55 protein-coding genes (2 of these 55 running past the window's edge) are annotated in these 56,649 nt (G+C 59.3%); 22 read left to right on the top strand and 33 right to left on the bottom strand.

The genetic code is table 11. The annotated features are described in order from the left end of the window. Positions 1-274, bottom strand: the 5' portion of a protein-coding gene (locus tag MCRY_RS12980; RefSeq protein ID WP_085630525.1) for an NUDIX domain-containing protein. The gene continues 125 nt to the left of window position 1, outside the view; 274 of the gene's 399 nt are visible here — the first part of the coding sequence; the start codon lies at positions 272-274; its stop codon lies off the left edge, out of view. A gap of 65 nt (positions 275-339) precedes the next feature. Here MCRY_RS12980 and MCRY_RS12975 point away from each other — a divergent pair, with 65 nt between their 5' ends. Continuing rightward, positions 340-1,593: a DNA polymerase IV gene (locus tag MCRY_RS12975; protein WP_085630523.1), complete on the top strand. Its 1,254-nt coding sequence runs from the start codon at positions 340-342 to the stop codon at positions 1,591-1,593. A gap of 3 nt (positions 1,594-1,596) precedes the next feature. Here MCRY_RS12975 and MCRY_RS12970 read toward each other — a convergent pair whose 3' ends face one another. The 6 genes from MCRY_RS12970 to MCRY_RS12945 are packed head-to-tail and all read right to left on the bottom strand — an operon-like array spanning position 1,597 to position 6,556. Beyond that, positions 1,597-1,914, bottom strand: coding sequence for a DUF3775 domain-containing protein (locus tag MCRY_RS12970; RefSeq protein ID WP_085630521.1), 318 nt, complete (start codon positions 1,912-1,914; stop codon positions 1,597-1,599). A 60-nt stretch (positions 1,915-1,974) separates the two neighbouring features. Then, the gene (locus MCRY_RS12965) at positions 1,975-2,706 is read right to left on the bottom strand and encodes an SDR family NAD(P)-dependent oxidoreductase (protein WP_085630519.1); all 732 of its coding nucleotides are present in this window, start codon (positions 2,704-2,706) and stop codon (positions 1,975-1,977) included. Continuing rightward, on the bottom strand, positions 2,703-3,269 hold the full coding sequence (locus tag MCRY_RS12960) for a DUF3833 family protein (protein WP_085630517.1): 567 nt from the start codon (positions 3,267-3,269) through the stop codon (positions 2,703-2,705). The genes MCRY_RS12965 and MCRY_RS12960 overlap by 4 nt, the downstream gene beginning before the upstream one ends. A gap of 4 nt (positions 3,270-3,273) precedes the next feature. Beyond that, positions 3,274-4,506: an MFS transporter gene (locus MCRY_RS12955; RefSeq protein WP_085630515.1), complete on the bottom strand. Its 1,233-nt coding sequence runs from the start codon at positions 4,504-4,506 to the stop codon at positions 3,274-3,276. Next, positions 4,506-5,261, bottom strand: a complete 756-nt coding sequence (locus tag MCRY_RS12950) for a DUF1365 domain-containing protein (protein WP_085630513.1) — start codon at positions 5,259-5,261, stop codon at positions 4,506-4,508. The genes MCRY_RS12955 and MCRY_RS12950 overlap by 1 nt, the downstream gene beginning before the upstream one ends. Continuing rightward, positions 5,258-6,556, bottom strand: a complete 1,299-nt coding sequence (locus tag MCRY_RS12945) for an NAD(P)/FAD-dependent oxidoreductase (RefSeq protein ID WP_085630511.1) — start codon at positions 6,554-6,556, stop codon at positions 5,258-5,260. Before MCRY_RS12945 ends, MCRY_RS12950 begins: the two co-directional genes overlap by 4 nt. A gap of 232 nt (positions 6,557-6,788) precedes the next feature. On the opposite strand from MCRY_RS12945, the gene MCRY_RS12940 reads away from it, so the two are divergent. Continuing rightward, positions 6,789-7,328, top strand: a complete 540-nt coding sequence (locus MCRY_RS12940; RefSeq protein WP_085630509.1) for a sigma-70 family RNA polymerase sigma factor — start codon at positions 6,789-6,791, stop codon at positions 7,326-7,328. 7 nt (positions 7,329-7,335) lie between these two features. Beyond that, complete coding sequence (locus tag MCRY_RS12935) at positions 7,336-7,989, top strand: ChrR family anti-sigma-E factor (RefSeq protein WP_085630507.1); 654 nt, start codon at positions 7,336-7,338, stop codon at positions 7,987-7,989. 55 nt (positions 7,990-8,044) lie between these two features. On the opposite strand, the gene lpdA is transcribed toward MCRY_RS12935, so the two are convergent. From lpdA to MCRY_RS12905, 6 genes are all read right to left on the bottom strand, one after another. Further along, on the bottom strand, positions 8,045-9,784 hold the full coding sequence (gene lpdA, locus MCRY_RS12930; RefSeq protein ID WP_085630505.1) for a dihydrolipoyl dehydrogenase: 1,740 nt from the start codon (positions 9,782-9,784) through the stop codon (positions 8,045-8,047). 13 nt (positions 9,785-9,797) lie between these two features. Continuing rightward, the gene (gene aceF / locus MCRY_RS12925; protein ID WP_085630503.1) at positions 9,798-11,060 is read right to left on the bottom strand and encodes a dihydrolipoyllysine-residue acetyltransferase; all 1,263 of its coding nucleotides are present in this window, start codon (positions 11,058-11,060) and stop codon (positions 9,798-9,800) included. Between the two features lie 19 nt (positions 11,061-11,079). Further along, on the bottom strand, positions 11,080-13,740 hold the full coding sequence (gene aceE / locus MCRY_RS12920; RefSeq protein ID WP_085630501.1) for a pyruvate dehydrogenase (acetyl-transferring), homodimeric type: 2,661 nt from the start codon (positions 13,738-13,740) through the stop codon (positions 11,080-11,082). Positions 13,741-13,924: 184 nt separating this feature from the next. After that, positions 13,925-15,607: a D-lactate dehydrogenase gene (gene dld / locus MCRY_RS12915; RefSeq protein ID WP_085630499.1), complete on the bottom strand. Its 1,683-nt coding sequence runs from the start codon at positions 15,605-15,607 to the stop codon at positions 13,925-13,927. Positions 15,608-15,630: 23 nt separating this feature from the next. Beyond that, a complete protein-coding gene (locus MCRY_RS12910; RefSeq protein WP_085630497.1) occupies positions 15,631-17,697 on the bottom strand; it encodes a TRAP transporter large permease subunit in 2,067 nt (688 codons plus the stop codon). Positions 17,698-17,813: 116 nt separating this feature from the next. Beyond that, positions 17,814-18,866 carry a TRAP transporter substrate-binding protein gene (locus MCRY_RS12905; RefSeq protein ID WP_085630495.1) on the bottom strand — a complete coding sequence of 351 codons (1,053 nt, stop codon included), beginning with the start codon at positions 18,864-18,866 and terminating at the stop codon, positions 17,814-17,816. A 319-nt stretch (positions 18,867-19,185) separates the two neighbouring features. Between MCRY_RS12905 and MCRY_RS12900 the strand changes: the two genes are divergently transcribed. Continuing rightward, on the top strand, positions 19,186-19,974 hold the full coding sequence (locus MCRY_RS12900) for a FadR/GntR family transcriptional regulator (RefSeq protein WP_085630493.1): 789 nt from the start codon (positions 19,186-19,188) through the stop codon (positions 19,972-19,974). Here the strand turns inward: MCRY_RS12900 and MCRY_RS12895 are convergent. From MCRY_RS12895 to MCRY_RS12880, 4 genes are all read right to left on the bottom strand, one after another. Continuing rightward, on the bottom strand, positions 19,971-20,762 hold the full coding sequence (locus tag MCRY_RS12895) for a class II glutamine amidotransferase (protein WP_085630491.1): 792 nt from the start codon (positions 20,760-20,762) through the stop codon (positions 19,971-19,973). The genes MCRY_RS12900 and MCRY_RS12895 overlap by 4 nt on opposite strands. Positions 20,763-20,764: 2 nt before the next feature. Continuing rightward, on the bottom strand, positions 20,765-21,019 hold the full coding sequence (locus tag MCRY_RS12890; RefSeq protein ID WP_085630489.1) for a DUF6356 family protein: 255 nt from the start codon (positions 21,017-21,019) through the stop codon (positions 20,765-20,767). Positions 21,020-21,167: 148 nt separating this feature from the next. Further along, entirely contained in the window at positions 21,168-21,956 is a 789-nt protein-coding gene (locus MCRY_RS12885) for an exodeoxyribonuclease III (RefSeq protein WP_085630487.1), read from the bottom strand. A gap of 143 nt (positions 21,957-22,099) precedes the next feature. After that, a complete protein-coding gene (locus MCRY_RS12880; RefSeq protein WP_085630485.1) occupies positions 22,100-23,005 on the bottom strand; it encodes a LysR family transcriptional regulator in 906 nt (301 codons plus the stop codon). 216 nt (positions 23,006-23,221) lie between these two features. On the opposite strand from MCRY_RS12880, the gene MCRY_RS12875 reads away from it, so the two are divergent. After that, complete coding sequence (locus tag MCRY_RS12875) at positions 23,222-23,665, top strand: DUF4399 domain-containing protein (RefSeq protein ID WP_085630484.1); 444 nt, start codon at positions 23,222-23,224, stop codon at positions 23,663-23,665. A 51-nt stretch (positions 23,666-23,716) separates the two neighbouring features. On the opposite strand, the gene MCRY_RS12870 is transcribed toward MCRY_RS12875, so the two are convergent. The 4 genes from MCRY_RS12870 to MCRY_RS12855 all read right to left on the bottom strand — a co-directional run bounded on the left by MCRY_RS12870 (position 23,717) and on the right by MCRY_RS12855 (position 28,966). Then, positions 23,717-24,277: a type 1 glutamine amidotransferase domain-containing protein gene (locus MCRY_RS12870; protein ID WP_085630482.1), complete on the bottom strand. Its 561-nt coding sequence runs from the start codon at positions 24,275-24,277 to the stop codon at positions 23,717-23,719. 88 nt (positions 24,278-24,365) lie between these two features. After that, positions 24,366-26,393: an NADPH-dependent 2,4-dienoyl-CoA reductase gene (locus MCRY_RS12865; protein ID WP_085630480.1), complete on the bottom strand. Its 2,028-nt coding sequence runs from the start codon at positions 26,391-26,393 to the stop codon at positions 24,366-24,368. Between the two features lie 66 nt (positions 26,394-26,459). Further along, the gene (locus tag MCRY_RS12860; RefSeq protein ID WP_085630478.1) at positions 26,460-27,641 is read right to left on the bottom strand and encodes a TIGR03862 family flavoprotein; all 1,182 of its coding nucleotides are present in this window, start codon (positions 27,639-27,641) and stop codon (positions 26,460-26,462) included. Beyond that, the gene (locus MCRY_RS12855; RefSeq protein ID WP_085630476.1) at positions 27,638-28,966 is read right to left on the bottom strand and encodes a mechanosensitive ion channel family protein; all 1,329 of its coding nucleotides are present in this window, start codon (positions 28,964-28,966) and stop codon (positions 27,638-27,640) included. The genes MCRY_RS12860 and MCRY_RS12855 overlap by 4 nt, the downstream gene beginning before the upstream one ends. Positions 28,967-29,057: 91 nt before the next feature. Between MCRY_RS12855 and MCRY_RS12850 the strand changes: the two genes are divergently transcribed. Together MCRY_RS12850 and MCRY_RS12845 are read left to right on the top strand one after the other, a co-directional pair. Next, on the top strand, positions 29,058-29,378 hold the full coding sequence (locus MCRY_RS12850; RefSeq protein WP_085630474.1) for an HNH endonuclease: 321 nt from the start codon (positions 29,058-29,060) through the stop codon (positions 29,376-29,378). 181 nt (positions 29,379-29,559) lie between these two features. Then, positions 29,560-30,498 (top strand): pirin family protein, encoded by a 939-nt coding sequence (locus MCRY_RS12845; protein WP_085630472.1) that lies wholly within the window; start codon positions 29,560-29,562, stop codon positions 30,496-30,498. 3 nt (positions 30,499-30,501) lie between these two features. On the opposite strand, the gene MCRY_RS12840 is transcribed toward MCRY_RS12845, so the two are convergent. Genes MCRY_RS12840 through ubiA form a run of 4 tightly spaced genes read right to left on the bottom strand, consistent with a single transcriptional unit; the run spans position 30,502 to position 34,399 of the window. After that, complete coding sequence (locus MCRY_RS12840; RefSeq protein WP_085630470.1) at positions 30,502-31,116, bottom strand: hypothetical protein; 615 nt, start codon at positions 31,114-31,116, stop codon at positions 30,502-30,504. 28 nt (positions 31,117-31,144) lie between these two features. Beyond that, entirely contained in the window at positions 31,145-31,471 is a 327-nt protein-coding gene (locus tag MCRY_RS12835) for a hypothetical protein (protein ID WP_085630468.1), read from the bottom strand. After that, on the bottom strand, positions 31,458-33,374 hold the full coding sequence (locus tag MCRY_RS12830; protein WP_085630466.1) for an OmpA family protein: 1,917 nt from the start codon (positions 33,372-33,374) through the stop codon (positions 31,458-31,460). Before MCRY_RS12830 ends, MCRY_RS12835 begins: the two co-directional genes overlap by 14 nt. Positions 33,375-33,433: 59 nt before the next feature. Next, the gene (gene ubiA, locus MCRY_RS12825) at positions 33,434-34,399 is read right to left on the bottom strand and encodes a 4-hydroxybenzoate octaprenyltransferase (protein ID WP_085630464.1); all 966 of its coding nucleotides are present in this window, start codon (positions 34,397-34,399) and stop codon (positions 33,434-33,436) included. Positions 34,400-34,411: 12 nt separating this feature from the next. On the opposite strand from ubiA, the gene MCRY_RS12820 reads away from it, so the two are divergent. The 3 genes from MCRY_RS12820 (at position 34,412) to MCRY_RS12810 (ending at position 37,172) form a co-directional block, all read left to right on the top strand. Beyond that, positions 34,412-35,143 (top strand): 16S rRNA (uracil(1498)-N(3))-methyltransferase, encoded by a 732-nt coding sequence (locus MCRY_RS12820; protein ID WP_138488258.1) that lies wholly within the window; start codon positions 34,412-34,414, stop codon positions 35,141-35,143. Between the two features lie 64 nt (positions 35,144-35,207). Beyond that, positions 35,208-35,738, top strand: a complete 531-nt coding sequence (locus tag MCRY_RS12815; protein WP_085630462.1) for a hypothetical protein — start codon at positions 35,208-35,210, stop codon at positions 35,736-35,738. A 63-nt stretch (positions 35,739-35,801) separates the two neighbouring features. Next, the gene (locus MCRY_RS12810) at positions 35,802-37,172 is read left to right on the top strand and encodes a glutamate--cysteine ligase (RefSeq protein WP_085630460.1); all 1,371 of its coding nucleotides are present in this window, start codon (positions 35,802-35,804) and stop codon (positions 37,170-37,172) included. Positions 37,173-37,230: 58 nt separating this feature from the next. Here MCRY_RS12810 and MCRY_RS12805 read toward each other — a convergent pair whose 3' ends face one another. The 3 genes from MCRY_RS12805 to MCRY_RS12795 form a co-directional block, all read right to left on the bottom strand. Next, positions 37,231-38,808, bottom strand: coding sequence for a gamma-glutamyltransferase family protein (locus MCRY_RS12805; RefSeq protein ID WP_085630459.1), 1,578 nt, complete (start codon positions 38,806-38,808; stop codon positions 37,231-37,233). Positions 38,809-39,108: 300 nt separating this feature from the next. Further along, positions 39,109-39,567 carry an ATP-binding protein gene (locus MCRY_RS23605; RefSeq protein WP_085630458.1) on the bottom strand — a complete coding sequence of 153 codons (459 nt, stop codon included), beginning with the start codon at positions 39,565-39,567 and terminating at the stop codon, positions 39,109-39,111. After that, positions 39,533-39,871, bottom strand: coding sequence for an STAS domain-containing protein (locus MCRY_RS12795; protein WP_085630457.1), 339 nt, complete (start codon positions 39,869-39,871; stop codon positions 39,533-39,535). Before MCRY_RS12795 ends, MCRY_RS23605 begins: the two co-directional genes overlap by 35 nt. Positions 39,872-39,964: 93 nt before the next feature. Between MCRY_RS12795 and MCRY_RS12790 the strand changes: the two genes are divergently transcribed. From MCRY_RS12790 to MCRY_RS12750, 9 genes are all read left to right on the top strand, one after another. Continuing rightward, positions 39,965-41,128, top strand: coding sequence for a thiolase family protein (locus MCRY_RS12790; protein WP_085630456.1), 1,164 nt, complete (start codon positions 39,965-39,967; stop codon positions 41,126-41,128). A gap of 86 nt (positions 41,129-41,214) precedes the next feature. Beyond that, positions 41,215-41,673, top strand: a complete 459-nt coding sequence (locus tag MCRY_RS12785) for a GAF domain-containing protein (protein ID WP_085630454.1) — start codon at positions 41,215-41,217, stop codon at positions 41,671-41,673. Between the two features lie 246 nt (positions 41,674-41,919). Beyond that, the gene (locus MCRY_RS12780; RefSeq protein WP_085630453.1) at positions 41,920-42,492 is read left to right on the top strand and encodes a helix-turn-helix domain-containing protein; all 573 of its coding nucleotides are present in this window, start codon (positions 41,920-41,922) and stop codon (positions 42,490-42,492) included. Next, a complete protein-coding gene (locus MCRY_RS12775; protein ID WP_085630452.1) occupies positions 42,492-42,896 on the top strand; it encodes a GFA family protein in 405 nt (134 codons plus the stop codon). The genes MCRY_RS12780 and MCRY_RS12775 overlap by 1 nt, the downstream gene beginning before the upstream one ends. A 3-nt stretch (positions 42,897-42,899) precedes the next feature. Continuing rightward, a complete protein-coding gene (locus MCRY_RS12770; RefSeq protein WP_085630451.1) occupies positions 42,900-43,523 on the top strand; it encodes a LysE family translocator in 624 nt (207 codons plus the stop codon). A 10-nt stretch (positions 43,524-43,533) separates the two neighbouring features. Continuing rightward, entirely contained in the window at positions 43,534-45,972 is a 2,439-nt protein-coding gene (locus MCRY_RS12765; protein WP_085630449.1) for a GcvT family protein, read from the top strand. Beyond that, positions 45,969-46,841 (top strand): homocysteine S-methyltransferase family protein, encoded by an 873-nt coding sequence (locus tag MCRY_RS12760; protein ID WP_085630447.1) that lies wholly within the window; start codon positions 45,969-45,971, stop codon positions 46,839-46,841. Before MCRY_RS12765 ends, MCRY_RS12760 begins: the two co-directional genes overlap by 4 nt. A 201-nt stretch (positions 46,842-47,042) precedes the next feature. Further along, positions 47,043-49,487, top strand: coding sequence for a GcvT family protein (locus tag MCRY_RS12755; protein ID WP_085630445.1), 2,445 nt, complete (start codon positions 47,043-47,045; stop codon positions 49,485-49,487). A gap of 94 nt (positions 49,488-49,581) precedes the next feature. Beyond that, positions 49,582-50,226: an RluA family pseudouridine synthase gene (locus MCRY_RS12750; protein ID WP_085630443.1), complete on the top strand. Its 645-nt coding sequence runs from the start codon at positions 49,582-49,584 to the stop codon at positions 50,224-50,226. A 108-nt stretch (positions 50,227-50,334) separates the two neighbouring features. Here the strand turns inward: MCRY_RS12750 and MCRY_RS12745 are convergent, their stop codons facing one another. Next, a complete protein-coding gene (locus MCRY_RS12745) occupies positions 50,335-51,774 on the bottom strand; it encodes an aldehyde dehydrogenase family protein (RefSeq protein WP_085630441.1) in 1,440 nt (479 codons plus the stop codon). A 129-nt stretch (positions 51,775-51,903) separates the two neighbouring features. Between MCRY_RS12745 and MCRY_RS12740 the strand changes: the two genes are divergently transcribed. Continuing rightward, positions 51,904-52,557, top strand: a complete 654-nt coding sequence (locus MCRY_RS12740; protein ID WP_085630439.1) for a peroxiredoxin — start codon at positions 51,904-51,906, stop codon at positions 52,555-52,557. A 52-nt stretch (positions 52,558-52,609) separates the two neighbouring features. Here MCRY_RS12740 and MCRY_RS12735 read toward each other — a convergent pair whose 3' ends face one another. Genes MCRY_RS12735 through MCRY_RS12720 form a run of 4 tightly spaced genes read right to left on the bottom strand, consistent with a single transcriptional unit; the run spans position 52,610 to position 55,551 of the window. Further along, entirely contained in the window at positions 52,610-53,554 is a 945-nt protein-coding gene (locus tag MCRY_RS12735; RefSeq protein WP_085630437.1) for an OmpA family protein, read from the bottom strand. After that, the gene (locus tag MCRY_RS12730; RefSeq protein WP_085630435.1) at positions 53,526-54,098 is read right to left on the bottom strand and encodes a peroxidase-related enzyme; all 573 of its coding nucleotides are present in this window, start codon (positions 54,096-54,098) and stop codon (positions 53,526-53,528) included. The genes MCRY_RS12735 and MCRY_RS12730 overlap by 29 nt, the downstream gene beginning before the upstream one ends. Further along, positions 54,095-54,832, bottom strand: a complete 738-nt coding sequence (locus MCRY_RS12725; protein WP_085630433.1) for a GNAT family N-acetyltransferase — start codon at positions 54,830-54,832, stop codon at positions 54,095-54,097. The genes MCRY_RS12730 and MCRY_RS12725 overlap by 4 nt, the downstream gene beginning before the upstream one ends. Beyond that, entirely contained in the window at positions 54,829-55,551 is a 723-nt protein-coding gene (locus tag MCRY_RS12720; RefSeq protein ID WP_085630431.1) for a competence/damage-inducible protein A, read from the bottom strand. The genes MCRY_RS12725 and MCRY_RS12720 overlap by 4 nt, the downstream gene beginning before the upstream one ends. A 46-nt stretch (positions 55,552-55,597) precedes the next feature. Between MCRY_RS12720 and sfsA the strand changes: the two genes are divergently transcribed. Continuing rightward, complete coding sequence (gene sfsA / locus MCRY_RS12715) at positions 55,598-56,314, top strand: DNA/RNA nuclease SfsA (protein WP_085630429.1); 717 nt, start codon at positions 55,598-55,600, stop codon at positions 56,312-56,314. A gap of 91 nt (positions 56,315-56,405) precedes the next feature. Beyond that, a protein-coding gene (gene map, locus MCRY_RS12710) for a type I methionyl aminopeptidase (RefSeq protein WP_085630427.1) crosses the window boundary here: on the top strand, positions 56,406-56,649 show its start. It continues 548 nt past the right edge of the window; only the first 244 of its 792 coding nucleotides appear in the window; it begins with the start codon at positions 56,406-56,408; the stop codon falls past the right edge of the window.

Raw genomic sequence — 56,649 nt, 5'->3', positions numbered from 1 at the left:
TCTGTGCCTCAAAGTGCGCCGGAAGATGTGCGGCAAAGAATACGCCCCGGTTAAGCTGTTGCCGCCAGACAAGCGCGCTCGGCTCTAGATACAGGCCAACCTCTTCGCGGGTTTCGCGCAGAACACAGGCTTCGGCGGTTTCATCCTGCTCGCGTCCCCCACCCGGCAGATCCAACCGTCCCGGCCACGGAATATCCGGCTTTTGGTCACGACGCAGGACGACAATCCGATCCCCGATGAACAGAATGAGCTTTGCTCCGCCAAAATCCTGCATGAACCAACCTTTTGTCTGACCTACGCTGGGTGTACCCTGCACAGGCTCGTTCGGATACCCAAGCCATGCCCGCCCTTTGTCGCGATTGCCTGACCGAATTTGACGCCGGTGCGCGCTGCCCGACGTGCCGAAGCCCGCGTGTGCTCTCCCATCCTGAACTCTATGATCTGAGCATCGCGCACATGGATTGTGACGCGTTCTATGCGTCTGTCGAAAAGCGTGACAATCCCGAACTCGCAGACAAGCCCGTGATCATTGGCGGAGGCCGACGTGGGGTAGTGTCGACCGCCTGTTATGTTGCGCGGATCAGGGGCGTGCGATCGGCGATGCCAATGTTCAAGGCGCTGCAACTGTGTCCCGATGCCGTGATCGTCAAACCGCGGATGGAAGCTTATGTCGAAGCATCGCGCGCCATCCGGCATTTGATGGAGGAGCTGACCCCATCAATCGAACCTCTTTCGCTGGACGAAGCCTTCATCGACCTGACCGGCACGGCACGCCTGCATGGCCATCCTCCTGCCGTGATGCTGGCGCGTCTGGTCAAACGCATGCGGGAAGAATTGCGCCTCTCGGGCTCCATCGGCCTCAGCCACAACAAATTCCTTGCCAAGATCGCGTCGGACCTCGACAAACCACGCGGCTTTTCGGTGATCGGCAAAGCGGAAACCGAGGCCTTCCTGCGACCAAAACCCGTGCGTCTGATTTGGGGCGTCGGCACCGCCACGCAAGAGTCTCTAGACCGAGCGGGCATTCGCACATTTGACGATTTGCTGCGGTGGGAACTGGATGATCTCACACACCGGTTTGGCAACATGGGCCATCGCCTCTGGCACCTCGCCCGCGGTCAGGATCAGCGGCGCGTCTCGGCGCACAGCCCGATGAAATCAATTTCGAACGAAACCACGTTCAACGAAGACACCAATGATCCAGACCTTTTGGACGGGCATTTATGGCGTATGTGCGAAAAGGTATCGGACCGTGCCAAGGCTAAAAGCCTTGCAGGTCGCGTGGTCACGCTCAAGCTGAAACGGTCGAATTTCACCTTGATCACCAAGCGCACATCGCTGAGTGACCCGACCCAGATCGCCGACCGCATCTATCGCACGGCACGCGCGCTGTTCGATCAGGTCGGGGATCAAGGTCCCTACCGTCTTCTGGGGGCCGGGATCAGCGACCTGAGTGCAGCCCGCGGAGCGGATGTGTCAGCAGACTTGCTTGATCCGCAGGGCGTCAAGCGCGCCAAGACCGAACGTGCAACGGATGCAATCCGCGACAAGTTTGGACCAGACGCAATCCTCAAGGGACGCGCGTTGCGCTAGGGATCACATCAACTGGTTTTCTTCGTCGGTAGCCGAGATACCCATCGCATCAAGCCCGGCTTCCAGATTGTCCGCCAGATGAGGTGTTCCAATCAGATAGTCGGCCGTTGGTGTCGTCGCCTCGTTCATGGCTGTTTCGAACGCTTCGTCCCATTCTTCGACTTCGAATGCGCCCCGCCCAATCCACATCACCGCCACCAATGCCGCCTGCGCCTCTTCGTTCATCCGGTCGATGAAAGCGCGCAGTTCGCCTTCGGCGCGATCCAGTTCGCGGGCCATCACGATGACCGCCGCCACCGTGTTTGCACTGATATGTTCCATGACGATTCTCCCATGCCGTTGAACCAAACATGGGCGACAAAAGAATCTTTGACTTTGATCTTACGCAAACAGCCGATAATAGAGCCAGTCCGGCAGGAACTGACTGCCCCGAAACACCCATGAAAACAGAGTCGGAAAACTTCGTTTGAAAGCGTCGGTGTTCATGTGCTCGAAGAACTCGCGCGCCGCGTCTTCGGGTTCCATGATGAACGGCATGTTGAAATCGTTTTTGTCAGTCAGACGGGTCTTCACAAAGCCCGGATTGACCAACTGCACACGTACATTCGTTTTGTGCAGATCGGCATACAGCGACTCTGCCAATGTCATCACCCCCGCCTTTGACGAGGTATAGGCGGCGGCCCCGGGCAATCCGCGAAAACCGGACAACGACCCGGTCAGGACAATGTGCCCCGCATCACGTTCGACAAATTTCGGAACAACCGCACCCATCAGGCGCATTGCACCTGTGAAATTGATATCCGCCATCGCGATGGCCTGATCCGCGTCCCAATTGTTGGCTCCAAACGGCCAATAGACACCCGCGATCTGAACGATCCCGTCGATATCGCCCACTGCTGCGGTGGCCGCCTTTACCGACTCGGTATCGGACACATCGACGGTAACAACCTCGGACTTGCCCGGCAGGCTTGCAGCCAGCGCATTCAATTTATCTTCACTGCGGGCAGACAGGATCAGGTGAACACCGGCCGCGCTCATCTTGTGCGCCAAAGCCGCGCCAAGACCTTCGCTTGCTCCAACCAACCAATACCGTTTGCCTGCCCATTCAATCACGCCGCTTCCTTCCTGCGCATCGTGGCCACCAGTTCGGCCACCTTGATTCCATACTTCCGAAACTGGCTGCGGTTCACGATGGTTCCATTCGGTGCAAGATACATCCAGTCGGTTGTGTCGAGAACATGCCCGCCCTGCTCTTCGGGCAGCTTGTATTTATACTTGAGCTGTACCGTCGGCCCGCTTTGCACGCCCTGCCCTTCGCCCACCACGTCAGAGGCAGTCGCGCGGATACGCCCATCATTGCCGACCGTCAGATTCCATTCGCGCAGGACTTCGTCGCCGCTGTCATAGACAAAGCGCTCTTTCATTACGCCCGTATTGCCAGTCCAGACCGCATCGAAGTCACCGACAAAACGCGAGGTCACACGACCCGTGGGGCCGTATATGACACCTTCGCATATGATCTCGCCATTAAGGTGTGTCCGCAGGTCGAACGCATCTCCGGGGGCAGCAGAATAATCAGACGGAGTTTGGCCATAAAACCCGAAGTAGCGGTTCTTGATATAGCCAAAGCTGAGCATCAGGATTGCTCCGAGAAATACGAGAAAGACAGTCTCCATGACGTCATTCCTTTCCGAGTGGTGTCGCGATCAGAAGGCCGATCGCCACCAGTTTCAAAGCGCAGGGCACTCCTGCGTAGAGCAAAGTCAAAGTCGTCAGCGCGGCATCGCTGTTCTCGGCACCCGACACGAAACCGCTGGCTTCGAGGATGGGCAACAGCGCGATGGCCGCAAAAGCAAGTGTGAATTTCGACACGAACCCCCAAAGCGCAAAGCCTTCGGACGCGTTCGGGGCGACAGTTTCCATGCGCCGCGCAAAGACCGCCGGGAGGAGCGTAAGGTCTGCCCCAACCGCAGCACCAGACGCCAGGCAGATGATGGCAAACCAGACCGTATCCCCACTGCCAAGCATCATGGCAAAGCTGAACGCGACAATTGCCAGAACCATCGCTGCCAGCAACGCGGACTTCGCACCAACTCGTTCGGCCAAAGCCCCCCAAAGCGGAGCGGCGGCAGCCGCTGCCAAGAAGAACAACAGCAACAACGGCCCTTCCCAACCCGGCGCGTCCAGGCGGCTTTCCACGAAAAACAGGAACAAGGTCGAACTCACCGCAACTGGCGCCGCATTGACCAATGCGATCAGCAACAGCCGACGCGAGATTTGGTCCTTCAAGACAATCCCAAAACCAGCCGATGGCTCTGTCGTCGCCCCGCGCCATTCGTTGTGCATCGCGATCCCGGCCACAAGGCAGGCCAAAGCGAAGACGCCAGCATAGGCCACAAACTCGGGCCAAGCGATGGCCAGAAAAACCGACGGCATCACAGAGGCCACACAGACCCCAAGCAATGCCCCGGTTTCCCGCCACCGCGCGACCCGCAGATAACCAACGTCGCCACCAAGCGATTTCGCCTTCTGCACGCCGCGGGCATAGAAGTTGATGGTCAGGAAACTGAACGCAGAAAACACCAAGGTCAGCATCACTGCGAACCACAAGATCGGGTTTGTCGGCGGCGTGACGGCGAACAGTCCCAGCATTGCCGCGCCCATGATCGCAAGCGTCACAGCGACAGCAATCCCCTGGACATCCCGCACCGCAACGGCAAGTTTGCCCAGCAGCGGATCTTGCACGACGTCCAACAACCGCAGCCCGAACAGCACAGAGCCCAAAGCCGCAAGGCTCACGCCATATTCATCAACATAAAACTTCGGCGCATGGATATAGATAGGCAAGCCCGCCGCCGCGAGGACCGCCGCGAAAACCGCGTAACCCCCAAGGTTTTGCCGACCAGCTACCATTACTGGCTGACTTCTTCCAACGGTGGTTCTGTGCGAGTGCGATACCGCGACCCTTTCCACCACAGCTTCAGCGCCTGCCAATGGATCAGCGCCAAAACCCTGCGTGACCCAAATGGACGGCGCAGCAACGACCGCAGGATCGACCCGTTGCTGATCGTCTTGCGTGGGCCTGTCAGGGTTGCAATCAAGCCACCCGCGGCCTGAGTATAATCAATCCAGATGCCGATTTTGTCCGGCCGGATGTCAAATCGGAACTCGTATCCGCCCTCAACCGGCTGGAAGGGCGAGACGTAGAAAATCTTTGTCGCTTGCAGCCGATCCGATGCGCCGATGGGAGAATTGTCGGACTTTCGGCATAGGTACGAATGGCGATCGCCAAACGTGTTGGAAACCTCGGCGATCACCGCAACCAGATTTTCCTGTTCGTCATGCGCCAGCCAGAACGACACCGGGTTGAAAACATGGCCCAGAAACCGTGGTTGTGCCAATAACAGCAGCCGCCCGCGCGCCCTGATTTGATGGGCATCCAGCACCTCACGTGCCCATGCGGCACCGCGCCCTTCACCCGGCGCACCACCGTGGTCGCCGTCCTGTAAGCTCGCCACGTTGCCCTTGTTGCGGGAAAAGAGCCACGGTGTCTTCGGCTTTGCCTCGGCATCCACCATCACATAGTCGATGGAATAGCGGAACGCGTTGTCCGTGCTCCCTTTCCGACCGTGATAGGTGTGGCCGACGATATGATCGACACCCGTCATTCCGCAGCCACCGCAACCGCGTTACGCGCCCGGATCGCATCAACAACATCCACCGCGCTGCCAAGACCATCTTCGTGAAAGCCGTTCTTCATCCAAGCGCCACAGAACCATGTCCGGTTCGTTCCATTCATGTCGCGCACAGTGTCTTGTGCAGCCAGCGCCTCAAGATCGTATACGGGATGACGCAAGGTGCATTCGTCGTAAATCAACTCTTCCCGGATCGGACGCGTGGTGTTCAATGTCACGAAATGCGGGTCGTTTTCCGGGATCGGCTGAAGACTGTTCATCCAATAGGTAAGGTCGATCGTGTTCAGCTCTTTGGCTGCGCTTTCGGTATAGTTCCAAGACGACCAGCAAACGCGCCGCGTCGGCATGATGCTCGGATCCGCGTGCAGAATAATCCGGTTGGGCTGATATGTGATTGCGCCCAAAGCGCGCTTCTCCAGCGGCGTCGCATCGGACAAAAGCCGGAGTGTGTCGTCGGAATGAGTGGCGAAAACCACCTCATCAAACTGTTCCCATTTGGCGCCCTGCGCCTTGACCTCGGGCCCCGTGACATCGCGACGGACAGCATCAATCGGCGCTCCCAGTCGGAACGTTACGCCTCGGTCCTTCATAGACGCCTCAAGGCGCCGAACATATTCGACCGACCCACCTTGAACCGTATACCATTGGTGCTGGCCCGACACGGACAACAGCGCGTGGTTCTCCATGAACTGCACCAGAGCATGTGCTGGGAAATCCATAATCTTGTCCGTCGGCGTCGACCAGATCGCACCGGTCAGCGGCAGCAGATAATAATCGCGGAACCACTCGCCTGTGCCGATCTGCTCAAGGAAAGCACCAAGGCTGAGGTTCCGGTCACGGGTGGCATCCAGCGCACGCTTGTTGAACTTTGCGATGTCAGCCAGCATCCGCAGGAACTTGGGGTTCACCATGTTCTTTTTCTGAGCGAAGACCGACCCCAAAGTCGCCAGCGCGTATTCGATGCGCCCGCCGTCCAGGCTTGCACCAAAGCTCATATTACTTTTGGTGACCGGCACATCCAATGATTTAAACAGCCGCGCAAGATGCGGGTAGTTGGCATAGTTGAAGACGATGAACCCGGTATCGACGGGTTGATCTCCATTCTTTCCCGCAACGATGGTCCGCGCATGCCCCCCCAATCGAGGCTCAGCCTCGTAAAGAGTGACGTGATGATCCTCGGACAGCATATGAGCTGCGCCCATCCCCGAAATCCCTGCGCCAATCACGGCAATCTTCTTGGGTGCGTTGGCGCGGGCTTCAAATGGCATAGTCGTCTCACTTTTTGATGTGTCTAGTTTTGTTTACGCTCCAAGCCACAGAACGGATGAAAAGAAAAAGAAAATAATCTGTGATCCAAACCTGTACTTGTGCCGTATCTTCTACATGTTCACGACAACCATGCTTTCCTCGGACTGCCATGCCTCTCCCGTTGCCAAGGGAATGGAAATGCGCGATTCGAGCAGGGTAGGCGCGAACGGAACGGGTATTTTGATTGCAGGAATGACAAACGAGGTCGTCCCTTGGGTGGATGACATGGTGGCGGTCCGCGATGCGCGGGACGAAGCGGCATTTATTCGGGTGTTCGGTCATTTCGGACCGCGGGTAAAGGCCTTCCTGATGCGAACTGGCATGGATGCGGCTCTTGCCGAAGAATGCGCGCAGGAAGTGCTCGTGACGGTTTGGAACAAGGCGCATCTTTACGATGCCACCCGGGCAAGTCCATCAACGTGGATTTTCACCATCGCCCGGAACAAGAAAATAGACGTGCTGCGAAAACAGCGGCGCCCCGAACCCGAAGACTTGCCTTGGGGACCGGAAGCAGAACCCGATCAGGCAGAGGTCATCGGGTTACAACAGGAGAGCGAGCAACTGGGTCGTGCCTTGCGCGACCTGCCCGAGAAACAAAGAGAGTTGATCGAAAAGGCCTATTTTGGCGAGCTGTCTCACAGCGAAATCGCCGATCAGACAGGCTTGCCACTGGGCACGATCAAATCTCGTATTAGGTTGGCGCTTGAGCGATTGCGCCACTCGATGAAGTGATACTGAAATGACCGTAAAACACCACCTTACAGACGACCTCTTGATGGCTTATTCGGCAGGCGACCTGCCCGAAGCCGTCAATCTGATCGTCGCGACCCATATTTCGCTTTGCGATGAATGCAGGGCGGCATTGGGCAGCTATGACGCTGTGGGCGGCGCCGTTCTCGACACCTGCGCCAGCGTTGAAATGGCGCAGAACAGCTTGAAATCTGTCTTGGACATGATCCACGCCCAAGACAGTCAGGTTCAGGACAAGCCCGTGTCAGCCATGGTGCAAGACGATGTTTTGCCCGCACCTCTGGTGGATTACGTCGGCGGCGGGCTGGAAAATGTACGCTGGCGTTCGGCGGGCATGGGTGTGAAGCAGGCGATCCTGCCAACGTCCAAGCACGCAACCGCCCGTCTGCTCTATATCCCGGCAGGCACCGCAATCCCGGATCACGGGCATCACGGTCTTGAACTGACTCTCGTGCTCAAGGGCGCGTTTCAGGACGAAGGCGGTTACTTCGGGCGAGGCGATATCGAAGTGGCCAGCGAAGATCTGAACCATACGCCTGTCGCTGACATTTCCGAAGATTGCATCTGCCTCGCGGTCACGGATGCACCGCTCAAATTCAAAGGTCTGGTGCCGCGCATCGCGCAGCCGTTCCTCGGCATATAAGCCGACCGGCAGACCAGCGAAAAAGGGGGCCAATCGGCCCCCTCTTCTTTTGCGTTTACGCCTTTTTCTTCTTCGGCGGCATCAGATCGGTGATTGTGCCTTCGAACATTTCAGCGGCAAAGTTCACCGTCTCCGACAATGTCGGGTGTGGGTGGATCGTGTGGCCCAGATCAACCGCATCCGCACCCATCTCGATGGCAAGCGCCACTTCCGAGATCAGATCACCGGCATTGGTGCCGACGATGCAAGCGCCAATCACACGATCATCTTCGGGATCGAAGAGCAGCTTGGTGATGCCCTCATTCCGCCCATTCGCCAAGGACCGACCAGAGGCCGCCCACGGGAACACGCCCTTTTCGTACTTGATCCCCTGCGCCTTGGCCTGCGTTTCGGTGACGCCGCACCACGCCACTTCGGGGTCAGTATAAGCGACCGACGGGATCAGCGACGCATCGAAGAATCGCTTGTGACCCGCGCAGACTTCCGCCGCGACCTTGCCTTCATGCACGGCCTTGTGGGCAAGCATAGGCTGGCCAACCACATCACCAATCGCAAAGATATGCGGCACACCAGTGCGCTGCTGGTTGTCCACGGCGATAAAGCCGCGATCATCCACCGCAACACCCGCTTTTTCGGCGTCGATCACCTTGCCATTCGGCTTGCGCCCCACGGCCACCAGCACCTTGTCGAACGTATCGTCAAAGGTTTCACCCTTGTCGTTCTCGAACGTAACCTTGAGCCCCTTCTTCTGCGCCTCGACATTCGTCACCTTGGTCTTGAGCCAGATGTTTTCGTACCGGCCCTCGATCCGCTTGTGCAGAGGCTTCACGATGTCCTTGTCAGCCCCCGGCATCAGCTGGTCCATGAACTCCACGACCGAAATCTTCGATCCCAAAGCATCATACACACAGGCCATTTCCAGACCGATGATGCCCCCGCCAAGGATTAGCATCCGCTTGGGAATGTCCTTCAACTCAAGTGCCCCGGTGCTGTCGATCACCCGCTCGTCGTCATGCGGGATGAAGGGCAGGTTCACAGGTTCGGACCCGGCAGCGATGATGCACTGGTTAAAGCTGACATTGGTCTTGCCGCTGTCCCCGATCACTTCGATCATGTTCGGCCCGGTAAAAGTGCCATAGCCTTGGACGACCTGAACCTTCCGACCCTTGGCAAGACCGCTCAGACCTCCGGTCAACTGACCAACGACGCTGTTCTTGAAGTCGCGCAATTCATCTAGGTCGATCTTTGGCTTGCCGAAACTGATCCCATGCGAGGACATCTCCTCGGCCTCGGTGATCACCTTGGCAACATGCAACAGCGCTTTCGACGGAATACAGCCCACGTTCAGACACACACCACCCAGCGATGGGTACTTCTCGATCAGGACAACTTTCTTACCCAGATCGGCCGCGCGGAACGCTGCCGTGTAGCCTCCGGGGCCAGAGCCCAGAACAACCACTTCGGCATGCACATCGCCTTTGCCGGACGCGGTGCCGGTTGCCGCCACAGATTGCGGGGCCACGGGTGCCGCATCAGCCGCTTTCGGGGCGTCTTCAGCTTTGGCATCCGCGCTTTCAAGAACCATGATCACGGTGCCTTCGGAAACCCTGTCGCCTTCGGCCACCTTGATCTCGGTGATCTTGCCCGCTGCAGGCGATGGCACTTCCATCGTCGCTTTGTCAGACTCCAGTTCGATCAGCGGGTCTTCGGCGGAAACCGTATCGCCCACGCTGACCAGAACGGTCACAACGGGTACGTCTTTGAAATCCCCGATATCGGGTACTTTAACATCCATCAGATCGTCCCCCTTACCACATCAACTTGCGCATATCGCCAAGCAGGTTCTTGAGCGTCACGCAGAAGCGCGCGGCCAAGGCCCCATCGACGGCACGGTGATCGTAAGACAGCGACAGCGGCTGCATCAGGCGCGGCACGAACTCTTCACCGTTCCAAACCGGTGCCATCTTGGACCGTGTCAGACCAAGGATCGCCACTTCGGGTGCATTCACGATAGGGGTAAAGCTGGTGCCCCCGATCCCGCCCAGCGACGAGATGGTGAAGGTTGCGCCCTGCATGTCCTTGGACTTGAGGTTGCCTTCGCGCGCGGCTTTCGACAGGTCCATCAGTTCCTTGGAGATGTCGACCAGACCCTTGCGATCCGCATCTTTGATCACCGGCACCATCAGCCCGTTGGGCGTGTCCGCCGCAAAGCCGATGTTGTAGAAGTCCTTCTTGATCAGCTTGTCGCCATCGGGATGGATCGACGAGTTGAACTCCCAATGCTCTTTCAGCGCAGACACAGATGCCTTGATGACAAAGGACAACAGGGTCACGCGATAGCCGTTGTCCTTGGCCATCGTGTCCATTTCCTTGCGGTACTTGTCTAGATCCGTGATGTCCGCCTCGTCATTATGCGTGACATGCGGAATGTTGAGCCAAGACCGGTGCAACGCCGGACCCGAGATCTTCTTGATCCGGGGCATTTCGATCTCTTCGATCGGCCCAAACTTGGAGAAATCCACAGCCGGGATCGGCGGGATGCCCATACCACCAGACACGGCACCACCCGCAGCAGCAGGGGCAGCCGTCGCCTTCAGCGCCTTCATGACGTCTTCGCGCAGGATGCGACCCTTGCGGCCTGTTCCGTTGACTGTCGCCAGATCAACCTCAACAGTCCGTGCGAAGGCCCGAACAGACGGCGATGCGTGAACCTTACCAAACCCTGCATCCGTCTTTGCGGGTGCAGGTGCAGGTGCGGCTGCCGGAGCAGCAGCGGCGGGCGTTTCAGCTTTCGGGGCCTCGGCCTTGGGCGCGTCCTTCGGCGCATCAGCAGCGCCATCAGCCTCAAGGATCAGTATCAGCGATCCTTCGGAGACCTTATCGCCTTCGGACACCTTGATCTCTTTCACCACACCGGCGGCAGAGCTTGGCACTTCCATCGTTGCTTTGTCGGACTCGAGTTCGACAATCGGGTCTTCCACGGCAATCGTGTCACCCACGCTCACCAAAACGGTGACGACGGGCACTTCGTTGAAATCGCCGATATCCGGTACTTTAACTTCTACGGTCATAGTCTTGTTCTCCTCCCGCTCAAACCAGACGCGGGTTCGGCTTGTCGCCGTCGATGTCGTATTTCTTCAATGCCAGTTGCAGGTCTTTCTCGGTCACCGCGCCTTCGCGGAAGAGATCGACCATCGCAGCGGCGGCGATGTGGTTGGCGTCCACTTCAAAGAACCGACGCAAGTTCACGCGGCTGTCCGAACGGCCATAGCCATCGGTGCCCAAAACTGTGAACCGACCCGGCACAAAGGCGCGGATTTGTTCAGCGTAGTTCTTCATGTAGTCGGTCGCGGCAATCACAGGGCCTTTCGCACCGTCAAGCTGCTGCGTGACATAGGGCACCTTGGGTTCGGCCAGCGGGTTCAGACGGTTGTGACGTGCACAATCTTGACCATCCCGCGCCAGTTCGTTTAGCGACGTGGCCGACCAAATGTCCGAGGTGACACCGAAGTCTTCCTTTAGCATCTCAGCCGCCTTGATTGCCTGAACAAGGATCGTCCCAGAACCCAAAAGGTTCACATGTTTTTTGCCCGGCTTAGCGGTCTTGTGCATTCTGTAGAGACCTCTGATGATCCCTTCCTCGGCCCCCATCGGCATCTCAGGATGCTGATAGTTCTCGTTCATCAGGGTCAGGTAGAAATACACGTCTTCCTGATCGACAAACATCCGCTGCAAGCCGTTCTGCACGATCACCGCGACCTCATAGCTGAAAGTTGGGTCGTAGCTGATGCAGTTCGGAATGGTGCTCGCCAGAATGTGCGAGTGCCCATCCTCGTGCTGCAAACCTTCACCGTTCAGCGTGGTCCGCCCAGCAGTCCCGCCCAGCATAAAGCCCCGCGCACGGCTGTCGCCTGCGGCCCAGCACAGATCACCGATCCTCTGGAAGCCGAACATCGAGTAGTAGATGAAGAAGGGGATCATCGGCACGCCGTGGTTCGAATACGACGTCGCCGCCGCAATCCAGTCCGCCATAGCGCCTGCTTCGTTGATGCCTTCCTGAAGAACCTGACCATCCAGGCTCTCTTTGTAGAACATCATCTGGTCTTTATCCTGCGGGGTATAGTTCTGCCCCAGCGGGTTGTAGATGCCCGCCGACCGGAACAGACCTTCCATCCCGAAAGTGCGGCTTTCATCCGGCACGATCGGCACGATATTCTTGCCGATCTTCTTATCCCGCAACAGCGTTGTCAGGATACGCACAAACGCCATCGTCGTAGAGATCTCACGGTCTCCGGTGGACTCAAGCTGGCCCTTGAACTGCTCCAGCGCCGGAATCTCGAGCTTCGGTGCATCGCGCCAATCCCGCTTGGGGAACGACCCGCCTAATTCTTTGCGCCGATCCGCCAGATAAGCCTTTTGCGCGTTGTTCAGGCTGACAAACGGCAGTTCCTTTTCCAGCTCTTCATCGGTGACCGGAATCTGGAACCGATCCCGCATCGCCTTAAGCTGGTCGAACTGCATCTTCTTCTGCTGGTGCGTGGTGTTCTGGCCTTCGCCAGCAGTGCCCATGCCATAGCCCTTGACGGTCTTGACCAGCAGACAGGTTGGCGTGCCCTTGGCTTTGCTGGCCCGCAGGAAGGCGTTGTAGACCTTCTTGGGGTCATGCCCGCCACGACGCAGCGCCCAAATCTGATCATCGGTCCAGTCTTCGACCAGAGCCGCAGTTTCAGGATATTTGCCGAAGAAGTGCTCGCGGATATACGCGCCGTCTTTGGATTTGAACGTCTGGTAGTCACCGTCGACGGTTTCATCCATCAACTGGCGCAGCTTGCCCGAAGCATCGCGCTCCAACAACTCGTCCCAGCCACGGCCCCACAGAAGCTTGATCACGTCCCAACCGGCACCGCGGAAGTCGCCCTCAAGCTCTTGTACAATCTTGCCGTTGCCGCGAACTGGGCCATCAAGCCGTTGCAGATTGCAGTTCACAACGAAGATCAGGTTGTCGAGACCCTCGCGGTGCGCCAGATCAATCGCGCCCCGGCTTTCCGGTTCGTCCATCTCGCCATCGCCAAGGAAACACCACACCTTGCGGTCAGCCATGTCGATCAGGCCACGATTGTGCATGTATTTCATGAACCGCGCCTGATAGATCGCCATCAGCGGCCCCAGACCCATCGAAACGGTCGGGAACTGCCAGTAATCCGGCATCAGCCATGGGTGCGGATAAGAACTCAAACCACCGCCATCGACCTCGGACCGGAATGCCTCAAGCTGTTCAGCGCTGATGCGACCCTCCATGAAGGAGCGCGCATAAATGCCCGGAATCACGTGACCTTGGAAAAACACAAGATCGCCGCCGTGGATCGCTGATTTCGACCGCCAGAAGTGGTTCAGCCCTATATCATACAGCGCTGCAGAAGAGGCAAACGAGGCGATATGCCCACCATATTCGCTGCTTTCCTTGTTCCGCTTCACCACCGTGGCCATCGCGTTCCACCGGTTGATGGTGCGGATGCGCCACTCCATTTCGGTGTCGCCGGGAATGTCGACTTCGTCGTCAGATGCAATGGTGTTCTGGTACGGTGTGGTCGCCGAGAATGGCAGTTTAGCACCGGCGGCACGCGCCTGTTGAACTGCCTTGTCGAGCAGGAAATGAGCACGATCAGCGCCATCCCGAAGGATCACGTCTTCAATCGCGTCTTGCCATTCCTGGGATTCGACCGGGTCAATATCTTGCGGGCTGTCTTTCATAATCCCTCTTCCCTTAGTCTGGCCGTTGGCCATTAGTTTATCGTTGAACAAATTGTTTGAACACAACTTCACTCAACCATGTAACGCGCTCCTAGCATGCCCGGTTCCCCTGGGGCAGTAAGTCCACGTCATATCTTCCATGCAACAGGCGCATGGCAAAGTAGTTCAGAGTTAAACAAATATTTCACGCGTAGTTCTTACAACGCGACATCTTGCCAATGCCGGGGTTAAAGGAATTGGTCGGGTCGATTGTCTTGTAGAAATCGGCAAGGTCAGGTTTCGCCTTGTAGATATGGCCTACATTGTGCTCGGCCGGGTATTCCGCCCCGCGCTGATCCAGCAGTTCAAGCATCTCAGCCTTGAGCGCAGCCACATCCACCCCCTTCTTCACGATGTAATCCTGATGCAATACGTGACAGAAGAAGTGCCCATAGTAGAGCCGATGCACCAGCTTGTCCGAGATATGCTCAGGCAACTGTTCCAACCAGTTCCGCTCATTCCGCTTCAACGCGATATCGAGCGCAAGAATATCCTCGACCTCGTCCCGATGCACATTCTGATACCGGATCGCAGCACCGGCAGCGGCAAAACGGTTCAACCCGGCCAACTTCCCTTCACGCGGCGTACATTCAAAGAAATCCCCGTCCCGCTCGGCAAAAAATGCCTTTAGGAAAACCTGCGCTTCCTCGACACCTCCATCCCGCATCTTGAGGATCAGGTGATGCTCATACTGGTCACGGAAGTCAGTCAGCCGCTTTGGCAACAGCTTAGGCACCATGCGTGACACCAATTGCATGAACCGGTCGGTAAACCCGCGCGTCAGCGCCAGCTTGTTCAGCCGCGCATCAACCGCGCCCTTCATCGCAAAGAACATCGGCAGCTTGTCGGTGCCCAGCTTGTCGATCATCAACACTGTGTCTTTGCCGTAGGTCTCTGAAATGTCAAAGCACTCCCGGTGCATGTATTCGCCCGAAACAGGCAGACTGTCGAAGTCTGACAGTACATACCGTCGAAGATCGGTCAACGCCCCGGGATCATTGGTCCCAATGTAAAATGTCTGCTCAACCACATTGACCGGATACGTGTCCAGCCGCACAGCAAACACCGCCAGCTTCCCAGCACATCCAGCCGCCTCATAAAGCCGCCGCTTGTCCGCGTTAAACCTCGCCGGGCTGTCGGCATCCACATCGCGCACTCGACGATGATATTCCGTATCCGACGCCCGCTTGTTCGTCGCCTCTAGATCAGCTTCACCAAACGTGCCTGTCTGCACGCGGGTTAGAATCTCTTCCGGCGTATCGCCCAGCGCAATACCCAAATGGTTCACCAACTCCAGATCACCTGCTTCCGTGATCCGTGCAAACAACGACAACTCGGTATAGCTCGGCCCCCGCTCGATCAACGACCCGCCTGAATTGTTGCACACGCCACCAACGATGGACGCACCGATACAGGATGACCCGATCACTGAATGCGGCTGCCGCCCCATGGGCTTCAGCAGCTTTTCCAAGGCGAACAGCGTCGCCCCCGGCAGGCTCACCACCTGCTCACCGCCGCGCACGGTGTGGATTGCATCCATCCGCCGCGTGTTGATCAGAACCACATCGCGGTCATACGACCCTTTCGGCGTCGACCCTTCCGTCAGCCCGGTATTGGCCGCCTGCATGATGACGATCTTATCCGCCGCCACACAGGCTTTCAAAACCTGCCACTGTTCCAGAACCGTCGCGGGTTGCACCACCGCCAGCGCGTCACCCTCACCCGAGCGGAACCCTTTGCGGAACCGCTCGGTCTGCTTGGCGCCGGTAAGGACATGACGTGTCCCAACCACCGCGCGCAAATGTTTCAGAAGGTTGTCGTCCGTCATCGGTCTTCTCCCCCTTGTCCGGCTCAGTATGCCACCGAAGGCAGCCACGTTGCGAGCCATGGCATGAAGAATACCAACGCCAACCCAGTCAGCTGCAACAGGACAAATGGCACCACCCCCTTGTAGATATGCCCCAACTTGATCTCTGGCGGGCACACACCCTTAAGATAGAACAGGGCGAATCCAACCGGCGGCGTCAGGAAAGAGGTCTGCAAGGTCACCGCCACAAGGATCACGAACCAGACCAACGCGGCCTCGTCGACAACGCCGTAACCAGGAATATCGAGACCCAGCGCGTTGATGATCGGACGCATCAATGGAAGCACGATCAATGTGATCTCGATCCAATCCAGAACAAAACCCAGCAGGAAAACGATGGCAAGGATCACGATCACAGTACCATTCGGGCCGAACCCGGTGCCAAGGATCATGTCTTCGATCAACTGATCCCCACCAAGTTCGCGCAGCACGTACGAGAATACAGTCGCGCCAAGGAAAATGGCGAAGATATAGGCAGTCGTATTGAACGTGGACTTGAGCACATTGATCAGCTTTTGCAGCGTCAGTTTGCGATACCCCAGCGCCAAAACCGTAGCCCCGATGGCCCCGATGCCAGACGCCTCAGTGGGCGTGGTGATACCGGCAAAGATCGACCCCAAAACCGCAAGGATGAGTCCCAATGTCGGAAGAACCGCAACCAGCACATCCTTAACCGCAGCCCAATCCGGACGCACAGCCCCCTCAGGTGCCGGCGCAACCGACGGCTTCAGGTACGAGATGCCAAAGATATAGGTCAGATACAGAAACCCGATCAACATACCCGGCAGCATTGCCGCCATGAACAGATCGCCCACCGAAAGCGCCATCTGGTCGGCCATGATGACAAGCATGATCGACGGCGGGATCAGAATGCCCAATGTCCCCGACGCCGCGACAACACCTGTGCCAAGCAGCGGCGAATATTTCTGTTCCACCATCGACGGCAGGGCCAGCACACCCAGCAACACCACGGAGGCACCAATAATCCCGGTAGAGGCTGCAAGGATGATCCCGATCATCGTCACTGTGATCGCCAGACCACCACGTGTGCGCCCGAACAGACGCTGCATCGACGTCATCAGCTTTTCCGCCACGCCGGATTCGTCCAGCATAAGCCCCATGAAAATGAACATCGGAAGCGCAACCAGAACCGCGTTCGACATCGTCGCGTATACCCGGTTCACCACGGCGCCAAGGCTCAGGTAATCCAGACCGATCAGCGTTTCTTCAAGCCCGGTCCAATTCATCATCCCGTTGTCGAACAGATACGCGATCCCACAATAAAGCACGCCTGTCCCTGCCAGCACCCAAGCCACCGGAAACCCGGTGAACAAAAGCGCGATGAAGGTCAGGAACATCGCAATGACCAGCTTTTCCTCGGTCGTGTGCACAAGAAAGGTCAACGCGAACGCCACCACGGCAAAGCTCACCAACGCCCAAAGGATAAGGCGCAAATCCTTGCCCTGCCGCTCTTCGGAACCTGCCACAAACAAAGCGTGCACATCGTGGATCAACCGTGCCAACGCCGCGAAGGACAAAAGGACAAACGAGATCGGAATGATCGCCTTGAACGCCCAGCGCGCGGGCAAACCAGTCGGCGAAGACGACCGTTCGCTGACACGCCAGCTTTCGTAGAAATAATCCCACCCCTGATCGACCATCAGATAGAGGAACGGCGCCACCAGCGTCAGGATGCCCAGCACTTCGATGATCCGCTGCGCACGACGGCTCAGTTGCAGGTGTAGGATATCCACCCGGACATGGCTGTCGGTGACCAGCGCATAGGAAATGCCGACCATCGTCACCAGTCCGTAGAAATGCCACTGGATCTCGTCCAGTTTAGGGAAGTTCTGGTTCAGCAGATAGCGAAACAGCACCTGCGCAACGATGGCTCCGATCAGCAGGACATTCGCCCACATGACCACGTGACCGACGCCCTTGACCATCTTGTCGATTCCGACGGCAACCGCCTGCGTGTCCTTGTCCTCGTGTTCGAGGATTTTCTCGTACGTTTCAATCGGGTCTTCTATGGCTCTTACAGTCTCTGACATGATGGTGCCTCCTGTCCCTCACCGGGCAGAAAAGACCCGGCGTCCAAATCCGTGAAAAAGTGCAAAACGAATAAAGCGCGGCGACCCTTCACCGGGGCCGCCGCCGGTGCGCAGATTTATTTGCGCGGCAGGAAAGCGTTCTCTTTCCAAAGCGTGTAGCCATCGCGGAAGTCATTCAGGTCCGCCAAGACCTTGGCGAAGAACTCGTTGTTCGCCGCTTCCTCTTCGGCAACCGCGTCCCATGTCGCCTCAAAGGTCGTGAGCATCTCATCCGACCACTGCTTGATCTCGACGCCGTTGTTCTCGACGTTGTCGATCATGGCATTGAACTGAAGCGCCTCACCTTCGGCAAAACTGTCGGCCATCGACGCCTTGCACGCGTTGGTGATGATCGCCTGATGCTGTTCCGAGGCCTCGTTCCAGACGTCCTTGTTGATCATCAGCTCGAACACGGTCGCCTGCTGGTGCCAGCCGGGGAAGTAGTTGTACTTGACCAACTTGTGGAACCCAAGACGCGCATCGATCGCAGGCATCGAGAACTCGGTCGCGTCGATCGCGCCTTTTTCCAGCGCCGGGAAAATCTCACCACCGGGCAGGAGCGATGTCGCGACACCCAGCTTCTGCATGACTTTGCCACCCAGACCGAAGAACCGCATTTTCAGCCCTTCAAGGTCGGCAGGCGTGTTGATCTCTTTCGCAAACCAACCCGACGTCTCCGGAGCAATGATCGCGCAAGGCAGGACGTGTACGTTGTATCCGGCCTGATCGTACATCTCTTGGTACAGGCTCATGCCATTGCCATAATACAGCCACGCCATGTACTCGCCCGCCTCGGGGCCGAACGGGACAGCGGAAAACAGCGGCGAAGCTGGGATTTTGCCCGCCCAGTAACCGGCGGTCGTATAGCCCGAATTGATCTTCCCAGTGCTGACCGCGTCCAGAATTTCAAACGGATCAACAAGCTTGCCCGGCTCATAGACCTTCATCTTGAGAGTGCCGCCCGACATCAGGTCAAGCTGATCCGCCACACGCGGGATCGGCGTGCCAAGACCCGGCAACGCGGTCGAGAACGCAATCGGCGTCTTAAGCAAAAGCTTGTCAGCGGCATGGGCGGCCGGGGCTGTCAGAACAGCCGCTGCCACGGCCAGGCTGGTGAGTACGTTTTTCATATTTCCTCCTCAGGGTCTTCCGGCCTGCGCCGGGAAAAATCACCGGGCCGCTCACCCGGGATGCAGTGGTTCATATTATTTACCACCCCTTGAAATCAACGATTTTGTGACCACTACCTCCCGAACCCGTGCGAAATGCTTCTGCTCACCGTTTGTCTTCAAAAAATATTTCTGAAAGTTATTTTTGGGCAAACTTCTGATTTTAATATTCTTTATGCGCAACCCAGACCCGCGCCCAACGCATAGCTGCGACATTTTCGTTGATCACTTTTAAGGATCACTTATTTTACCACTAACGATCTGACACGCAGGACACCCGATGCCGAACTCAGTCGCAAATCTCTTCGGACCCGTCGGTCACGAATCGGTGGCGGACACCATCGTTCACCACATCGAAGAGCTGATCGTGTCCGGCGTGCTCAAGGACGGCACCCGCCTACCGTCTGAGCGCACATTGGCGGACGAGATGAAAGTCTCCCGCCCCAAAGTGCGCGAGGCGCTCAAACGGCTGGAAGAAAACGGCCTGATCATCGTCCGCCACGGCGAAGGCAATTTCGTCGCCCCCCTTGTCGGGTCGGCGATGTCCCCCGCGCTGGTCGATCTCTACGCACGCCACGTCACCGCGTTCGAGGATTACCTCGAATTTCGCCGCGAACAGGAAAGCTTTGCCGCAATGCTGGCCGCCGAACGCGCCACCGAAGAGGATTGGGAGCTTCTCAAGGGCATCATCCACGAGCTTGAAGAGGCCCATACCAAAGGCGATGCCGAAACCTCACGCGATGCGGACGTCCGGTTTCATGCCGCCATCGTCGACGCCAGTCACAATTCGCTCATGGTCCACACCATGGCCGCGATCTACCAGCTCATGGCGCGCAACGTGTTCTACAATCGGGATTTTCTGCGCGCCATCGACGGCACGGGGGAAATGCTGCTGGACCAGCACAAGCGCATCGCCGATGCGATCATTCGTGGCAAACCGGAAGAAGCGGCCGATGCAGCCGCCGATCACATTGATTTCGTTGCGCGCAGTTTCCGGGTCGGACGGGCGCAGGACCGGCGCGAAACGGTCTCGCGCCGCCGCAAAGCCCTACTGAACATGCGCGCCTAAGCCGCGCGGGCCACGTCAAAAGCCAAAGGGACCCGCGATACACCACCGTGAGACAGCGTCACCAACGCGTCCGGCTCAATCGCAGCCCACGTCAGCGTTTTGGAGTCCAATGGCTCTGACGCCAGAACCCAGCCACCCTCGCGTGTTTCCGCCGCATAAAGGCTGGGCGCCCGCGCATCACTGGAATGACGGAACGCATAGATCGCGTCACCATCCGACATCACGCAGGTCAGCCGCACCGCCTCGTCGCAACCCTGCCCATAGCAACTGTGCTCCTGCAACAGCGCCACAACGGACTGCACGGCCTCTGCCGGATTGTCCTCAAGCCCATGCGCCAGAAGCAACAGGAAGATCAATTCAGAGTCCGTTGTCCCCCTACGCGCGAGATACAGGTCATCCGGCAACAATGCTTCCAGTGCGCGACGAATACGGTCGATATCCGGCACTTGCCCATTGTGCATGAACGACCAGCGCCGATGCGCAAAGGGATGGCAGTTCAACCGCGTGGTTTCACCTGTGGTGGACGCCCTGACATGCGCCAGAAACAGTGGAGATCGGATCATCTTGCACAGGCTCAATAGGTTGCCGTCAGACCACGCAGGCAGAACATCGCGATACAAACCCGGCCCTGCGCCTTCGGCGTACCACGCGAACCCAAACCCGTCGCCCTGCACAGCAAGCTTGGCCTCATTTGCGTGCTGACTCTGCTCCAACAAAGAATGCGCCGGATCGACAACAACATGCGCAATCGGAACGGCCGGTCCCAGATAGGCGGCAAGGCGACACATGTTCAGTGCTCGGCGTTGGTATGCCGCGCTTCAATCCGCGCGTGCATCTTACGGATCATTCGGCTTGCCGTGGTCTCGAACAGCGGCGGAATGATCGCATGGATCAGCGCCGCCATAGACGCCAGAAACAACCGCCCGGCAAAACCAAACGCAAAGCCCGCATGTTGCAGGTAGGTTTCATTCACACTCGCCGGATGGTCGACAAACCCGCGAAGAAAACCGGGCCGCGCTGCTGTATCGGTGTCTTGAACTGCCATGGGGTGCTCCTTGGTTCGATGCTTGCCAACATCATGGCAGATCAGCAAAGAGCGGTTTTCCCAAAAACCATGGCGTGTCGCATAGATGCTGGGACATTTTCGCAACTTATGATTCAATGATGGGAAAAAATCTCACCCACCCACATGATCACAGATCAAACGTCGCAAACACCGGCGCATGATCGCTGGGCTGCTGCCACCCGCGCGCATCCCGCAAGACCCGACTGGAATGCGCCGCGTTCGAAATATCCGGCGTCGCCCACACATGGTCCAGCCGCCGCCCCTTATCTGCTGCATCCCAATCCTTGGCGCGATAACTCCACCACGAATAGAGCAACCCGTCGGGGATATCCTGCCGGGTCACATCGACCCAGCCACCCGCATCCTGCGTTTCACCGAAATGCTCGACTTCAATCGGCGTATGACTCACCACCTTGAGCAATTGCTTGTGCGACCAGACATCATCCTCGCGCGGTGCGATGTTCAGGTCACCGACAAGGATCGCCTTCTCAGGACGCTCCGAATGGAACCAGTCCCGCATCTCCGTCAGGTAATCCAACTTCTGCCCAAACTTTTCGTTCACCTCGCGGTCCGGCACATCTCCACCCGCAGGCACGTAGAAATTGTGAATGGTCACACCATTCTCCAGCCGTCCCGCAACATGTCGCGCATGCCCTAAACTGGCGAAATCCTTGTCGCCCAGATCTTCGATCGGCAGCTTCGACAGGATGGCAACGCCGTTATAGCCCTTCTGCCCCCGTGCAACCATGTGCCCATAGCCCAGCGCCTGAAACTGCTCCATCGGGATTTTCTCGACCGGGCTTTTGCACTCCTGAAGGCACAACACATCTGGCGCCTCCTCGGACATCAGCTTGGCCACCAGCCCTTCGCGCAGACGAACCGAATTGATGTTCCAGGTGGCAAGGGTAAAGGGCATGGCATCGCTCCGTCAGGGGATCAGGTCGCCAGACACTGCCTCCACCAGCCACAGGTCGCAACCCGGAAACCGGCATAAAAAAACGCCCCGGCTATGGCGTCCGAGGCGTGAAGGTGGTCTGCGAACAGACGAGGGAGGATGTCTTACCAGTCCTTCGGGCCTTTGTCAGCAAACTGGTGAACCAGAAAGTCGATGAAAGCGCGTACCTTGGGCTGCGTGAACCGGCCCGGAGGGTAGACGGCGTAGATGCCTTGCGTGTCGATCGGTAGATCGGGGATCGCATCTTCGACCAGACCCTGCGCCATAGCATCGGCGTAGAGAAAAGATGGCAGATACGCGATGCCCAGCCCTGCCACACAGGCATTGAGCAACGACTGACCATCGTTCACCGAAAGCCAACCAGCCGTGCGGATTTGGCGTTTTTCACCCGAAGGTGCCGTCACTTTCCACACGTTGCCGCTCGACTGGTTCGAATAATGCAAAAGCTTGTGTTCGTTCAGATCGTCGATCCGACGCGGACGGCCATATTTCTCGAAATACCCCGGCGCTGCGATCATGCGCTTGGTGGTCTCGGTCAGCTTGCGCGCCCGCAGCGTGCTGTCTTCCAGCTCACCGATGCGCACTGCCATATCGAACCCTTCAGAAATCAGTTCGACGTAGCGGTTGTTCAGCACCATGTTCACCGTGATATCCGGGAAATCCGACAGGAATTCGCCCAGCACAGGCGACAGGTGGTTCACCCCGAAATCGGTCGCTACACTGATCCGCAACAAACCGGACGGCGCAGATTGCATCGACGTGACCAGCGCATCAGCCTCGCCCGCATCGTTCAGCACCCGACGGGCGCGATCGTAATAGGCAAGGCCGATCTCGGTCGGGCTCACACGCCGCGTTGTCCGGTTCAAAAGCCGCGCACCAAGTCGCGCTTCCAAAGAGGACACATGCTTCGAGACAGCGGATTTTGAAATCCCCATCTTCTTGGCCGCGTCAGTGAAGCCACCCTGATCCACAACTGTGGCAAAGGCCTCCATTTCGGTAAGACGGTCCATACGTATTCCTCGTGTTTCGTTGAGGAAGGTATGACGGTCAAATCAGGCGCGACTTGGGCGCACTGCAGACAATATCTGGGTTTTGTTGGGCAATGTCGTGCAGACGGAAACGGCAAATTAACCCTCATATGGCGTAACCGTGATTGTGCGAATTGCATATCCCGGCCTATCTTTGACCTAGGGGAAGGCACACTTCCTCATCAGGGAGGAGTATTCATGTATCGTTTTATTTTCGGGGCTACGATTGCCCTTGCGTCTGCCACCTTTGCCCAAGCCAACGAAACGCCCGCGCCCGCCGACGCGGCGGTCTATGTCGTGAATCTCGAAAACGGCACGACCGTACAGTCCCCGGTCACCGTGATCTTCGGACTTGCCGGAATGGGCGTCGCCCCTGCTGGCGTCGAAAAAGAATCCACCGGCCATCACCACATCCTGCTCAACCGCGCGCCGTTCGGCGAAGGCGCCGACGATGCGGAACTGATCGCGAACGGCATTCCATCCGACGAAAACCACCTGCATTTCGGTGGTGGCCAGACACAGGCCAGTCTTGATCTACCAGCCGGGACGCACACAATTCAGTTGGTGCTGGGCGACCATTTCCACGTCCCCCACAATCCTGCTGTGGTCAGCGAAGTGATTACGATCACCGTCACCGAATGACAAAAAGCCGGGCACAAAGCCCGGCTTTCCATTCCGTCCTGAGGTCGCGGCTTACGCAGCCTTGCGCTGGTGCTTGCCCTCTTCGATCTCTTCCACGATCTTGGACACAAACGCCTTGAGGTCGTCAGGCTGGCGGCTTGTGATGATCGCCTGATCCACAACCACAGCTTCATCTTTCCAGTTTGCACCAGCGTTAATCACGTCGGTTTTGATGGAATGGTACGAGGTGGCATCGCGCCCCTTCAGGATACCCGCTTCGATCAGCACCCACGGTGCGTGACAGACCGCGGCAATTGTCTTGCCCTGATCATGGAACGCGCGGACCAGTTCCAGCACGTCGTCATTCACGCGCAGAATGTCCGGGTTGATCTGACCGCCGGGAATGACCAGCGCATCGTAATCGTCGGCAGACACGTCCGCGATCCTGGCATCGGCCTCGGCCTCACGACCCCAGTCGCTGCCTTCCCAACCCTTGATGGCATTGCCATCAGGCGTCGCGACATGAAGCGTCGCTCCCTTGGCGCGCAACTGATCGCGCGGGAATTCCAGTTCGGATTGTTCAAAACCGTGGGTGGAAATGAGTAGGATTTTTGCGTCACTGATTGCAGGCATTTTTGGCCTCCTGATGTATTGAATGTCCAAGCGGGGCCTCGTGCCCCGCCGTCTGACTCATCAACGCATCAGGCAACCAACCTGTTCCTTACAGTGACGCCGCCAAACGCGTGCCCTGATCAATCGCCCGCTTGGCATCCAGTTCCGCTGCCACATCGGCCCCGCCGATCACGTGGCACGCGATGCCCTTGGCCTCCAATGCATCCGCCAGCGACCGCTCCGACACCTGCCCGGCACACAGAACAACCGTATCGCAGGCAATCACTTCAGGCCGCTCTCGCGCTTCGCCGAAAGACACATGTAACCCTTCGGCGTCGATACGCTCGTAATTCACACCGGCCTTCATCTGCACATCTTTCATCATCAGGCTCATGCGGTGAATCCAGCCCGTAGTCTTACCTAGCCGCTTGCCCGGCTTTTCCGCCTTGCGCTGCAGCAGCGTCACCTTGCGTGCAGGCGGGCTGGGTTGCGCACCTTCAGCGGCCAAACCAGACCTCTGGTCAGCAGGATCAGTGACACCCCACTCCTTCATCCACTCGGGCAGATTCTCGGTCGGGCTTTCGCCCTCATGCACAAGGTATTCCGACACATCAAATCCGATGCCGCCCGCACCCACGACCGCCACACGATCCCCAACCGCAGCCTTGCCGCGCAGGACATCCACATAACCAACCACATTGGGACCATCCTGACCGGGGATCTGCGGATCACGGGGCAGCACGCCAGTTGCGATGATTACATCGTCAAAGCCCGCCAGATCATCGGCACCTACCGCCTTACCAAGAGAGACAGTAACCCCGGTCTCTTCCAACATGGTACGGAACCAATCGACCAGCCCCCAGAACTCTTCCTTGCCCGGCACCTGCTTGGCCATGTTCAACTGACCACCGATCTCATCGGCCTTGTCGAACAGGGTCACCTGATGCCCGCGCTCTCCCGCAGTGATCGCTGCAGACAAGCCCGCAGGCCCCGCGCCCACCACCGCAACGCGCTTTGCGTTTACAGTTGGTTCAACTTTCAGCTCGGTCTCGAAACAGGCCTTGGGGTTCACAAGGCACGACGAGATCTTCATCTGGAATGTGTGGTCCAGACAGGCTTGGTTACACGCAATACAAGGCGCGATCTGCGCCCCCTTGCCCGCTGCCGCTTTCGCCACGAAATCCGGATCGGCCAGGAACGGCCGCGCCATGCTCACCATATCGGCGCATCCGGTCGCCAGCACCTCTTCCGCAACCTCGGGCGTGTTGATCCGGTTTGATGTGATCACCGGAATACCCACCTTGCCCATCAGCTTTTTCGTCACCCAGGCAAAGGCCGCACGCGGCACGCTTGTGGCAATCGTCGGAATCCGCGCTTCGTGCCAGCCAATGCCGGTGTTGATGATCGTGGCGCCCGCCGCCTCAATCGCCTGCGCAAGCTGCACGACCTCCTCATGGGTCGATCCGTTCGGCACCAGATCGATCATGCTCAACCGGTAGATCACGATGAACTCTGGCCCCACCGCCTCTCGCACCCGGCGCACCACCTCGACCGGCAGGCGCATGCGGTTCTCGTACGGTCCACCCCACCTGTCCGTACGCTTGTTGGTGTGGGTCACAAGGAACTGGTTGATGAAATAGCCTTCCGACCCCATCACCTCGACCCCGTCATACCCGGCTTCCTGCGCACGTTTCGCAGCGGTCACGATGTCGCTGATCTGCTTCTCGATCCCGTCCTCATCCAATTCAATCGGCGGAAACGGAGAGATCGGGGATTTCACCGCAGACGGTGCCACACATTCCTTGCCATAGGCGTACCGCCCCGCATGCAGGATCTGCATCGCAATCTTGCCATCCGCCTCATGCACCCGGTCCGTCACGATCCGGTGGTTCGCGATGTCCTGATCGGTGAACAACCCAGACGCACCCGGAAACACCCCGCCTTCGCGGTTCGGTGCCATCCCGCCCGTCACCATGAGGCCAACTCCGCCCCGCGCACGGGTCGCGTAGAACTCGGCCACGCGGTTCCAGTCGCCGGTCTCTTCCAGGTTGGTGTGCATCGACCCCATCAGCACGCGGTTTTTCAGCGTTGTGAACCCAAGGTCAAGCGGGGCCAGCATATGCGGGTATGTGGACATGGCAGTACTCCTCCGTTGGCATCACCTGACACGCCCCAAGTTGACGTGTCACGCCCCAACGTCACGTCACGGCCTGTCGTATTCCGCCGCGTGACGCCCGGCCCAAAGCCCGGTGGCGAAACAGGCGGTCAGCAGATAGCCGCCCGTGGGCGCATCCCAGTCAAGCATCTCGCCCGCGCAAAACGTGCCGGGTCGGTCCTTGAGCATCAGCGTGTCGTCAAGCGCGTCAAAGGACACACCGCCGGCAGTCGAGATCGCTTCATCCATCGGGCGCAAGCCCGCGTGTCGGATCGGAACCGCCTTGATCATCTGCGCCAGTGCGATTGGGTCATGCGGCAAAGGATGCACGAACTCCCGCAAAATGGCCTGCGCCGCAGGGGACAGCTTCAACACACGGCGAAGGTGGTTCGACAGGCTGGCCTTGCCTTTGGGTTTCGCCAAACGCTCGACCACCGCTTGAAGGCTGAGGTCGGGCATCAGGTCCAAGGTCAGATCAGCCCCTTCGCGCAAGGATGGTGCTAGCGGATAGACGCCGCCCCCTTCCAAGCCGCGTTTCGAGATCACCACCTCACCACGCGACACCTGATCGCCTGCGTGTAAGGCAATGCCTTTCAGCGGAGCGCCAAAATGGCGGACCATGTGATCGGACCACTCTACCAACTGCCCGACATTCGACGGCTGAAATGGAGCGACCTCGATCCCGTTCGCTGCGAAACGTTCTGCCCAGTGTCCGTCAGACCCCAGCCTCGCCCAGCTTGCCCCGCCAAGCGCAAACACAGTGACCCGCGGTGTTAGGACGCGTGCGCCTTCGGGCGTTTCAAAATGGTGGATGTTCCGTTCCCAATCGACCCAGCGCCAGCGGGTGTGCCGTTCAAGCCCCAATGCATCTAGCCGCGCCAGCCAAGCCCGCAGCAAGGGTGACGCTTTCATCGCATGGGGAAACAGCCGTCCGGTCGATCCGGTGAAGGTGGTTTGGCCTAGACCCTCGGCCCAGCCTTTGACCTCAGACGGTCCGAACGCCTTGAGACAGGCACGCATGGTCGGATGCAGACCAGTGCCGTAGGTCGCAAGGAACGGACCGAAGGCCTGCATCTTGGTAAGGTTCAACCCCGACTTCCCCGCCATCAGGAACTTGCGTCCGATGGACGGCTTCGCCTCGACCAAGGTTACCGTCCGCCCCGCCGTCAACAGCGCCTCTGCCGCCATCAGGCCCGCAGGCCCGCCTCCGATGACCAGCGCGTCCGTCACTCTGCCGAAGGTGCGTTGCGCAGTTCGACAACACGGTGCGGATAGGGGATTTCGATGTTGTGCTCTTTGAGCGCGTTCCAGATCAGAAACAGCACGTCCGAGGCATATTTGTTTTTGCCATCATCAATACCGTTCACCCAGAACTCTACGCCAAAGTCGATGCCACTGTCACCGAACCCGCGCAGTTCAACGTCGGGCGGTTCGGGGGATTGCAGCACACCGGGATGCCTTGAAACGGCTTCTACGATGATATCCGGTACCAGATTGATGTCGGTGTCATAACTGACCGAAAACGCCACCTCGAGCCGATTGGCGCTGCCCTGATCGGAATAGTTGATGATCCGCGTGGTGATGAAATCCTCGTTTGGCACCACGATCCAACGCCCGTCAAAGGTTTCGAGGATCATCGCGCGGGCGGTTGTCTTGACGATGGTGCCCGCCTGCCCATTGTCGAGTTCAACATAGTCGCCGACCGTCGCCTGCCCTTCGAGCAGCAGGATGACACCAGAGATATAGTTCGACGCGATCTTCTGCAGACCAAAGCCGAGACCCACACCGATCGCACCGCCCAGCACGGCAAGAGAGGTGAGCGGCACACCCATGATGTTCATCAGCAGAATAAAGGCGAGGCCGAAGATCAGAAGCTCTGCCGCCTTGGCGGCAAGCTGGCGGGTGGCCGGGCGCATCTCTTCCTGTTTGTTGATATAGGCGGCGGATTGATCATTCGACCAGCGCCCCAACCAGAACAAGAGCGACCCCGCGATCACACCGCGCAATAGGGCCATGACCGAGAACGAGATGTTTCCCAGCGAAACGGTGGTGGTGTTCAATTGATCGGTCAACAGATCGAGCAGTCCCACCGCATAGAGCGCGACAACGGGCAGCAGCACATAGCGGCCCAGAAGTTTCAGGAACGGGTCGGTGATGATGTCCCGAACAAGGACACGGGCGGCAAGGAACAGGAAGAGCCCCTTGCCAAATGCGATCACCGTGCCTGTCCCGAATACACTGCGGGTCACCTGTTCGCCAATCGCCGCGAACATATAGGCCAGAACCGGCAGCAAGAGCGGAAGCGTCAGCAGCACGCTGCGTCGCATCCGGGCAAACATTGAAACGCTATCGTCGGGTGGCGTCAGCACGCGGGTCAGCACCGGGCGGATGCGACGGGTCAGGACAACCGCTGCGACATAGGACAGGATCAAAAGCGCGAATTGAGACCATGCTGCCGGGGACAAGAGCCAGACCAAGGCAATCTCATATCCCTGGATCGCAAAGCCGACCGCAGTCTGGACGATGGGCGGTTGCGCCGACAGGTCCCAATCCATGACGATTCCCTTGAAATTTCACCCCAATGTTTCAGCTAGATGCCTTGACCCACGCTATAGCACAAGCCTCGTGGGCCGGAGACATGCCGCTTTGACCGAGACTGACCCGATCTGCCCTCTGTGTTTGCGGCCCATTCCGCCGGGCGTGAAGCAAAGCCAGCATCACCTGATCCCCAAGTTGAAGGGCGGCAAGGGTGGGCCAACGATCTTGGTGCATCACATTTGCCATCAGGAGATCCACGCGACACTGACTGAGGCCGAGTTGGCACGGGATTTCAACACCCCCGAAGCGTTGAGGGCACATCCGCAGCTTGCCGGGTTCTTCCAGTGGGTGTCGAAACGGCCACCCGAGTTTCAAGCACGTGGGCGCAGCAGCCTGCGCAAGCAAAGGTCGCGCAAGAGCAAGAAATAGGTCAGCCTGTGCACCCCATTGTTTCGCGTGCGAAACATTGGGACCGGATCGGACCCTTTAACGATTTGTTAACAAGTTTACCTATCTGTGCGATTGTGCGCACAATTTACGCGAATTGGTATAATTGTGCAAATTTGCTTTCCGCCTATCTTGTTGCAAGCAAACAGATTGGAGCATCCCGATGAGTTGGAACCCCGCCCTTGATCCGCATTGCCCCACTGGCAATCAGGTGGACGCCATCGATACCCTGATTATTCCCCGCGCCCGCGATCTGGGCGGGTTCGAAGTGCGTCGCGCTCTGCCTGCCCCGCGCCGTCAGATGGTTGGGCCTTTCATCTTCTTCGACCAGATGGGACCAGCAGAATTCCTGCCGACCAAGGGGCTCGACGTGCGGCCACACCCGCATATCGGGTTGGCCACGATTTCGTACCTCTACCGGGGTCGGATGCACCATCGCGACAGTCTCGGCACTGATGCGTGGATCGAACCGGGTGCGGTGAACTGGATGGTGGCGGGACATGGAATCACCCATTCCGAACGCACGGATGACGCCACGCAGACCGACCCGATGCCGTTCTTCGGGATTCAGACATGGGTCGCCTTGCCCAAGGATCACGAGGATCGCGCGCCCGATTTCGAACACGCACCCGTAGAGGCGCTGCCGTTCCTTGAAGGTGAAGGCAAATCCGTGCGGCTGATCCTTGGCGATGCCTGGGGCGAACGTGCTCCGGTCAAGACAGCGTCCGAGATGTTCTATGCCGATGCAATGCTTGAAGCGGGCGCGGCGATTCCGCTGCCCGACAATCACGAGGATCGCGGCGTTTATGTTGTCGAAGGATCGGTGACTATTGCAGGAGAGACCTATGAGGCGGGACGCATGATGGTGTTCCGACCGGGTGACCGGTTGTCGATGCAGGCCGGGCCAACGGGCGCGCGGATGATGCTGCTGGGCGGTGAAACGCTCGAAGGGCCTCGGCACATCTGGTGGAACTTCGTGGCATCGTCCAAGGAGCGCATCGAAGAGGCCAAAGAGGCGTGGCGCGCTGGAGATTGGGCGGCTGGCCGGTTCCAGCTGCCGCAGGGGGATGATGCAGAGTTCATCCCTTTGCCGGATCGGTGAGGTTTACTGGATGTCGGCGGGACACAGGCTGTAAAGCCCCGCCGCGCCATCGGTCATGGTGCACATGATGCCGCCCCAGTGAAAGCCGCGCAGGCCTTCGGAATATTCGATCTCGAACCATTCGTACCCATCGGAAATGATCCCGGTGGCGGCGACGATCAAGATTGCCTCCCCGAAAGACAAGCTGTCGGAGCGGGCGAAATCAATCCCCGGTCCTGTGCGGACGTTGCCGCCCAAAGACGCGGCCAAGATTTGGGAGGAGGCTTCAGGAAGCTCATACCCCGCTTGCAGTACGCAGAGTTTCGGGTCCTTATCATTAACGAATAGCATCACCTCGGTCCCTTTGCCGCGCACGAGGAAATGCCCGGCGGGCAACACGATGTCGTAACCAAAGCCCGACCCAACCGGGACGGGCGCCATCTTGAGCGCTTCGCTTTCGAGCATGAGCGTTGCACTGCCATCCGAGCCTGTGGGAATGACGACCTGAATATAAGGGGATGTGGCGCTGCCTTCGTCGCAGACAAAAACCGTGCCGGGCGGAATATCGCCGTCGGCCAAGAGCGGACTGGCCACGAGGGCCGCACCCATCACCAGAGACATGACGCGGTTCAATGGCATGGCGTCGCTCCTGTGCCGGGCTGGCTGGTCAGCTTGCGCTGATCCGCTCCACGTAGACGCGCATTTCTTCGGCCTCGTGGCGGGCGTCGCGCAGGCCTTCCATCGCGGCGGCCAGCTCGGCCTCGGTCTGGGCAAGCTGGTTCGTGAGTTCTGCCTCGCGCTGCTGGAGATAGGTGATCGCCTGATCGCGGGTTTCTTCGGCTTCGTGGAGTTCCTGACTCATCCGTTCAAGCTGATCCATATCGGCCTGACTGACGCGGGTGAAGCGATGCACAAGCCAATTGGCGAACCATCCGAGGCAGAACGCCACGAAGAGAATGATCGCGGTGGTGATCACAAACTCAGTTCTGTCCATCGCTGGTGTCCTCTGCGCCGTCAGTTTGTGATGTTTCGTCTGTTGGCGCGGAATCTGCAATACTTTCGAGCGTTGTTTCTGTTTCTTCCACGGGTTCGGGACGACGTAGTTTGAATTCGATCCGGCGGTTGGCCTCGCGGCCTTCTTCGGTGTCGTTTGTGGCGATGGGCTGTTCTTCGCCGTAGCCGCGCACTTCGTAGCTGGCAGTCAACACGCGACGCTGGCGCAGCGCATCGACCACGGCTTGTGAACGATCTTGGCTGAGTTGCTGGTTCATCACTTCACGCCCTTGGCTGTCTGTGTGGCCCGCAATCACCAGCGGGATGTCACCGCAGATTTGCAACAGCTCGGCGATTTCGTCCATAATGTCCTGCGTCGCAAGATCGAGCGTCGCAGATCCCGGTTCGAACGTGATCTTGCGGTCGCCGATGATCTCGACGATCTGGGCTTCACATTCTTCTGGGGTCGGAATGCCGAGAAGGGGATCAAGCTTTTCCTGATAGGTGATTTCGATCTCGAAATGTTCGCTCTCACCAAGCTTGTCGGCCAAGAGACCCGCGATTTCCGAACTGGCGTTCTGGTTGCCCGTGTTGCCGCTGATCGACAGCGCGTCCGGTGTTACCATGACCGCACCATTCGACAGACGCGACAACGCCTCGAGCCCTGCGAGCACACGGCTGGACCAATTGGCAGGCAGCGTTTCGTCAACACGCGCAGTGGTGCGCACGGTCGATGATCCAAATGCGGCGCGGGCAAAGCTGTCAGCGGTTGTGCGGGCGATTTCACTGTTGATGCGCCCGCGCAACTGCACGTCGCCTTCGGGGCTGCGGGTTGCGGTGAATTCGGGAATGCCTTCGGGCGCTGCCTCGGGCGGTGTGGGCAGGGTGGCGTTGACCACAAACACATCCGGCAGGTCGGCCTCGAGTGCGCCCACGACCCGGTCGAACAACGATTGGTCGGCCCCTTCAAGTGCAAAAAGCGTCACATCGGCATCCGCGAAGGTAATGCTGCCACCGCCAAGTGCATCAATCGCGCGGATGCCCAGAGCAGACGCCAATCCCCATTCTTTGGTCGGAGTACCAAGACCGAGACGACAATCAAGCTTGCCCTCCAGCCCAGCGTCGGCTGCCGCCTTGAGGATTTGGGACCGGTCATCTTCGGTTGGTGCGGCGCATGCATCGAAGCGCACACCCTCGGCATCCTTGATAAACCGCAGCGTAAACGGCGAAATCACCGGGCGTGGTGCGGTGATGTCCAGCGCAAGGCGCAGATCGTCCCCGGCGCGGCGGGCCAGATCGGCTTCGACCCGGCGGCGGGTGTCTTCGTTCTCGACCGCACCTTTGATCGTCACGCGACCTGCCTCGATCGAGATCTTGGACCGGTCGAGCACGCGGAGTACGGACACGGCATATTCAAGCGCGTCGTCCAAACCGTCGGGCACCGGATAGTCCGCAACTTCGAGCAAGTCAGACAACGGCGCGTCGGGCACGGCTCGGGTGATATCTTCCACCAATTGATCACGGTCCACGCTGGCGGGCAACAGACCGATCATCGACACTCCGCTGTCGTTGCGCAGCAGTTCGACCGAGAAGCGCGGCGGGGCAATGCCGTCGCGATCTATTATGTCGATCTGGTCGATGACCCTTGCAGAATCGACCACCCGACCGGCCGCGCTGAGGGCCTGAAAGCGGGCGGCTTCGGTGGGGGCGGTCCCAATGAGAAACACCAACAGCCCGTCGGTGTCCACGTCCGCCCAAGTCAGTGCGTCTCGGTCGAGTTCCGTGCGCACAGCCCGTTCCGAGCTTTCCTCGACAGCACCTGCTGCCACCCACGCGGCACCAATGCTGAAGACCGCTGCAAATGCGAAGGCACAGAAGAGAATGAAGACAGAAGACAGGCGCATCCACGTTCCGCGTCAGTTGAGGTTGGCAAAGCGATACGCTGCACCGCCCCGGATGGCAATCACGCGAAAAGAGCAGCGGCGAAAAACAGCACAGGGATCAGCCCCGCATCCCGGTTCGACCGGAAGAGTTGCAGCAGGCGATCCATGTCGTCCAGTTTCAGGCGTCGCATCTGCCACATCATGTGCCAGCCCATCGCCCAAGGTCCGCCGAGGGCGATGACAAGGGCGAGAATTTCGCCGCGGGGGGCCGCGAGGATGATGGCAAACCCCATCAGAGCAACGGTCAGAACGAGAAACCATGCAAGGTATTTCGGTGTCTTTTCACCAAAGAGCCGCGCGGTGGATTTCACGCCGATCAGCGTATCGTCCTCGGTGTCTTGGTGTGCGTAGATCGTGTCATAAAACAGCGTCCACGCCATGCCTGCGACGTAGAGAAACACGGCTGGCCATTGCAGCTGCCCGGTATGCGCTGTCCAAGCCAGCAGCGCGCCCCAGTTGAAGGCAATGCCCAGAAACACCTGCGGCCACCATGTAAAGCGTTTGGCGAAAGGGTAAATCGCAACCGGCACCAGCGCGATGATCCCAAGCAGAATCGCCTGCACAGGAAAGGTGATAAGGATGCAAAAGGCGATCAGCGATTGGATCATCGCCCAGGCCAGCGCCTGTTTTACAGTCACCTGACCCGAAGGAATTGGTCGCGACGCGGTGCGGGCGACAGAGCCATCAAAATCGCGGTCGGTGATATCGTTCCACGTACAGCCTGCTCCGCGCATGAGAAATGCACCTATGCCACATCCAAGAATGATCCACGCATCAAAGAGCCGGGCTTCGCCCGTATGAAACATCGCCAAGAGAGTGCCCCAGACGCAGGGCAAGTACAGCAGCCATGTGCCGATGGGCCGATCTGCCCGGCTAAGTCGGAGATAAGGGCGCGTCCACGCAGGGGCCAGTGTGTCGACCCAATTGCCCGTAACGGCGTCTGCAACCTGACCGCTCTGGTCTGGTGAAATCTGCGGACCGGGCATATGTGTTGCTCCATGACTGAAAAACTGCGTGCGAAAGTCAGGCTTTTTGTAGAGCAGCCGCTTGGGGCGGTACAACCGGTTCCTCTGACGCGGGAACAGGCACATTACCTTTTTGGTGTGATGCGGATGGCAGTGGGTGATGCAGTTGCGCTGTTCAATGGCCGCGATGGCGAATGGCAAGCCGACGTTGCCGAGGCGGGCAAACGCGGCGGCATCTTGGTCTGTCGTGAGCAGTCGCAACCGCAGGTGATGCCGCCGGACGTTTGGTTGCTTTTTGCGCCGATCAAGAAGGCACGCACCGATTTCATCGTCGAAAAGGCGGTGGAGATGGGCGTTCGGCGCATTGTGCCAGTACAAACAGCGCATACCAATTCCGAACGCATCCGGCAGGACCGGTTGCAGGCGCATGCGGTCGAGGCCGCCGAGCAATGCGGCGGAGTGTTCGTGCCTGAGGTGGCGGAACTGACCAAACTCGATCGGCTTTTGAACACTTGGGACACTGCCCGGCAAATCGCTTTTTGCGACGAAGCGCTGGCGGGGGAAACCGGGCGGCTGCCCGCTGCGCCAGGGCCTTGGGCGATTTTGATCGGGCCGGAAGGTGGGTTTTCCGAAGATGAACGCAAACGCCTGCGAGGGATGGACCATGCCACGCCGATCAGCCTTGGGCCGCGGATTCTGCGGGCCGATACGGCGGCGGTGGCGGCGCTGACCCTCTGGCAAAGCACGCTGGGGGACTGGGTGTGACGAATTTTCGGTCGACCGAAAATCGCACATTCGTCGACGGATGTGCCGCACCGGGGGCCGCAAGATGAGCTTTGTCCGACCGGAAGTACGCGCGGCGATCCTGCGCTGGCGCGAGGCGCTGGTTGGGGCCGCGATCCTTTTGCTTGGGCTTTACTGGGTACTGGGCGTGATGCCGGGCTTGCTTGTCTGGATCGGCTATCTGGCGCTGTTTCTGGGGGCCGCCTTGTTCTTTGCCGGTCTGCAACGCGGGCGCGCCCGAATGGGTGGTGGTGGACCGGGCGTGGTGCAGGTGGTGGAACGGCGCATCGGGTATTTCGGGCCACTGAATGGCGGATTGGTCGATCTCGACGCGGTGACCTCGCTCAGCCTCGACCCAACCGAACACCCGCGCCACTGGGTCATCACCCATGAGGCCGGGCCAGCGCTGCACATTCCCGTGAACGCCGAAGGGGCGGATGTGCTGTTCGATGCCTTCGCCAGCCTACCCGGCCTTAGTCCGGGCCGTGTCGCATCGACCTTGAAACATGAAGGCACCGCGCCAATTGTGCTCTGGCGCAGACCCGACCTCTCGAAACGGATCCAGAGCCTGCATTGACAGCCCCGGGAAATCAGCCCAAGGCTGACCTCGATTGAAGATCAGACAGACCGGAGACGCGCCATGTCCATACCCCAATCCGGCGGCGGGCCCATTGAACATCACGACCAGTTGGCCGAATATCTCGCCTCTGGTTGCAAGCCCAAGGAAGACTGGCGCATTGGCACCGAACACGAGAAGTTCGGCTATTGCAAAGACAGTCTGAACCCCCTGCCCTTTGAGGGCGAACGGTCAATTCTGGCTGTGCTGCAGGGGCTGCGCGACGCGCATGGCTGGGACCCCGTGATGGAAGGCCAGAACCTGATTGGGCTGGTAAAGGATGGCGCGAACATTTCGCTCGAACCGGGTGGTCAGCTGGAGCTGTCGGGCGCGCCGCTTGAGACCATTCACCAGACCTGCGACGAGGTGAACGACCACCTGCGCGACGTGAAGGATATCGCCGACAAAATCGGTGTTGGCTTTATCGGGCTGGGCGCGGCGCCGATCTGGCAGCACGACGACATGCCGCTGATGCCCAAGGGGCGTTACAAGCTGATGGACAGCTACATGGAAAAAGTCGGCACCGCTGGCACGACCATGATGCGGCGGACCTGCACGGTTCAGGTGAACCTCGATTTCTCGTCCGAGGCCGACATGGTGCAGAAAATGCGCGTGGCGCTGGCATTGCAGCCGGTTGCTAATGCGCTGTTTGCCACGTCACCGTTTTTTGAGGGCAAGCTGAACGGCCACAAAAGCTGGCGCGGGCGGGTCTGGCGGCATTTGGATGATGCACGCACCGGGATGTTGCCGTTCGTGTTCGAAGACGGGTTCGGGTTTGAGGCGTGGGTGCAATACGCGCTCGATGTGCCAATGTATTTCGTCTACCGCGACGGCGTTTATCACAATGCGTTGGGGCAATCGTTCCGCGATTTTCTCAAGGGCGAACTGCCTGCAATGCCGGGTGAAATTCCGACACTTTCGGATTGGGCCGATCACCTGACAACGATCTTCCCCGAAGCGCGGGTGAAGAAATACATCGAGATGCGCGGCGCCGATGGTGGCCCGTGGCGGCGTCTGTGTGCCTTGCCGGCGTTCTGGGTCGGTTTGACGTATGACCAGTCGGCACTGGATGCGGCGTGGGATCTGGTTAAGGATTGGGATGCCGAGACTCGCGAAGGGCTGCGCGTTGCCGCGTCCATCGACGGGCTTCAGGCCGATGTGAACGGGATCAAGATGCACGATCTTGCGCGCGAAGCGTTGAAGATTTCAGAGGCCGGTCTGGTGGCGCGGGCGCGTCCCGGTGCCGGTGGGCTGGTTCCGGACGAGACCCATTTCCTGAATGCGCTGAAGGAAAGCGTCGAGACCGGCAAGACACTGGCCGATGAGTTCATCGACCATTACAATGGCGATTGGAACGGCGACATCAGCCGGATTTACCGCGACTACAGCTACTGAGGCACGGCACCTCTTCGAAGAGGTGCGCCCGGCTTTTCGAAAAGCCGGGCTCCCTTGATCAATAGCCGATCGCGCAACCGTCCTTGCGCGGATCGGAGGCGCCTTCCAGAACGCCATGTTCGTGGATCAGGATCGCCTGAGCACCACCGATGGCCACCTCGGGTGTTTCAACCTCGTGACCGATCTCGACGAGTTGCGCGCGCACAGCGTCGGAATAGCCTCGCTCCACCATCAGCTTACCGTTTTCGGCAAAACACCGGGGCGCATCCAGTGCGTCCTGCGGCGCGAGGCCGAAATCGGTCATGTTGGTAACAGCGCGGGCGTGACCGCACGACTGGTATTGACCGCCCATCACGCCAAACGGCATGGCGACACGACCCGCATCGCGGATGATGCCCGGAATGATCGTGTGCATCGGACGCTTGCCGCCGCCATATTCGTTGGCGTGTCCTTCTTGCAGGGTAAAGCCTGCACCGCGGTTCTGGAGCAGAATGCCGAATTTCTCGGACGCCAGACCTGACCCAAAACTGTGGAAGACCGAATAGATCAACGACACGACCATACGGTCCTTGTCGACCACAGTGATGTAGATCGTGTCCTTGTGGACTGCCTCGCTGATCGCGGCGGGCCCAGTCATCGCCTTCTTCGGGTCGATCAGCGTGGCAAGTTTCTGCGCCGTCTCCATCGACAACATATGGTCGAGCTTGGTCATATGCTCGGGATCGGCCACAAAGCGGTTGCGGGCATCGTACGCCAGCTTGGTCGCCTCGGCCTCAATATGGGCGCGCTCTGCTCCGAACGGGTCGAGCGAGGCGATGTCGAACTGGGACAGGATGTTGAGCAGCAGGATCGCCGTTGCGCCCTGCCCATTTGGCGCGTGCTCAAGAAGTTCGCGCCCTTGATAGGTGCCACTGATCGGCGCGCCGATGGTGGTGGCGGCATTCGCGAAATCGGCTTCGGAGTGCACACCGCCCAACGCGTTGAGAGTGGCGAGCATGTCTTCGGCAACTTCGCCTTTGTAGAAACCGTCCCGCCCCTCTTTGGCGATGCGGCGCAGCACTTCGGCGTTGCCTGGCAAGCGGAACACCTGTCCCCGCTTGGGTGTAGACCCTTCGAGAAGGTAGTGCGTCCGGGCATGCCCTTGCAGCAGATGGGCATTCTTTTCCCAATCCCACGACACCCGGTCTGCCACGGGAAGACCGTTTTCCATATAGTCGATGGCTGGCGCAAGAGAGTCGGCCAAGCCAAGGCGCCCCCAACGTTCCGACATGGTACAAAAGGCGTCGATGGCCCCCGGTATCGTGACCGCTTCGGGCCCATAAAGTGGAACGGAGGTCTCGCCCCGGCTGCGCAGGTCATCGGCCTTGGCCGCTGCTGGTGCGCGCCCCGAACCATTGATCGCGATCACGTCATCGCCACCTGCCGGAGAGATCAGGGCAAAACAGTCGCCGCCGATCCCTGTCATGGCCGGCTCTGCCTGACCGAGGATCACGGCGCCCGCGATGGCGGCATCGACCGCGTTGCCCCCTCGTTTGAGGATGTCGATGGCGGCTTGGGCGGCAAGCGGGTGCGATGTTGCACACATACCATTTGTCGCCATGACCGCAGAGCGCCCCGGCATTTGAAAATCGCGCATAGGTTCTGTCCCTCCCCTTTTGCGGCACAAAATAGGCAGACGCGGGGGCAGGTCAATCAGATGATGGTTTGGGGGGAGGAAGTACCTCGACGCCGCACACTGGGTGGGGGCTGTTAATGGCGCGACGCCGAGGTGAAGCTTTGTGCAGCTACCCTTACTGTATGACGCGCAACCGAGGCCGAAGTTCGAAGGGAATGGGGCTTTTCCTAGGCGACTCTGCGTAAGAATTGGCCAAAAGCCCCTTAAATTACTGATTATTTCCAAAGCGGGAACAATCGCACCAATTTTGACGAAACCACGTCATGCAGGTCGCGGGTCTGGCAGTGAAAACGTGAGGCTGAGTCGGTTTTTTCCAGCATCACGAGAGTGACATACGTGCGACACAAGACTGCGAATCAATAACCATCCATACCCGCCTTCGCTCAATCCGCAGGGATCAGGGAGCGTCGGCGGCGCATCCGGGTGTGGAAATGGGCGGCCCCAATCCAGCAGAACAATCTCGAGCGATGTGCCGGATACGGTCATGTGCAAGACCAAGGCACCCAGAGATTGTCCTGCATATGCGTGTTCGACGATATTGTTGACCGCTTCCGCAATGACAATCTGCACGTCGTCTTGCAGCTGGGCAGCCTGCGTGGCCGACAAGGCCTGTGCCACCCGTCGCAAAAGACAAGGCGTCACCACATCTAACGCCGGAAGGCATTGGACAAGGACAGTCCTTTGTTCAGACCGGGTCCGCTGCAACGGCCTGATCCGCATCCCCGTGGATCGTAAAGATCGTATCCATCCGCGTCAGTCGAAACACCTTATCGACGATCGGTTGCAATGCGGCCAGTTCCAGTGTCTGGCCGGGGCGCAATTGTTTCATCGACGCGACTACGGCACCCAGACCGCTGGAATCGATGAAGTCCACTTGGCGCAGGTCGAGAATAAAGCGCCCTTGATCGCGGCCCGTAAGCTTGCGCATGTCTTCCTTGAATTGAAGCGCGGTGGGCGCGTCGATGCGGGTAGCGTGCACCCGGATCAGCGTGGCGACAGGGTGCTGTTCAACAGTCAGTTCCATAAGACCTCGGTCATTGCTGTGCCGCAGACCCTAGACGCCAATCCTTACCATCCGGTATGCAAGGCCAAACATTCGGGGATTGGAGGATATGCCATGGCAGAGGTTGTGATCACAGGTGCCGCACGCACCGCGATGGGCGGGTTTCAGGGCGCGTTTTCGGACGTGTCGGCCACAGGCCTTGGTGGCACAGCGATCCGCGCGGCACTGGATCAGGCCGGAGCGCCCGCCGTGGATGAAGTGCTGATGGGATGCGTTCTGCCTGCCGGTCAAGGCCAAGCACCCGCGCGACAAGCAGGCTTCGCGGCCGGTCTGGGCGAAGAGGTGCCCGCGACCACGCTCAACAAGATGTGTGGATCGGGCATGAAGGCGGCGATGATGGCGTTTGATGCCATTGCGCTGGGCCGAGCCACCACCATCGTGGCCGGAGGCATGGAATCGATGACCAACGCGCCGTACCTGCTGCCCAAGATGCGCAATGGGGCGCGGATCGGGCATGGGCAGGTGATCGACCACATGTTCCTCGACGGTCTGGAAGACGCCTATGATAAGGGCCGCCTCATGGGCACCTTTGCCGAAGACTGCGCGGAGGCGTTCCAGTTCACCCGCGAGGCGCAGGACGAATACGCGCTTCGATCACTGTCCAACGCGCTTGAGGCGCAATCGTCTGGTGCGTTCGAACACGAGATCACACCGGTCAAGATCGCGACCCGCAAGGGTGACGTGACCGTATCCGAAGATGAACAACCCGGCAATGCGCGCCCCGACAAGATCCCGACGCTCAAGCCCGCTTTCCGTAAAGACGGCACCGTGACCCCCGCCAACAGTTCGTCCATTTCGGATGGAGCCGCGGCGCTAATCCTGACCACGGCAGAGGCCGCAGGCGACAGGGCCCGCGCCCGGATCGTGGGTCATGCAAGCCATGCGCAAGCGCCCGGCCTTTTCACCACGGCCCCGGTTCCCGCCGCGCAGAAGCTGCTCGCGCAGATCAGCTGGAGCAAGGACGATGTGGACCTTTGGGAGGTTAACGAAGCCTTCGCCGTGGTTCCGATGGCCTTCATGCATGAAATGGGTCTCAGCCGGGACATCGTGAACGTGAACGGCGGCGCCTGCGCCTTGGGGCATCCCATCGGCGCGTCCGGCGCGCGCATCATCGTTACGCTGCTGAACGCATTGGAAAAGCGCGGGTTGAAGCGTGGTATCGCTGCAATCTGCATTGGTGGCGGCGAAGGCACAGCGATCGCGATTGAACGGCTCTGATCTTCTCTGTTTCACAAATATCTCGGGGGTGAGGCCGCAGGCCAAGGGGGCAGCGCCCCCTCTCTCGCTTTACCAAAGGCAAAGACATGACAGTTGATTACTCCACCCTTGCCAAGACCATCACAGCGCTGACCAATGGTGAAACCGATACGGTCAGCCTGATGGCCACTGTAGCATGTGAGGTGCACCAATCTGATGATCGGTTCGATTGGACTGGCTTTTATCGTGTCACCGGGCCTGAGATGCTCAAAATTGGGCCGTATCAGGGCGGTCATGGTTGCCTGACCATCCCATTCTCTCGCGGAGTATGTGGGGCTGCGGCACGAACCGGAGAGGCTCAGTTGGTTCCGGATGTCGAGGCCTTCCCCGGCCATATCGCCTGCGCATCCTCGACCCGGTCGGAGCTGGTGCTTCCGGTATGGAACGGAAAAGGCCGCCTACTGGGTGTGTTCGATATCGACAGCGACCAGCCGTCTGCGTTTACACAAGAGGATGCCGATGCGCTCGCTGCTATCTTGAAGACGACGTTTGCGGCTGTTCTGTAAGCTTAGGCGATGCCGATGAAAGATAAGATCGCAAGTACGATCACGATCAGGCCAACAAGGTAGATGATGCGGTTCATTGGGTGGTCCTCGAATTCAGTTTGATACTCCACGAACCAGCCAGTTATGGATTTGGTTCCCGTTTCGAAACACACGTCCTGCGCGACGCTGGTGCCATAATGAAAATTTCTTTTGAATTTTCATTATTTCATGCCATGAAATTCCAAGCGGAAATTTCATGGGTGAGTCGTGCAGCACGATCCGGTTCTTCACAGCAAGACACTTGGCGCTGACCTTCGGGCGCTGCGCAAGGCGCGTGGGCTGACATTGCAGGACATTGCAGATCGGCTTGGGCGCTCGGTGGGCTGGGTCAGCCAGATTGAACGCGACCTATCCGCGCCGTCGATCACCGATTTGCGGCGCATTGCAAAGCTGTTCGATGTGCCTGTCTCTCTTCTCTTCGGAACACCGCAGACTGTGGCGGACGAAGCCGGGTACGTCGTGCGCGCCGGTGCGCGGCGGCCCATTGGCAGCGGTGACAGCGGGTTGGTTGAGGAACTGCTTTCACCCGACCTGTCTGACGATTTCGAAGTTGTGCACTCGACCTTCCAGCCACACAGCCGCATTGGCGAAGTGGTCACCCGGCCCACACAGGAGGTGGGCTATATCCTGTCGGGCAAGCTGGACCTGATCATCAGCGACAGGCGGTTCACGCTGACACCGGGCGACAGCTTTCGCATCAAGGCTGAGCCATTCGAGTGGATCAACCCCTATGATGACCCCGCCGTGGCGATCTGGGTCATTGCGCCGCCGGTGTATTGATGACGGATGACGTGCATCCCGGCCCGGTTGCCCTGTCAGGAAGCTGCCTTTGCGGAGCCGTCACCTATACTGCCCATGGTGCGGCGGGGGCGCCTGCGGCCTGCCATTGCACCCAATGCCGCAAGCAATCGGGCCATGTTTGGGCGTCGTCCTATGTGCCCGATGGCACCCTTGAAATTCGGGGCGAGGTGCGCTGGTATCAGTCCTCCGAAAAAGCCCGGCGCGGGTTCTGTCCGACCTGTGGATCGGCGCTTTTCTGGGAGCATGAGGACGATTCCTTCATCTGTTTCTCTACAGGCTCCATTGATGGGCCAACCGGATTGACCCTTCGCGGTCATATCCACACCAAAACCAAGGGCGATTACTACGCCATCAACCCCAACGATCCGCAGCGCGAGGACTGACACATGATCGATCTCGCGCTCTCTATTCCGCTTTGGACCTACGTCACCTTCATGGGTGCCGCGTTGGTGCTGTATATCACCCCGGGTGCGGACATGATGTTCACGCTGGCCAGCGGCATGCGCGGCGGCGCGCGGTCGGGGATGGCGGCTGCAGCGGGCATCGGATTGGGTGTGATGGGTCATGTGGTGATCGCGGCAGCCGGTCTTGCGGTGCTGCTGCTCACCTATCCCATCGCCTATGACGCGCTGCGCTATGCGGGGGCGGCGTATCTGCTCTGGCTGGCCTACCACACTTGGACCGACACGTCCGATCCGGCCCGCCGTGAAGGCCGCAGCGACACGTGGCGCGCGTTCCGCCGTGGCTTTTTGACCAACATCCTGAACCCCAAGGTTGGCCTTTTCGTGCTGGCCTTCCTGCCGCAATTCGCCGACCCCGCGATTGGCCCGGTCTGGCAACAAATCCTGATCCTTGGCACGCTTCTCGCGTTCGGGGAACTTGCTGTCTACTGCGTGCTCGGCGGGTTCGCCGGGCTGGCTGCCGCCCGCATCCAGCGCGCCTCGGGGTGGATCAACAAACTTTCCGCAATCGTCTTTGGCGGGCTCGCGCTGCGCCTTGCCTGGAACTGAGGAGACCCACATGTCCGATTTCCCCACCACCACCCGTGTCGTCATCATAGGCGGCGGCGTCGTTGGCGCATCCTGCGCCTATCACATTGCCAAGGCGGGTTGGGATTGCGTGCTTCTTGAGAAAAACGAACTGACAGCAGGCTCCACATGGCATGCTGCCGGGAATTGCCCGTCCTTTAGCAGCTCTTGGGCGGTCATGAACATGCAGCGGTATTCACTGGAACTCTATCGTGGGCTTGCCGACGAGGTGGATTATCCAATGAACTACCACGTCACCGGGTCGATCCGGCTGGCGCACAGCAAAGAACGAATGCAGGAATTCGAGCGCGCCCGCGCCATGGGGCGGTATCAAGGTCTCGATCTTGAGATGATCACGGTCTCGGACATGAAAGACCGCTATCCCTTCATGGAAACGCACGACCTTGCCGGTGGTCTTTATGACCCTGATGATGGCGACATCGACCCGGCGCAGCTCACGCAGGCGCTGGCCAAGGGCGCGCGGATGATGGGCGCAAAAATCGAACGCTTCTGCCCTGCCACGGGCGTGAGCCGCAAAGGTGACGAGTGGATCGCGCACACCGACAAGGGCGACATCACCTGCGAAAAGGTCGTGAACGCGGCGGGCTACTACGCCCAGCGCGTTGGCGAATGGTTCAAACCTTATGGCGGGCGCACGGTTCCGATGACGGTGATGAGCCATCAGTTTTTCCTGACCGAACCCGTGGCGGAACTTGAGGCATGGTCCAAAGAGAACGGCAAGCTGCCGCTGCTGCGCGATGTGGACAGTTCGTATTATCTGCGACAGGAAAAGTACGGTCTGAACCTTGGACCGTACGAACGGAACTGTAAGGCGCATTGGGTCACGCCGGACGACCCGATGCCGGATGATTTCAGCTTCCAGCTATACCCAGACGATCTGGAACGTCTCGAATGGTATATCGAAGACGCGATGGCCCGCGTGCCGATCCTTGGCGCGTCAGGTGTGGGCCGGGTCATCAACGGCCCGATCCCCTATGCGCCCGATGGCCTGCCGCTCATCGGCCCGATGCCGGGTGTGCCCAACGCGTTCGAAGCCTGCGTGTTCACCTTCGGCATCACCCAAGGCGGTGGCGCGGGCAAGGTGTTGGCGGAATGGGTCACCGAAGGCCAAACCGAATGGGATATGTGGGCGGTCGATCCGCGCCGGTACACCGACTACGCCGATCAGGACTATTCCGATCAAAAGGCGATCGAGGTCTACGGCCACGAATACGCCATGCATTTCCCCCGTCACGCATGGCCTGCGGGGCGCGACAAGAAGCTGTCACCGGTGCATGACAAGATCATCGCGGCAGGCGGCGTGATGGGGGCCTATAACGGATGGGAACGAGCCAATTGGTTCGCGCAGCCAGGCGATGACACCTCCGAGGAAGCAACCCAGACTTGGGCGCGATCCGGCCCGTGGCAGCAGCGCATCAAGGAAGAATGCGAAGCTGTGCGCGACGCGGCTGGCGTGATCGCCATTTCAGGCTTCACCCGACTGGCGGTCGAAGGCCCCGGAGCGCGTGCGCATGTCGATGCGCTCACCTGTTCATCCCTGCCGAAACCGGGGCGCGTGGGTCTGGCTTATTTCCCCGACGACCGGGGCCGTATCCTGACCGAGATGTCGGTGATCCCGCAAAGCGACGATGCGATCTGGCTGATCACCGCCGCCGTCGCGCAATGGCACGACCGCGATGTCTTGCTGCGTAATCTGCCCGAGGGAGTGACCGTGCAAGACCGCACGACGAAATACGAATGCTTCCTTGTGACCGGGCCTAAATCCCGCGAGATGCTCGCGCCGTTGACGGATGCCGACCTGACCTTGCCTTGGCTGTCCTACCAAGAGGCGCAGGTCTGCGGCAAACCCTGTGTCTTGCTACGTGTTTCCTTTGCCGGGGAACTCGGATGGGAAGTGCATTGTCTGACCGAGGATGCACCCGAAATCTACGACGCCATTCTGGGGGCAGGGGCAAAACCGTTTGGCATGTATGCGCTCAACGCGCTGCGGATCGAAAAAGGCTACCGCGCGTGGAAGGGTGATCTGTCCACCGATTACAGCTTGCTGCAAGGCGGGCTGGACCGATTTGTGAAGCTCGACAAGCCGCAGGATTTTCCCGGCAAAGCGGCTCTGCAAAACGAAAAACAGCAAGGCGTAACGAAACGCTTTGTCACCCTGACCGTCGATGCGGGCGGGTCCGACGCGCCCTACATGTCGACGATTTGGCATAACGGACAGGTCGTCGGCGAAACGACGAGTGGTGATTGGGGCTACCGGGTGAATGCTTCGATCGCGCTTGGCATGCTACGCGCTGAACTGGCGGTGCCGGGCACGGAACTTGAGATCGACATCTACGGCGAAATGCGCAAAGCGGTCGTCCAGAAGGATGAACCCCTTTGGGATCCGCAAAACGAAAGGCTGCGCGCATGACACTCACGATTCTGGACGGCGGGATGGGTCAGGAACTCATCCACCGTTCGGGCACTCCGCCGACACCGCTGTGGTCCACGCAAGTGATGATCGACATGCCCCATCTCGTCCGCGAGATTCACGCGGATTACTTTGCCGCCGGGGCTGATATCGCCACCACGAACACTTATGCCATACACCGCGACCGGCTTGCCGGAACCGACCACGAAGACCGGTTCGAAGACCTACATCGGATCGCGCTCGATATGGCGCTGGCGGCGCGCGAGGCGCATGGAACCGGCAGGATCGCAGGTAGCATCGGGCCGCTTGGCGCATCCTATCGGGCTGACTTGCAGCCACCACACGAGATCGCAGTCGAACTTATGGCCGAGGTGGCCGGGATACTGGCGCCGTCCTGTGACATGCTGCTCTTTGAAACCGTGATCTCTGTAGCCCAGACGCGAGCCGCACTCGAAGCGGTGCAGGGTCTGGGAAAACCTGTCTGGATCGCCTTCTCGGTCGATGACGAGGATGGCAGCCACCTACGCTCTGGCGAGGCCTTGGCGGATGCGGTTGCTCTTTGTGGTGATGCCGCGGCACTCCTTGCCAATTGTTCCGCGCCAGAGGCGATGCCCGCGGCGATTGATGTGCTCAGGACCAGCGGCAAACCAGCCGGGGCCTATGCCAACGCGTTCACCCAGATCACCAAGGCATTCCTCGCGGACAAACCCACGGTCGATGCGCTGACCGCGCGCCGCGACATGGGGCCAGACGCCTATGCAGACCAGGCCGCCACATGGGTCGAACATGGCGCTACGATCCTCGGTGGATGCTGCGAAACCACGCCGTCCCATATTGCCGAACTGGCCGGGCGCTTCTCAAAGGCCTGACACCATGCACAGCGGAACGCGATCACAGGCAGTCATCACCTCAAGAACTTCAAGACTGATGCGCGTCCCCCTGCTTCTTCTTTTTCCAAATATGCAAATTCCCAAGCCGCCACTCCGCCGAACAGGCGATGGGCGCTTGGGCAACGCCACAAGATCGCACTTCATCAGCTTCCCACCCATGGGACCCCAAGGAGACTTTCCATGACCCTCCCTAAACATGCCCGCGCAGTCATCATCGGTGGTGGAGTCATCGGCTGTTCCGTCGCCTATCACCTGACCAAGCTGGGCTGGACCGATGTGGTGCTGCTGGAACGCAAGCAGCTGACCTCTGGCACAACATGGCATGCGGCTGGTCTGATCGGGCAATTGCGCGCCTCGTCGAACATGACGAAACTGGCGAAATATACCGCTGATCTCTACTCGACCATCGAAGAGGAAACGGGTGTCGCCACCGGTTTTCGCAAGGTGGGATCAATCTCGGTCGCATTGACGCATGAACGGCACGAGGAACTGCGCCGCACAGCAGCAATGGCACGCGCGTTTGGCGTTCCGGTCGAAGAAATCGACACAGCCGAGATCAAACGGAAATACGCACATCTGAACACCAGCGATGTCGTGGGTGGCGTGTACCTGCCCAGTGATGGACAAGGCGATCCCGCCAATATCGCCCTGGCCATGGCCAAGGGGGCTCGCCAGCGCGGTGCGCAAATTTTCGAGCGGACCAAGGCAACACGCGTCACACGCGACGGACAGCGCATCACCGCGGTCGACTGGGCGTCCGAAGACGGCAGCAGCGGCACGATCACATGCGATCATGTGGTGAATTGCGCAGGCATGTGGGGTCGTGAGGTAGGTCAGATGCTAGGCGTGAACGTGCCGCTGCAGGCCTGCGAACATTTCTACATCGTGTCCGAACCGATCCCCGGCTTGGAAGCCTTGCCCGTGCTGCGGGTGCCTGATGAATGCGCTTATTACAAGGAAGACGCTGGCAAGATGATGCTCGGCGCGTTCGAGCCGAAATCGAAACCCTGGGGCATGAACGGCATCCCCGAAACTTTCGAGTTCGATCAACTGCCCGAGGATTTCGACCATTTCGAACCCATCTTGGAGGCGGCGGTGAACCGGATGCCAATGTTGGCCGAGGCCGGAATTCACACGTTCTTCAATGGGCCCGAAAGCTTTACGCCCGACAATGCCTACTACCTTGGTCAAGCGCGCGAGATGGAGAATGTCTGGGTCGCCGCCGGATTTAACTCCATCGGCATCCAGTCGGCGGGTGGGGCTGGCATGGCGCTGGCGCAATGGATGGAGGACGGGGCCAAGCCGTTCGATCTGGGTGACGTGGACATTGCCCGCGCGCAGCCTTTCCAGCGTAACCGCCGCTATCTGAAGGAGCGGGTGACGGAGACTTTGGGCCTTCTTTACGCCGACCACTATCCCTACCGCCAGAAAGCGACAGCACGCGGTGTACGACGCACACCGTTTCATCAGCAACTTCTGGAGCGCGGCGCAGTGATGGGCGAGATTGCAGGGTGGGAACGCGCGAACTGGTACGCGAATGAGGGTCAGTCGCCTGAGTACGCCTATAGTTGGAAGCGGCAAAACTTCTTCGACAGTGTTGCGCGCGAACACAAAGCGATCCGCGAGAATGTCGGCATGTACGACATGTCCTCTTTCGGGAAGCTGCGGGTCGAGGGACCGGACTCTGAGACGTTTCTGAACCATGTGTGCGGCGCAGATATGTCGGTGCCAGTGGGCAAGATCGTCTACACTCAGTTTCTGAACACGCGCGGCGGGATCGAGGCGGATGTCACCGTCACCCGCTTGACCGAGACCTGCTATCTCGTCGTCACCCCAGCCGCGACACGCGCCGCTGACCAGACATGGTTGCAACGCCATGTTGGCGACAAACGCGTCATCGTCACCGATGTGACAGCAGGCGAAGGTGTGCTGGCGGTGATGGGGCCGAACGCACGACAGGTGATGCAGGCGGTATCGCCGGATGATTTCTCGAACGATGCCAATCCGTTCGGCACTGCGCAAGAGATCGAGATCGGTCTTGGCACCGCGCGGGTGCATCGCGTGTCCTATGTCGGAGAACTGGGCTGGGAGATCTACATCCCAGCCGACCAGGCGGGGCATGTGTTTGAAACCCTGTGGGAGGCTGGTCAGGATTTTGGGCTGACGCTTTGCGGGATGCATGCGATGGATACCTGTCGGATCGAAAAAGCGTTCCGCCACTTTGGCCATGACATCACTTGCGAGGATCACGTGCTGGAGGCCGGGCTTGGCTTTGCTGTAAAGACAGCGAAACCCGATTTCATCGGACGTGACGCGGTTCTGCAAAAGCGCGAGGCCGGTTTGCAAAACCGTCTCGTGCAGTTCCGTCTGACGGACCCCGAACCGCTGCTGTATCATCACGAACCCATCCTGCGGGATGGGGAGATCGTGGGCTATCTGAGTTCCGGTGCATATGGACACCATCTGGGCGGTGCCATCGGCATGGGATACGTGCCCTGTGTGGGTGAAACCGTGGAGCAGGTGTTGGCGTCGACCTACGAGATCGACGTAGCCGGCGTGCGGGTCAAAGCAGAAGCCTCGCTCAGACCGATGTATGATCCGACGTCGGCGCGTGTGCGAGGGTAGCCAGAAACTTCGTACGAAGTTTCTGCAGTGGCAGGATTTTCGTACGAAAATCCTGAGTCTTGTTCTGGGCTCTCAAGCTGCGTAGACGGTGCAGATGTCAGATTATACCCCGCCCGACACGCCGCTGGACATTCTGCACGAGGACCACGAGATCCTCGCGGTGAACAAGCCCGCCGGATTGCTGTCTGTGCCCGGAAAGGGAGCAGAACTGGCAGATTGTCTGATCGCGCGGCTCGAAGCGGCTTATCCACAGGTGCTTCTGGTACACCGGCTTGATCGTGATACCTCGGGCGTGATGGTGTTCGGCCTGACACCCCATGCTCAGCGCCATCTGGGATTGCAGTTCGAGAAACGGCAGACAAAGAAAACCTATCTCGCCCGCGTCGCCGGACGCCTGGAGCCGAAGACCGGGACAGTGGACCTGCCGCTAATCGTCGATTGGCCGAACCGCCCTTTGCAAAAGGTCGATCATGAGGCTGGCAAACCGGCAGTGACAGATTGGCGGGTAATGAAAGCGTCGGACGCGGAAAGCCGGGTAAAGCTGTTTCCGCAGACCGGGCGCAGCCATCAGCTTCGGGTGCATATGCTGGCTTTGGGGCATCCGATTTTGGGTGATCCACTCTATGCGCCCGGGACTGCAGATCAGCACCCGCGTATGATGCTACATGCCGAAGAATTGCGTTTACGGCACCCGGATGGTGGCGAAGGTATGAAGTTTAGGGTGGCCGCTCCGTTCTGAGACGAACCGGACGCTGATATGTCCAACTTACGCAGCTTGTGGCAGCGCCGATTGCATATTTGGAAAAAGAAGAAGCAGGAGACCTGTGCCCCCTGCTCCAATTTGGGTTTACTCTGCCGCCCAGCCAGAGACGGCTTTGACTTCGAGAAAGTCCTCGATGCCCCAGACACCGCCTTCGCGTCCGTTGCCGGATTGCTTCATTCCGCCGAAGGGCGATCCTGCAGACCGGCCTTCCCCGTTCATTTCCACCATGCCTGACCGCAGCTGACGCGCCAGCCTGTTCCTACGTGCGCCGTCCTGGCTTTGGACATAGTTGGTCAGACCGTAGACGGTGTCGTTTGCGACTTGCACCGCCTCGTCTTCGGTCTCGAACTTCATGATCGACAAGACCGGTCCAAAGATTTCTTCGCGTGCGATGGTCATGTCATTGGTCACATCAGCAAACACCGTGGGCCGCACATAGAAACCCTTGTTCAGGCCTTCGGGACGTCCGACCCCGCCGGTGACAAGGCGTGCGCCTTCGTCGATGCCTTTCTGGATCAGGTCCTGAATTTTCTGCCACTGGGTCGCGTTCACCACGGGGCCGATATGACGGCCTTCGGACGAGGCGGGGCCGACGCTGACCTTGGCGGCAATCTCGCCCGCCTCTTCGACCACACGGTCGTAGATTGGCGCTTCGACCATCATGCGGGACGGCGCGTTACAGGACTGACCTGTGTTCTGCATCATGTGCAGCACGCTGCGCTTGACGGCTTTCTCATCGGCGTCGGCGAAGATCAGGTTCGCACCTTTGCCACCCAATTCCAGATGTACCCGCTTGAGCGTGTCGGCAGCCGCCTTGGAGATCAGTTTGCCAGCGCGGCTGGAGCCTGTAAAGCTGACCATGTCGACGTCGGGATGTGCCGAAAGCTGGCTGCCGACGCCAACGCCATCTCCGTTCACGAGGTTGAATACGCCCGGCGGGAAACCGGCCTCGTGCATCATTTCGGCAAAGATCATCGCGTTGAGTGGGCTTTCCTCGGACGGCTTGAGCACCATCGTACAGCCCGCGATGGCCGCAGCACCCACCTTGAGCGTGACTTGGTTCATTGGCCAGTTCCACGGCGTGATCAGGGCGCAGACGCCGACGGCTTCGTAGATGATGCGGTCCTTTGGGCTTTGGTCGTTGAGCGGGCGGTCAAATTCAAATGACTTGGCCGCGTCGATGAAGTTTTGCAGATGCCATGTGCCCGCGCCGACCTGGCTCGCGCGCGACATGTCGATGGGTGCACCCATTTCGACACTCATGGCTAGCGCCATTTCTTCACCGCGCGATTGGTAGATCTCGAGCAGTTTTTCCACCGGCGCGATGCGGTCTCCGGGCGGAGTGGCCATCCATGATGGAAAGGCGTCCTTGGCCGCGGCAACTGCCGCGTCGGTGTCAGCCTGACCTCCAAGGGAAATCACGGCACAGGGCTCTTCGGTGGAAGGATCAATGACGTGGTGGTCACGTCCCTCGACGGGATCGATCCATTCTCCGTTGATGTAGAATTGGCGTTTCTCGATCATCTGATTGTCTCCCCTCAGAGCATTGCAGACGACACTGTGTCACCCCCGCGTTCCCCTCGCAAGGGGGTGTAACCGACCGATGCGCTGCCTATGTTTGCGTCAAACGTCACATCTCAGAAGGAGGCAATCATGGGCCTGCGTATCAACGATGAAATTCCCAACCTGACTGTAGAAACCGATCAGGGGACGATCACCCTTCACGATTGGATTGGCGACAGTTGGGCAATCCTTTTCTCACATCCAAAGGACTTTACGCCCGTCTGCACCACGGAATTCGGTGCGGTCGCGCAACTGTCTGAAGAATGGGAAAAACGTGGCACCAAGGTGATGGGCATTTCCGTCGACGGTGTCGAGGATCACAAGAAGTGGAAGGATGATATCGAATCGACTTCCGGGTCCAAAGCAGGCTTTCCGATCATCGCGGATGAAGACTTGGCCGTGGCCAAAGCGTTCGACATGCTGCCTGCAGAATACGTCCTGCCAGATGGCCGGACCCCCGCGGACAGCGCGACAGTCCGGGTTGTGTTCATTGTCGGACCTGACAAGAAGCTGAAGCTGAGCATGACTTACCCAATGACCGTGGGCCGGAACTTTGCCGAAGTGTTGCGTGCACTGGACGCGCTGCAAACTTCGGCGCGGGAAAACGTTGCCATGCCGGCAAACTGGACTGTCGGCCAGGATGTCATTGTACCGATGTCGGTCAGCGACGCGGATGCGATTGCAAAGTACGGCAAGATCGAAACTGTGCTGCCTTATCTGCGCAAGACCAAGCTGCCTTTGTAAGCCATTGCAGACTGAACTTTGGGAAAAGGTCGGGGCGTGTTCCCGGCCTTTTTCATTCCACAGATATCAGAACGGCCTCAACGCGCCGGTTGGCCTCTCGCCCTTCGGCAGTCAGGTTGGTGGCGCGCGGTGCCAGGAAGCCGACACCGTCGGCGGCGACCTGCCCGGCGGGCACGCCACGCGATACGATATAGGCCTGAGCAGCCTCGGCCCGGCGGCGTGACAGGGCCACATTCGCGGCAAGCGATCCTGTTGCGTCGGTATGGCCGACAAAGGTGATCTGACGGGTCGGGTTGGCAAGCAAGTAGGCCACCATCGCATCAAGTGATTGCACCGGGCCATCACCCAGCGAGGCAGATCCGCTGGCAAAATCGAGATCGGCCAACACCACGTGACCCGCGGTTTCCAACTGTGCCACGATGTCGCTTGCGTCCACTGGGATGGACAGCGCGGGAGCCGCGATCACGGAAACATCCGCGCGCCCCGGAGGACCGACCGCAACCAACTGCACAAAAACCGTGTCACCATCACGGCTGATCAAGAGACTTAAGGCTTGGGTGGCATCCGCCGATTTGGCGGACAGGAAACGATAATCCGACAGATCGACATACATGTTCGGCGCGCGCAGAACGTCGGTGCCAAAGCGAAAATCGAAACCGCCGCAGCTTCGGGCACTGCATTCGAAAATGATATCAAACCCATCGGACATGAGTTGCTCGCGCAAAGGCCCAAGCACTTGCCCGGTGGTGATCCCCGCGCCGGAAATGCGCCACGCCTTTCGCCGGACTTCGCCCTCGAGGCTAGCGACGGGCACGCCCGCGGCTTCGGTCCACGCCCCGATGGGAAGATCATAGCTGCCCGCTGGTGTGACGCGCGACACGGTTTCACGCGCCCCTAAAGGCAAAGCCAGATCAAGGGCCATGGAGGACGATGCACACAGGCTCGCCGCGACACAAAGCCCACTGAATTTAGCGCGCTTGCGCGTGATACTCGTCATTGGGCCGCATATCCGTGGCACTGGCCACGCGGTTGGTCATGTTGAAGAACCCGGCGACGTTAGCGATGTCCCAGATGTCACGGTCACTGAACCCAGCATCCCGCAACGCTTCGCGGTCGAATTCCGCGATCTCAGCGCTGGATTTGGTGATCTTCTCGGCAAAGGCCAGCATCGCGCGGTGGCGGTGCGGCAGATCAGCGACGCGCCAGTTCATCACCAGCATCTCGCCCAGCTTGGGATCACCGGACAGTGCGCGCACCGCAGCACCGTGGGCGGTGAGGCAATAGAAACACTTGTTGATCGAACTGACGACCACCGCGATCATCTCGCGCTCCAGTTTGCTCAGCCCGCTGCCCGCCAGCATCAGATCATTGTACATGACGGTAAACGCGTTCAGCTTTTCAATGTCGAAGGCATACGCCTTTAGCACGTTCGGGATCATGCCCAGCTTGTCCTGACAGACATCAAAGTATTTCTGCGTCTCGGGAGGAAGCGGGTCGACCATCGGCAGGTTGAGCGCCGTGGGAGGGGTATCTTTGGTCATTCGGGTTCGCTTGTGTTTGGCAGGATGCGGTAGTGGTACTGTCCCACAACCTGCATTCCGAGGGAAGCATAGAGGCCGTTTGCGCCGACATTCGCCTGCGTGCACAAGACGCTCATCCATTCCGCGCCGTTCGAGTTGGCCCAAAGGGCGGCCTGCCGCATCAGCCAGACGCCCATGCCTTTGCGACGATGGGCCTTTGCGATTTCAAGAGCGTGCACCATCGCGATCTGTTCGGAGATCGCACAATAAGCCGTGCCTGCGGGCTTGTCGGTGATCCGTCCAAGGATGCCCGTTTTGGGCACCTCGGCCCGCTCCATCACGGCGATACGGTCTGGCCCAATGCCACCTGCTTGCCAAAGATCGCGCATGATCGCCAAGGGTTCCCATATCGAAAAGGCGGTGACGCGGGGCACGGGTACATCGGTCAGGTGATCAATCGGACACACCCAGAGGTTCACCGGGTCGATCACTTCGTACCCGCGATCGGCCAACGCCGCGTCCAAAGCGCCGTCACCTTCTCGGATCATGAAGAGCGCATCCTGACCCAGCATCCGCATCGCGGTTTCCGCGGCCGAGAGGTCTTCCTCGCGCCAGTCACCTTCTGCCGTGGCCGCGCTCACGCGCTTTCCGCCTCCGGCCCCGTTTCGCAGCATCCACGGCCCCGCCGGCGTGCGATCAGCGGGTGGCCATGTGGCCTCGGTCACCGCATAGAGGGTCTGGACGTTGGGCGTCATGCCGGGAACAGTTCTGCCAATCGCGCCATCGCATGATCCACACGTGCGCCATCACTGCCGCGCACGACGATATTGGAGCCATAAGCCCCGTTCTGCTGGAACGGGTAGGAGCCGATTGAGAGGTCCGGGAAATCGGATGCGATCTGGCCCAATGGTCCGGCGATATCGCCTTCGCCGCGATCCACCCGCAGGGTCTGTGACAGGATCGGTGCGCCGCCTGTCAGCGTTGGGATCACGCTGGCGACCATCGCCTGAAACACCGAGGGCACACCCGCCATCACATGCACGTTGCCGATGGTGAAGCCGGGCGCGATGGAAACCGGGTTTTCGATCAGCGCGGCCCCATCGGGAATACGCGCCATGCGCTTGCGGGCGTCGTTGAATTCCATCCCGCGGCTGTTGTAGTGCGCTTGCAAGAGGGCCGCCGCATCGTCGCGCATGTCTATATGGACGCCAAACGCTGCCGCCACGCAATCGGCGGTGATGTCGTCATGGGTCGGCCCAATGCCGCCCGAAGTGATGACCGTGTCATGGGCCGCTCGCAAATCGTTCAGCGCCGCAACGATTGCATCATGGTCATCGCTGACGATCCGCACTTCGCGCAGGTTGATGCCGACCTTGGTCAGTTCCTGCGCCAGATGGTGCATGTTGGCGTCGCGAGTCCGGCCTGACAGTATCTCGTCGCCGATCACCAGCATGGCTGCGGTTGGATTGGGCATGCGCTGCCTCCTTGATCCGGGTTTTGCTCAGGTATAGGCGTGGCTTATGCGCTTTCAAACCCCTCTTGTTCCGGGCACCCTGATCCGGCGGTACAAACGCTTTCTGGCTGATGTCACGCTTTCGGACGGGCAAGAGGTTACAGCCCATTGCGCCAACCCGGGGTCGATGATGGGTCTGGCCGATCCGGGGATGCGCATTTGGCTTGAGCCGAACGACGACCCGAAGAAGAAACTGAAGTTCGGCTGGCGGCTGGTCGAGCACGAGAACGGGCACTTCACTGGAGTGGATACGGCAGTGCCGAACCGAATGCTGAAGGCGGCGCTGGAGGCACGCAAGGTGCCGGGGCTAGATGCATTCGACACCCTGCGTGCCGAGGTGCCTTATGGCGAGAAAAGCCGGATTGATTTCCTGTTGTCCCGAGATGGTGAGCAAGACACCTATGTCGAGGTGAAATCCGTGACCCTTTCGCGCCAACAAGGACTGGCCGAGTTCCCCGACAGTGTGACTGCGCGCGGCACCAAGCACTTGCATGAACTTGCCAACATGGTTGTGCAGGGGCACCGTGCGGTGATGCTCTATCTGGTACAACGGACGGATTGTGACCGCATGACGCTCGCGCATGATATCGACCCGACCTATGCACGGGCTTGGCGTGCCGCCACAGCCTCTGGAGTTCAAACATTGGCTTTGGATTGCCACATAACGCCTGGGGGTGTTGAACTTGGCAAACCTATCCAAATACTAACGCCGTCTGGGCTGTAATGTCGCGCCACTGGCAAAACCATGCGCGGGGGGCTAAAACCGACATGAAAGTTACTGGAGTTCCATTGTGAACAATAACCATGATGGTCGCATGACACGGGAAGGTATCCGCATCCACGAGGCAGCGGACTTTGCTGGTATGCGCAGAGCCGGAGAACTGGCTGCCCGCATTCTGGATGATGTGGCCGAACATGTCGTCGTCGGGCAGACCACTGCGGCGCTGGACGATTTCATCCGAACTGAGGTTGAAAAAGCGGGCGCTGTATCGGCAACCATCGGCTACAAAGGCTATCAGCACGCAAGCTGTATCAGCGTGAACCACGTGGTCTGCCACG

Origin of the sequence: Marivita cryptomonadis (genome assembly GCF_002115725.1) — a bacterium.
GTDB classification, from domain to species: domain Bacteria; phylum Pseudomonadota; class Alphaproteobacteria; order Rhodobacterales; family Rhodobacteraceae; genus Marivita; species Marivita cryptomonadis.
The sequence above is the reverse complement of the archived record's forward strand: the minus strand, read 5'-3'. Positions and strand labels throughout refer to the sequence as shown.

Excerpts from the sequence above, each read along its gene's own strand:
- MCRY_RS12975 (WP_085630523.1), top strand. The coding sequence starts at position 340 with ATGCCCGCCCTTTGTCGCGATTGCCTGACCGAATTTGACGCCGGTGCG.
- MCRY_RS12970 (WP_085630521.1), bottom strand. The coding sequence starts at position 1,914 with ATGGAACATATCAGTGCAAACACGGTGGCGGCGGTCATCGTGATGGCC.
- MCRY_RS12960 (WP_085630517.1), bottom strand. The coding sequence starts at position 3,269 with ATGGAGACTGTCTTTCTCGTATTTCTCGGAGCAATCCTGATGCTCAGC.
- MCRY_RS12955 (WP_085630515.1), bottom strand. The coding sequence starts at position 4,506 with ATGGTAGCTGGTCGGCAAAACCTTGGGGGTTACGCGGTTTTCGCGGCG.
- MCRY_RS12950 (WP_085630513.1), bottom strand. The coding sequence starts at position 5,261 with ATGACGGGTGTCGATCATATCGTCGGCCACACCTATCACGGTCGGAAA.
- MCRY_RS12945 (WP_085630511.1), bottom strand. The coding sequence starts at position 6,556 with ATGCCATTTGAAGCCCGCGCCAACGCACCCAAGAAGATTGCCGTGATT.
- MCRY_RS12940 (WP_085630509.1), top strand. The coding sequence starts at position 6,789 with ATGACAAACGAGGTCGTCCCTTGGGTGGATGACATGGTGGCGGTCCGC.
- MCRY_RS12935 (WP_085630507.1), top strand. The coding sequence starts at position 7,336 with ATGACCGTAAAACACCACCTTACAGACGACCTCTTGATGGCTTATTCG.
- lpdA (WP_085630505.1), bottom strand. The coding sequence starts at position 9,784 with ATGGATGTTAAAGTACCCGATATCGGGGATTTCAAAGACGTACCCGTT.
- aceF (WP_085630503.1), bottom strand. The coding sequence starts at position 11,060 with ATGACCGTAGAAGTTAAAGTACCGGATATCGGCGATTTCAACGAAGTG.
- aceE (WP_085630501.1), bottom strand. The coding sequence starts at position 13,740 with ATGAAAGACAGCCCGCAAGATATTGACCCGGTCGAATCCCAGGAATGG.
- dld (WP_085630499.1), bottom strand. The coding sequence starts at position 15,607 with ATGACGGACGACAACCTTCTGAAACATTTGCGCGCGGTGGTTGGGACA.
- MCRY_RS12910 (WP_085630497.1), bottom strand. The coding sequence starts at position 17,697 with ATGTCAGAGACTGTAAGAGCCATAGAAGACCCGATTGAAACGTACGAG.
- MCRY_RS12905 (WP_085630495.1), bottom strand. The coding sequence starts at position 18,866 with ATGAAAAACGTACTCACCAGCCTGGCCGTGGCAGCGGCTGTTCTGACA.
- MCRY_RS12900 (WP_085630493.1), top strand. The coding sequence starts at position 19,186 with ATGCCGAACTCAGTCGCAAATCTCTTCGGACCCGTCGGTCACGAATCG.
- MCRY_RS12895 (WP_085630491.1), bottom strand. The coding sequence starts at position 20,762 with ATGTGTCGCCTTGCCGCCTATCTGGGACCGGCCGTTCCGATTGCGCAT.
- MCRY_RS12890 (WP_085630489.1), bottom strand. The coding sequence starts at position 21,019 with ATGGCAGTTCAAGACACCGATACAGCAGCGCGGCCCGGTTTTCTTCGC.
- MCRY_RS12885 (WP_085630487.1), bottom strand. The coding sequence starts at position 21,956 with ATGCCCTTTACCCTTGCCACCTGGAACATCAATTCGGTTCGTCTGCGC.
- MCRY_RS12880 (WP_085630485.1), bottom strand. The coding sequence starts at position 23,005 with ATGGACCGTCTTACCGAAATGGAGGCCTTTGCCACAGTTGTGGATCAG.
- MCRY_RS12875 (WP_085630484.1), top strand. The coding sequence starts at position 23,222 with ATGTATCGTTTTATTTTCGGGGCTACGATTGCCCTTGCGTCTGCCACC.
- MCRY_RS12870 (WP_085630482.1), bottom strand. The coding sequence starts at position 24,277 with ATGCCTGCAATCAGTGACGCAAAAATCCTACTCATTTCCACCCACGGT.
- MCRY_RS12865 (WP_085630480.1), bottom strand. The coding sequence starts at position 26,393 with ATGTCCACATACCCGCATATGCTGGCCCCGCTTGACCTTGGGTTCACA.
- MCRY_RS12855 (WP_085630476.1), bottom strand. The coding sequence starts at position 28,966 with ATGGATTGGGACCTGTCGGCGCAACCGCCCATCGTCCAGACTGCGGTC.
- MCRY_RS12845 (WP_085630472.1), top strand. The coding sequence starts at position 29,560 with ATGAGTTGGAACCCCGCCCTTGATCCGCATTGCCCCACTGGCAATCAG.
- MCRY_RS12840 (WP_085630470.1), bottom strand. The coding sequence starts at position 31,116 with ATGCCATTGAACCGCGTCATGTCTCTGGTGATGGGTGCGGCCCTCGTG.
- MCRY_RS12835 (WP_085630468.1), bottom strand. The coding sequence starts at position 31,471 with ATGGACAGAACTGAGTTTGTGATCACCACCGCGATCATTCTCTTCGTG.
- MCRY_RS12830 (WP_085630466.1), bottom strand. The coding sequence starts at position 33,374 with ATGCGCCTGTCTTCTGTCTTCATTCTCTTCTGTGCCTTCGCATTTGCA.
- ubiA (WP_085630464.1), bottom strand. The coding sequence starts at position 34,399 with ATGCCCGGTCCGCAGATTTCACCAGACCAGAGCGGTCAGGTTGCAGAC.
- MCRY_RS12820 (WP_138488258.1), top strand. The coding sequence starts at position 34,412 with ATGACTGAAAAACTGCGTGCGAAAGTCAGGCTTTTTGTAGAGCAGCCG.
- MCRY_RS12815 (WP_085630462.1), top strand. The coding sequence starts at position 35,208 with ATGAGCTTTGTCCGACCGGAAGTACGCGCGGCGATCCTGCGCTGGCGC.
- MCRY_RS12810 (WP_085630460.1), top strand. The coding sequence starts at position 35,802 with ATGTCCATACCCCAATCCGGCGGCGGGCCCATTGAACATCACGACCAG.
- MCRY_RS12805 (WP_085630459.1), bottom strand. The coding sequence starts at position 38,808 with ATGCGCGATTTTCAAATGCCGGGGCGCTCTGCGGTCATGGCGACAAAT.
- MCRY_RS23605 (WP_085630458.1), bottom strand. The coding sequence starts at position 39,567 with ATGCGGATCAGGCCGTTGCAGCGGACCCGGTCTGAACAAAGGACTGTC.
- MCRY_RS12795 (WP_085630457.1), bottom strand. The coding sequence starts at position 39,871 with ATGGAACTGACTGTTGAACAGCACCCTGTCGCCACGCTGATCCGGGTG.
- MCRY_RS12790 (WP_085630456.1), top strand. The coding sequence starts at position 39,965 with ATGGCAGAGGTTGTGATCACAGGTGCCGCACGCACCGCGATGGGCGGG.
- MCRY_RS12785 (WP_085630454.1), top strand. The coding sequence starts at position 41,215 with ATGACAGTTGATTACTCCACCCTTGCCAAGACCATCACAGCGCTGACC.
- MCRY_RS12775 (WP_085630452.1), top strand. The coding sequence starts at position 42,492 with ATGACGGATGACGTGCATCCCGGCCCGGTTGCCCTGTCAGGAAGCTGC.
- MCRY_RS12770 (WP_085630451.1), top strand. The coding sequence starts at position 42,900 with ATGATCGATCTCGCGCTCTCTATTCCGCTTTGGACCTACGTCACCTTC.
- MCRY_RS12765 (WP_085630449.1), top strand. The coding sequence starts at position 43,534 with ATGTCCGATTTCCCCACCACCACCCGTGTCGTCATCATAGGCGGCGGC.
- MCRY_RS12760 (WP_085630447.1), top strand. The coding sequence starts at position 45,969 with ATGACACTCACGATTCTGGACGGCGGGATGGGTCAGGAACTCATCCAC.
- MCRY_RS12755 (WP_085630445.1), top strand. The coding sequence starts at position 47,043 with ATGACCCTCCCTAAACATGCCCGCGCAGTCATCATCGGTGGTGGAGTC.
- MCRY_RS12750 (WP_085630443.1), top strand. The coding sequence starts at position 49,582 with ATGTCAGATTATACCCCGCCCGACACGCCGCTGGACATTCTGCACGAG.
- MCRY_RS12745 (WP_085630441.1), bottom strand. The coding sequence starts at position 51,774 with ATGATCGAGAAACGCCAATTCTACATCAACGGAGAATGGATCGATCCC.
- MCRY_RS12740 (WP_085630439.1), top strand. The coding sequence starts at position 51,904 with ATGGGCCTGCGTATCAACGATGAAATTCCCAACCTGACTGTAGAAACC.
- MCRY_RS12735 (WP_085630437.1), bottom strand. The coding sequence starts at position 53,554 with ATGACGAGTATCACGCGCAAGCGCGCTAAATTCAGTGGGCTTTGTGTC.
- MCRY_RS12730 (WP_085630435.1), bottom strand. The coding sequence starts at position 54,098 with ATGACCAAAGATACCCCTCCCACGGCGCTCAACCTGCCGATGGTCGAC.
- MCRY_RS12725 (WP_085630433.1), bottom strand. The coding sequence starts at position 54,832 with ATGACGCCCAACGTCCAGACCCTCTATGCGGTGACCGAGGCCACATGG.
- MCRY_RS12720 (WP_085630431.1), bottom strand. The coding sequence starts at position 55,551 with ATGCCCAATCCAACCGCAGCCATGCTGGTGATCGGCGACGAGATACTG.
- sfsA (WP_085630429.1), top strand. The coding sequence starts at position 55,598 with ATGCGCTTTCAAACCCCTCTTGTTCCGGGCACCCTGATCCGGCGGTAC.